Origin of the sequence: Gilliamella sp. W8128 (assembly GCF_016100545.1) — a bacterium.
Taxonomy (GTDB): Bacteria; Pseudomonadota; Gammaproteobacteria; order Enterobacterales; family Orbaceae; genus Gilliamella; species Gilliamella apis.
In genome coordinates, this window is sequence record NZ_JACFSE010000003.1 from 1 (window position 1) to 57,671 (window position 57,671).

At 32.5% G+C, this 57,671-nt stretch carries 54 protein-coding genes, 1 tRNA gene, 2 pseudogenes and 1 CRISPR repeat array (1 of these 58 running past the window's edge); of the genes and pseudogenes, 40 read left to right on the forward strand and 17 right to left on the reverse strand.

Going from position 1 to position 57,671, the window contains the following annotated elements; genetic code table 11:
• Together H3U97_RS03220 and H3U97_RS03225 are read left to right on the forward strand one after the other, a co-directional pair.
• Positions 1-1,439, forward strand: a pseudogene (locus H3U97_RS03220) (hypothetical protein); the annotation flags it as partial.
• A gap of 200 nt (positions 1,440-1,639) precedes the next feature.
• Complete coding sequence (locus H3U97_RS03225) at positions 1,640-2,161, forward strand: hypothetical protein (RefSeq protein WP_198198081.1); 522 nt, start codon at positions 1,640-1,642, stop codon at positions 2,159-2,161.
• Positions 2,162-2,234: 73 nt separating this feature from the next.
• Here H3U97_RS03225 and H3U97_RS03230 read toward each other — a convergent pair whose 3' ends face one another.
• Entirely contained in the window at positions 2,235-3,140 is a 906-nt protein-coding gene (locus tag H3U97_RS03230) for a LysR family transcriptional regulator (RefSeq protein ID WP_198198083.1), read from the reverse strand.
• Positions 3,141-3,367: 227 nt separating this feature from the next.
• Here H3U97_RS03230 and H3U97_RS03235 point away from each other — a divergent pair, with 227 nt between their 5' ends.
• The 3 genes from H3U97_RS03235 to H3U97_RS03245 all read left to right on the forward strand — a co-directional run bounded on the left by H3U97_RS03235 (position 3,368) and on the right by H3U97_RS03245 (position 6,236).
• The gene (locus H3U97_RS03235; RefSeq protein WP_198198085.1) at positions 3,368-4,570 is read left to right on the forward strand and encodes an MFS transporter; all 1,203 of its coding nucleotides are present in this window, start codon (positions 3,368-3,370) and stop codon (positions 4,568-4,570) included.
• Between the two features lie 33 nt (positions 4,571-4,603).
• Positions 4,604-5,395 carry a hypothetical protein gene (locus H3U97_RS03240; protein ID WP_198198087.1) on the forward strand — a complete coding sequence of 264 codons (792 nt, stop codon included), beginning with the start codon at positions 4,604-4,606 and terminating at the stop codon, positions 5,393-5,395.
• Between the two features lie 193 nt (positions 5,396-5,588).
• Entirely contained in the window at positions 5,589-6,236 is a 648-nt protein-coding gene (locus H3U97_RS03245) for a hypothetical protein (RefSeq protein WP_198198089.1), read from the forward strand.
• Between the two features lie 98 nt (positions 6,237-6,334).
• Here the strand turns inward: H3U97_RS03245 and H3U97_RS03250 are convergent, their stop codons facing one another.
• Both H3U97_RS03250 and H3U97_RS03255 read right to left on the reverse strand, forming a co-directional pair.
• Positions 6,335-6,778: a hypothetical protein gene (locus H3U97_RS03250; protein WP_198198091.1), complete on the reverse strand. Its 444-nt coding sequence runs from the start codon at positions 6,776-6,778 to the stop codon at positions 6,335-6,337.
• Positions 6,779-6,891: 113 nt separating this feature from the next.
• Positions 6,892-7,286: direct repeats of the CRISPR family, unit length 29 nt; unit sequence CGGTTTATCCCTATGTGTATAGGGAACAC.
• A 95-nt stretch (positions 7,287-7,381) separates the two neighbouring features.
• Entirely contained in the window at positions 7,382-7,963 is a 582-nt protein-coding gene (locus tag H3U97_RS03255) for a YigZ family protein (RefSeq protein ID WP_198198093.1), read from the reverse strand.
• 54 nt (positions 7,964-8,017) lie between these two features.
• Between H3U97_RS03255 and nfi the strand changes: the two genes are divergently transcribed.
• Together nfi and H3U97_RS03265 are read left to right on the forward strand one after the other, a co-directional pair.
• Positions 8,018-8,689 carry a deoxyribonuclease V gene (nfi, locus tag H3U97_RS03260; protein ID WP_232343725.1) on the forward strand — a complete coding sequence of 224 codons (672 nt, stop codon included), beginning with the start codon at positions 8,018-8,020 and terminating at the stop codon, positions 8,687-8,689.
• Positions 8,679-9,425, forward strand: coding sequence for a tRNA1(Val) (adenine(37)-N6)-methyltransferase (locus H3U97_RS03265; RefSeq protein WP_198198095.1), 747 nt, complete (start codon positions 8,679-8,681; stop codon positions 9,423-9,425). The genes nfi and H3U97_RS03265 overlap by 11 nt, the downstream gene beginning before the upstream one ends.
• 15 nt (positions 9,426-9,440) lie before the next feature.
• Here the strand turns inward: H3U97_RS03265 and H3U97_RS03270 are convergent, their stop codons facing one another.
• From H3U97_RS03270 to apt, 3 genes are all read right to left on the reverse strand, one after another.
• On the reverse strand, positions 9,441-10,850 hold the full coding sequence (locus H3U97_RS03270) for a basic amino acid/polyamine antiporter (RefSeq protein ID WP_198198097.1): 1,410 nt from the start codon (positions 10,848-10,850) through the stop codon (positions 9,441-9,443).
• Positions 10,851-10,894: 44 nt separating this feature from the next.
• Positions 10,895-11,665 carry a dimethylargininase gene (ddaH, locus tag H3U97_RS03275; RefSeq protein ID WP_065613001.1) on the reverse strand — a complete coding sequence of 257 codons (771 nt, stop codon included), beginning with the start codon at positions 11,663-11,665 and terminating at the stop codon, positions 10,895-10,897.
• 242 nt (positions 11,666-11,907) lie between these two features.
• On the reverse strand, positions 11,908-12,453 hold the full coding sequence (apt, locus tag H3U97_RS03280; protein ID WP_198198099.1) for an adenine phosphoribosyltransferase: 546 nt from the start codon (positions 12,451-12,453) through the stop codon (positions 11,908-11,910).
• Between the two features lie 269 nt (positions 12,454-12,722).
• Here apt and H3U97_RS03285 point away from each other — a divergent pair, with 269 nt between their 5' ends.
• The 3 genes from H3U97_RS03285 to H3U97_RS03295 are packed head-to-tail and all read left to right on the forward strand — an operon-like array spanning position 12,723 to position 16,193.
• On the forward strand, positions 12,723-14,060 hold the full coding sequence (locus H3U97_RS03285; RefSeq protein ID WP_086361881.1) for a VWA domain-containing protein: 1,338 nt from the start codon (positions 12,723-12,725) through the stop codon (positions 14,058-14,060).
• Positions 14,061-14,062: 2 nt separating this feature from the next.
• Positions 14,063-15,505 carry a cell wall metabolism sensor histidine kinase WalK gene (locus H3U97_RS03290; RefSeq protein ID WP_198198101.1) on the forward strand — a complete coding sequence of 481 codons (1,443 nt, stop codon included), beginning with the start codon at positions 14,063-14,065 and terminating at the stop codon, positions 15,503-15,505.
• A 4-nt stretch (positions 15,506-15,509) separates the two neighbouring features.
• Entirely contained in the window at positions 15,510-16,193 is a 684-nt protein-coding gene (locus tag H3U97_RS03295) for a response regulator transcription factor (RefSeq protein ID WP_065651088.1), read from the forward strand.
• A 154-nt stretch (positions 16,194-16,347) separates the two neighbouring features.
• On the opposite strand, the gene H3U97_RS03300 is transcribed toward H3U97_RS03295, so the two are convergent.
• From H3U97_RS03300 to lolB, 3 genes are all read right to left on the reverse strand, one after another.
• Complete coding sequence (locus H3U97_RS03300; protein ID WP_198198104.1) at positions 16,348-17,406, reverse strand: bifunctional transcriptional activator/DNA repair enzyme AdaA; 1,059 nt, start codon at positions 17,404-17,406, stop codon at positions 16,348-16,350.
• 435 nt (positions 17,407-17,841) lie between these two features.
• Positions 17,842-18,684 (reverse strand): 4-(cytidine 5'-diphospho)-2-C-methyl-D-erythritol kinase, encoded by an 843-nt coding sequence (ispE, locus tag H3U97_RS03305; RefSeq protein WP_198198106.1) that lies wholly within the window; start codon positions 18,682-18,684, stop codon positions 17,842-17,844.
• Positions 18,685-18,693: 9 nt separating this feature from the next.
• Positions 18,694-19,314 carry a lipoprotein insertase outer membrane protein LolB gene (gene lolB / locus H3U97_RS03310; RefSeq protein ID WP_034902600.1) on the reverse strand — a complete coding sequence of 207 codons (621 nt, stop codon included), beginning with the start codon at positions 19,312-19,314 and terminating at the stop codon, positions 18,694-18,696.
• A gap of 159 nt (positions 19,315-19,473) precedes the next feature.
• On the opposite strand from lolB, the gene hemA reads away from it, so the two are divergent.
• The 12 genes from hemA to H3U97_RS03370 all read left to right on the forward strand — a co-directional run bounded on the left by hemA (position 19,474) and on the right by H3U97_RS03370 (position 27,748).
• The gene (gene hemA / locus H3U97_RS03315; protein ID WP_198198108.1) at positions 19,474-20,745 is read left to right on the forward strand and encodes a glutamyl-tRNA reductase; all 1,272 of its coding nucleotides are present in this window, start codon (positions 19,474-19,476) and stop codon (positions 20,743-20,745) included.
• Positions 20,746-20,833: 88 nt separating this feature from the next.
• Positions 20,834-21,034 (forward strand): DUF1289 domain-containing protein, encoded by a 201-nt coding sequence (locus H3U97_RS11565; protein WP_086360929.1) that lies wholly within the window; start codon positions 20,834-20,836, stop codon positions 21,032-21,034.
• Positions 21,035-21,152: 118 nt separating this feature from the next.
• Positions 21,153-21,395, forward strand: coding sequence for a zinc ribbon domain-containing protein (locus H3U97_RS03325; protein WP_198198112.1), 243 nt, complete (start codon positions 21,153-21,155; stop codon positions 21,393-21,395).
• A 99-nt stretch (positions 21,396-21,494) separates the two neighbouring features.
• Positions 21,495-21,581: transfer RNA gene (locus H3U97_RS03330), tRNA-Leu, on the forward strand.
• A gap of 833 nt (positions 21,582-22,414) precedes the next feature.
• Complete coding sequence (locus H3U97_RS03335) at positions 22,415-22,972, forward strand: hypothetical protein (protein WP_065651095.1); 558 nt, start codon at positions 22,415-22,417, stop codon at positions 22,970-22,972.
• Between the two features lie 671 nt (positions 22,973-23,643).
• Entirely contained in the window at positions 23,644-24,189 is a 546-nt protein-coding gene (locus tag H3U97_RS03340) for a hypothetical protein (protein WP_232343726.1), read from the forward strand.
• A 424-nt stretch (positions 24,190-24,613) separates the two neighbouring features.
• Positions 24,614-25,075 carry a hypothetical protein gene (locus tag H3U97_RS03345; protein WP_198198114.1) on the forward strand — a complete coding sequence of 154 codons (462 nt, stop codon included), beginning with the start codon at positions 24,614-24,616 and terminating at the stop codon, positions 25,073-25,075.
• 423 nt (positions 25,076-25,498) lie between these two features.
• On the forward strand, positions 25,499-25,828 hold the full coding sequence (locus H3U97_RS03350) for a DUF6572 domain-containing protein (RefSeq protein WP_198198116.1): 330 nt from the start codon (positions 25,499-25,501) through the stop codon (positions 25,826-25,828).
• A 227-nt stretch (positions 25,829-26,055) separates the two neighbouring features.
• A complete protein-coding gene (locus H3U97_RS03355; RefSeq protein WP_198198118.1) occupies positions 26,056-26,373 on the forward strand; it encodes a VENN motif pre-toxin domain-containing protein in 318 nt (105 codons plus the stop codon).
• Positions 26,374-26,416: 43 nt separating this feature from the next.
• Positions 26,417-26,617 carry a hypothetical protein gene (locus H3U97_RS03360; RefSeq protein WP_198198120.1) on the forward strand — a complete coding sequence of 67 codons (201 nt, stop codon included), beginning with the start codon at positions 26,417-26,419 and terminating at the stop codon, positions 26,615-26,617.
• A 15-nt stretch (positions 26,618-26,632) separates the two neighbouring features.
• Positions 26,633-26,971 (forward strand): DUF6572 domain-containing protein, encoded by a 339-nt coding sequence (locus H3U97_RS03365; RefSeq protein WP_198198122.1) that lies wholly within the window; start codon positions 26,633-26,635, stop codon positions 26,969-26,971.
• Positions 26,972-27,331: 360 nt separating this feature from the next.
• A complete protein-coding gene (locus tag H3U97_RS03370; protein WP_034903281.1) occupies positions 27,332-27,748 on the forward strand; it encodes a hypothetical protein in 417 nt (138 codons plus the stop codon).
• A 43-nt stretch (positions 27,749-27,791) separates the two neighbouring features.
• On the opposite strand, the gene H3U97_RS11570 is transcribed toward H3U97_RS03370, so the two are convergent.
• Positions 27,792-27,902, reverse strand: coding sequence for a SymE family type I addiction module toxin (locus H3U97_RS11570; RefSeq protein WP_198198382.1), 111 nt, complete (start codon positions 27,900-27,902; stop codon positions 27,792-27,794).
• 617 nt (positions 27,903-28,519) lie between these two features.
• Here H3U97_RS11570 and H3U97_RS03380 point away from each other — a divergent pair.
• Both H3U97_RS03380 and H3U97_RS03385 read left to right on the forward strand, forming a co-directional pair.
• Complete coding sequence (locus H3U97_RS03380; RefSeq protein WP_034903278.1) at positions 28,520-29,308, forward strand: phosphatase PAP2 family protein; 789 nt, start codon at positions 28,520-28,522, stop codon at positions 29,306-29,308.
• A 204-nt stretch (positions 29,309-29,512) separates the two neighbouring features.
• Entirely contained in the window at positions 29,513-30,910 is a 1,398-nt protein-coding gene (locus H3U97_RS03385) for an FAD-binding oxidoreductase (RefSeq protein WP_198198124.1), read from the forward strand.
• A gap of 228 nt (positions 30,911-31,138) precedes the next feature.
• On the opposite strand, the gene H3U97_RS03390 is transcribed toward H3U97_RS03385, so the two are convergent.
• A complete protein-coding gene (locus H3U97_RS03390; protein ID WP_198198126.1) occupies positions 31,139-32,020 on the reverse strand; it encodes a LysR family transcriptional regulator in 882 nt (293 codons plus the stop codon).
• Positions 32,021-32,181: 161 nt separating this feature from the next.
• Here H3U97_RS03390 and H3U97_RS03395 point away from each other — a divergent pair, with 161 nt between their 5' ends.
• On the forward strand, positions 32,182-33,144 hold the full coding sequence (locus tag H3U97_RS03395; protein ID WP_065578720.1) for an aldo/keto reductase: 963 nt from the start codon (positions 32,182-32,184) through the stop codon (positions 33,142-33,144).
• A 62-nt stretch (positions 33,145-33,206) separates the two neighbouring features.
• On the opposite strand, the gene dsdA is transcribed toward H3U97_RS03395, so the two are convergent.
• Both dsdA and dsdX read right to left on the reverse strand, forming a co-directional pair.
• Positions 33,207-34,538: a D-serine ammonia-lyase gene (gene dsdA / locus H3U97_RS03400; protein WP_198198127.1), complete on the reverse strand. Its 1,332-nt coding sequence runs from the start codon at positions 34,536-34,538 to the stop codon at positions 33,207-33,209.
• A gap of 20 nt (positions 34,539-34,558) precedes the next feature.
• The gene (dsdX, locus tag H3U97_RS03405) at positions 34,559-35,896 is read right to left on the reverse strand and encodes a D-serine transporter DsdX (protein WP_065578722.1); all 1,338 of its coding nucleotides are present in this window, start codon (positions 35,894-35,896) and stop codon (positions 34,559-34,561) included.
• Between the two features lie 213 nt (positions 35,897-36,109).
• Here dsdX and dsdC point away from each other — a divergent pair, with 213 nt between their 5' ends.
• The 5 genes from dsdC (at position 36,110) to H3U97_RS03430 (ending at position 41,545) form a co-directional block, all read left to right on the forward strand.
• Positions 36,110-37,072 (forward strand): DNA-binding transcriptional regulator DsdC, encoded by a 963-nt coding sequence (dsdC, locus tag H3U97_RS03410; protein WP_198198129.1) that lies wholly within the window; start codon positions 36,110-36,112, stop codon positions 37,070-37,072.
• 162 nt (positions 37,073-37,234) lie between these two features.
• Positions 37,235-38,059 carry a MetQ/NlpA family ABC transporter substrate-binding protein gene (locus H3U97_RS03415; protein WP_065578724.1) on the forward strand — a complete coding sequence of 275 codons (825 nt, stop codon included), beginning with the start codon at positions 37,235-37,237 and terminating at the stop codon, positions 38,057-38,059.
• A gap of 245 nt (positions 38,060-38,304) precedes the next feature.
• The gene (locus H3U97_RS03420) at positions 38,305-39,243 is read left to right on the forward strand and encodes a hypothetical protein (RefSeq protein WP_232343728.1); all 939 of its coding nucleotides are present in this window, start codon (positions 38,305-38,307) and stop codon (positions 39,241-39,243) included.
• Between the two features lie 158 nt (positions 39,244-39,401).
• Positions 39,402-40,361 carry a hypothetical protein gene (locus H3U97_RS03425; protein WP_198198133.1) on the forward strand — a complete coding sequence of 320 codons (960 nt, stop codon included), beginning with the start codon at positions 39,402-39,404 and terminating at the stop codon, positions 40,359-40,361.
• Positions 40,362-40,645: 284 nt separating this feature from the next.
• A complete protein-coding gene (locus H3U97_RS03430; RefSeq protein ID WP_081299931.1) occupies positions 40,646-41,545 on the forward strand; it encodes an endonuclease/exonuclease/phosphatase family protein in 900 nt (299 codons plus the stop codon).
• 132 nt (positions 41,546-41,677) lie between these two features.
• Here the strand turns inward: H3U97_RS03430 and cmoB are convergent, their stop codons facing one another.
• Both cmoB and cmoA read right to left on the reverse strand, forming a co-directional pair.
• On the reverse strand, positions 41,678-42,646 hold the full coding sequence (gene cmoB / locus H3U97_RS03435; protein ID WP_198198135.1) for a tRNA 5-methoxyuridine(34)/uridine 5-oxyacetic acid(34) synthase CmoB: 969 nt from the start codon (positions 42,644-42,646) through the stop codon (positions 41,678-41,680).
• A gap of 35 nt (positions 42,647-42,681) precedes the next feature.
• A pseudogene (gene cmoA, locus H3U97_RS03440) lies at positions 42,682-43,398 on the reverse strand (carboxy-S-adenosyl-L-methionine synthase CmoA); the annotation flags it as partial.
• 86 nt (positions 43,399-43,484) lie between these two features.
• On the opposite strand from cmoA, the gene H3U97_RS03445 reads away from it, so the two are divergent.
• Positions 43,485-44,639, forward strand: coding sequence for a metallophosphoesterase (locus tag H3U97_RS03445; protein WP_198198137.1), 1,155 nt, complete (start codon positions 43,485-43,487; stop codon positions 44,637-44,639).
• Between the two features lie 24 nt (positions 44,640-44,663).
• On the forward strand, positions 44,664-45,752 hold the full coding sequence (rnd, locus tag H3U97_RS03450; RefSeq protein WP_198198139.1) for a ribonuclease D: 1,089 nt from the start codon (positions 44,664-44,666) through the stop codon (positions 45,750-45,752).
• A 71-nt stretch (positions 45,753-45,823) separates the two neighbouring features.
• Here the strand turns inward: rnd and H3U97_RS03455 are convergent, their stop codons facing one another.
• Positions 45,824-46,516, reverse strand: coding sequence for a 5'-methylthioadenosine/adenosylhomocysteine nucleosidase (locus H3U97_RS03455; RefSeq protein ID WP_198198142.1), 693 nt, complete (start codon positions 46,514-46,516; stop codon positions 45,824-45,826).
• 99 nt (positions 46,517-46,615) lie between these two features.
• Between H3U97_RS03455 and H3U97_RS03460 the strand changes: the two genes are divergently transcribed.
• A complete protein-coding gene (locus tag H3U97_RS03460; protein ID WP_065612979.1) occupies positions 46,616-47,386 on the forward strand; it encodes an SDR family oxidoreductase in 771 nt (256 codons plus the stop codon).
• Between the two features lie 28 nt (positions 47,387-47,414).
• Positions 47,415-48,284, forward strand: coding sequence for a co-chaperone YbbN (locus H3U97_RS03465; protein WP_065612978.1), 870 nt, complete (start codon positions 47,415-47,417; stop codon positions 48,282-48,284).
• A 203-nt stretch (positions 48,285-48,487) separates the two neighbouring features.
• Here H3U97_RS03465 and map read toward each other — a convergent pair whose 3' ends face one another.
• Positions 48,488-49,276, reverse strand: coding sequence for a type I methionyl aminopeptidase (map, locus tag H3U97_RS03470; protein WP_065578734.1), 789 nt, complete (start codon positions 49,274-49,276; stop codon positions 48,488-48,490).
• Between the two features lie 214 nt (positions 49,277-49,490).
• Between map and rlmC the strand changes: the two genes are divergently transcribed.
• The 6 genes from rlmC to H3U97_RS03500 all read left to right on the forward strand — a co-directional run.
• Entirely contained in the window at positions 49,491-50,636 is a 1,146-nt protein-coding gene (rlmC, locus tag H3U97_RS03475) for a 23S rRNA (uracil(747)-C(5))-methyltransferase RlmC (RefSeq protein WP_198198144.1), read from the forward strand.
• A gap of 300 nt (positions 50,637-50,936) precedes the next feature.
• On the forward strand, positions 50,937-53,132 hold the full coding sequence (locus H3U97_RS03480; protein ID WP_198198146.1) for a TonB-dependent hemoglobin/transferrin/lactoferrin family receptor: 2,196 nt from the start codon (positions 50,937-50,939) through the stop codon (positions 53,130-53,132).
• A 119-nt stretch (positions 53,133-53,251) separates the two neighbouring features.
• Positions 53,252-54,898 (forward strand): ABC transporter ATP-binding protein/permease, encoded by a 1,647-nt coding sequence (locus H3U97_RS03485; RefSeq protein WP_086366050.1) that lies wholly within the window; start codon positions 53,252-53,254, stop codon positions 54,896-54,898.
• A 53-nt stretch (positions 54,899-54,951) separates the two neighbouring features.
• A complete protein-coding gene (locus H3U97_RS03490) occupies positions 54,952-55,476 on the forward strand; it encodes a HugZ family protein (protein ID WP_198198150.1) in 525 nt (174 codons plus the stop codon).
• Between the two features lie 230 nt (positions 55,477-55,706).
• Positions 55,707-57,269, forward strand: coding sequence for a glutamate--cysteine ligase (gene gshA, locus H3U97_RS03495; RefSeq protein WP_086357197.1), 1,563 nt, complete (start codon positions 55,707-55,709; stop codon positions 57,267-57,269).
• 1 nt (position 57,270) lies between these two features.
• Positions 57,271-57,671 carry the 5' portion of an endonuclease/exonuclease/phosphatase family protein gene (locus tag H3U97_RS03500; protein WP_065612973.1) on the forward strand. The gene runs 373 nt beyond the window's last position, so the window shows 401 of its 774 coding nt (coding positions 1-401); it begins with the start codon at positions 57,271-57,273; its stop codon lies beyond the right edge, outside the window.

The following is a 57,671-nucleotide window of genomic DNA, read 5'->3' on the forward strand; positions in this document are numbered from 1 at the left end:
CGGGCATCGGGCATCGGGCATCGGGCATCGGGCATCGGGCATCGGGCATCGGGCATCGGGCATCGGGCATCGGGCATCGGGCATCTAACTTATTATCCTATTCTTTCCAGCATTTTTTAAAATTCAAGTTACTTATTATTTTCTTATATCCAACTATAGTACCTTGTACTTATGGCTTAAGCAGTTTCACTATCAATGTTATACAGGGAAATAGTCCCAAGGTGGTTAATAAACAAATAGTGGCAGATAAGTACGGTTTTACTGTAAATAACGTATTTTATAGTGAAACAACAGGTAATATAAAAGAAGAAGAAATTAAAGAGTTTGATGGTGATTTAACTTTCTCCCAATTTGTCGTAAAAAAATTTGATTATCAAGAATTAGACAATCAAATTAATTATCAAGATATAGATGGTGATGGTATCGATCCTTTCCAACCATTTTTAATAACTACAACTATTTGGCAATGGTTTGATGCTAATGGTAATAAAATAATGCCTAGAGATAATCAGATAATTGGCTGTGGTAGTGGTTATTCAATGCCATTAATGTTAGAGATCAGCAATCAAATACAGACTTTTTCACAATATGGTATTCCAAGACATAGTGATTTGGTAACAATAAAAAAAGTATACAAAATCACTGCAATATCAAAGTTATGCTATGCAAAACCTTATGCTATAGAAAAAAATCCAGAGCATCAATGGTTAAGCTTTGACCTATCTTCTAATTTTCTTAGATGGAATGACCCTAATTATACGGTTAGAACTCTAGCTGGTGGTGGATATAATTCAGATTATGTGCCTAATTGGGGATTTAAAACTGAGCCTACTTTATCTGGCGGTAAAAAATTTCCTACAACGGGGTTTGATAGTGCCAAATTTCAGTTAGTACTAACAGGTGCAGCGAGTGATTATACTTTTACAATTCCAAATAACCCAGGAGGAAAAGTTGAAGTCGATGAGAAAGGTTATGTCACTTTAAATGGTAAACCCAGTGGAAATGTAACTGTCCGTGCAACATTAAAAAGAGATTCAACTATAAAACATGATTATACCTTTAATCCTACTAGTGTATGGGCAAAACCAATTAAAGGATTTTGGAGTCATTGGATGGATGCTATCAATATATGTACAGAAGATAGAATGCTTTCTTATAAAGAATTAACAAATGCACCTGAATACAAACTTAGTGGAAGTTTTAAAATCGTCAATGGTTATACACGAGCAATTGGTGAGGGGCTTTTGCCTGAATGGGGGTATACCGTTCAGCAATCTTATCCGAACTCTAATTGGGAGGATGATAGAGATAGATATTGGACTAAAGATCGTTATTATGGCAGTGATTATGGACAGCATGTCGATGTGAGTATCTCGACAGGATTAGTTGGAGTAGATGCTGAAGATGTCAATGCTCCTAATTTTCTAGTTTGCAAGTAGAAGCCAAAAATAAGATGGAATCAATGCTTTTTATTATGGTGATTTTGCTTAATTAGTCACTTCTTTTGATGGCTATAACTTTATAATTATAAAAAGTATTGAATAAATCATTAAGACTAAAGTATGAAAAAGAAAGTCACCAAGTCACCGGCGTGATAGCGCGTTAAGCGTTATCACGCCGAGGAATTTGCGAACAAAAAATGAACATTAACATTAAAGAGAAATTAAAAGTTAGTCAAAGACAAGGTTTTTTAAGCCTAATTGATGAAGGTTCTTTTTTACGAATCTATAATCAATCGGCTTTTATTGTTACCCAAATATTGCAACATAATTTTAAAATATCAGCATATACAATTGGAAAATTACAACAATATCAATTTGTTTATTGTGCTTTTCCAAAACGGAATTTGCATTTTTATTTTAAAAATATCCACAAAACAGCATGGGGTTATCAATTAACCGGTGAATATGACTTAGCTGATTATGATAACTGGTTTAAGCAGTTTTTTGCTCAAACTAATAATAATCTAAATAAAAATATTACTACTCAACAATCTGATTCTGCATATTTATTTTCAAATGAGCGAAGCGTAGAAATTAAAGGCAAGCATATCTATTTAAATCCGAAACAAGTCATGTTTTTAAGAAATTGGCAACGTGGTTATGATAACAATATTGTTATCGAAAACTTTATTGAAAGTTTACAACGCAAATTACGGTAAACCCCAATATATTGAAAAATGAAAATTTTGAGGAGAGGGGGTTTTTGCGATCCTAATAAAGCCATTCTATAGTTTAACCGCGCTTAAAATAATTTATTATCGCCTGATTAACTGCGGTGATTTTTAAATCTTTACGCCAAATCAGATAAATATTTATTTTTAATTTTTTATCTTGATTTGAGATCAATTTTTTATAGGTAACTCCTTCAACTTTAGCTTGTGCCATTGATTGTGGTAGAAGCATCATTGCTTTACCTAATGCAACCTCTAGCAGCATAGATAAATTATCTGCAAGTTCGGCTCGACGAGATAGTGGATGGGCTAGTTTATTGAATACTTGTTCACATTGATCGTAAAAAAAAGGATTTACTTGTTGTTTAAACCAAAATAATGGTAAATCAGTGACATCATCAAGATTTACTTTGTTTTGTTGACAACATGGATGACTTGCCGGTAATACTAATGTTACAGGTTCTTGATAAATGAGTAATGAGTTTTCACTAAAATCTCTAGTTGGGTAATCGGAGACAATTGCAAAATCAATATTGCCTTTTTGTAGTTCAAGAAGTAGCTCTTTCGAAGTATAGTTATGTTTATATATTTTAGTCTCATCTCTAAATTCTGATAAAAATAATTTAAAGAAAGGAATATAATCAAAAGATAAGGTTTTTGTTGTCCCTACCGTGACCTTTTCAAGAATATTTGTTTTAGTTGATTTAGTGATAGTACAAAGATCATTTAATAATTGGGTTACTTTTGATTTTAATATTTCACCTTCTTTGGTTAATACAACATTGTGTGAATTTCTTAAAAAAAGTGTGTTTTGTAAAGTATCTTCCAAATTTTTAATTTGTGTTGAAAGAGGTGGTTGACTAATACCTAGTTTTTCCGCTGCACCAGTAAAACTGAGTTCTTCACAAACAGCAATAAAATATTGTAATTGCTTAATTGTTGGTAATCTTTTGCTATAGATATCCATAAATTTTATTATCCTTAATAAACTATTTTACTGGCTTGCAAATGGTTGTGTAATTTATCTATTTCAATTCAGACTATTATTATGAATGAGAACTTTATTTTTTGCATTTGTTTATGTGATTTTTCTGCAATACGAATTTCGTATAACAAAATATGTATTTCTATATTGCTGTATTGTTAGATAACCTCTCTCAAGTTTAATCAATTAGCAAAATTGGTATTTTGTTCATGGAATCCGTCTCTACAGAAGAGCCAATACAGACAAAACCGCGTTTAGTGCTGTCAGCATTATTAATCGTGCTGTTAGTTGGCTCGGTTTATATCAGCCAACTTATCTTTCAAGAGATCTCTCAAACTTATCATATTGATATTTTAGCTGCCAGAAATGTGTTTAGTTTATCTTGCTTTTTTTATGCTATTTCGTTTTTTATTTATGGTCCGCTATCAGATAAAGTCTCAACAAAATTACTTGTTCTAATCGGAAGTATTGGGGCGGTTTGTTGCCTACTTTTATCGGTGATTATTGATAATTTTAATTTGTATTTAGTTATCATGTCATTAATCGGCTTTTTTGCCGCAGCTGTTCCTGCTGCATTATTCGCTTATACGGCTAAAAACACACCGAATCATAAATTATCCCAAGCAATGGGAATTATGATCTCAGCTTCGATTGTTGGCATTATTTTTAGCCGAAGTGTGATTGCAATGTTGACAGATTTTTGGTCTTGGCAAGTTGCCTTCGCCATATATGCTGGTTTGATAACGATAGCATGTATTTTTGTTCCTTTTGCTATAAAGCAATCGAGCCATCAATCTTCAACCACTAGTGTGCTTGGTACTTATTTAGCGGCAATTAAATTACTATTTGATAAAACTGTGATTATATTTTTATCCGTCGGTTTTGTACTCTTTTTTGTTTACCTAGGATTATCTTCATTACTCACATTTTATCTAAAAAGTGCACCTTTCTCTTTATCTGCAACAGTTTTGGGCTGGCTTAATTTTGCCGGTCTCAGCGCGGTTATTGGTACCATAATTACCAGTAAATTATTGCAGGTTTTAAATGAACGCAATCTTTTAATTATTTATTTGCTAGCTGTATGTGCATCGGTTGTGACTATTGGCTATAGCTCAAGTTTATTTATTATTGGCTTAGGTATTTTTAGTTTGTTTTTATTTGTATTTGGTCTTCAGCCATTAGTTATTGCTATGCTTAACAAAATTGTGCCAATTAACTCGCGCGGTGCAATTTCATCTTTATATTTACTTTCTTGTTTGGCCGGAGGCAGTATTGGTACTTATTTATTAGGCATCGTTTATCAAAATATGGCTTGGAATGGAGTGATAGTTATTTGTGTTGTGTTGGCAATAGTTAATCTAATTTTAGCGTTAGTTGGCATTCAACTTATCAAAAGTAATCATAGGAAATAAAATTGTAGGTATTTATTAATAAGGAGACTCATCATGATGAAAAGATTATTGCATTTTTCACTATTTATTTTTTGTTGTTTTTATGGAGCATTCTGTATGGCTGATTTAACCAAGATTTCTTCGACTTTTAGTGCACCAACAGGTATTGCGTTTGATTCTAAGGGATTAATGTATGTAACTAATTGGTCAGGGAATTCAGTTTCGAGAGTCAAATCAAATGGAGAGACAGAGACTTTTTATTCAGGTATATCTTCACCAGCAGGTATCGTTATTGATGGAGAAGATAATGTTTATGTTTCATCATATGGAGATGATTACATTGTAAAAATTGATAGTAATGGTAAATCAGAAAAAATATCTGATGGTTATCATACTCCTACCGGTATCGCTTTTTCTAATCAAGGTCAATTACTTATTACTAATCGTTCAACAGGTGAAATAGTTTCTCTTGATCTTAAAACCAAGCAAAAAAGTATTATTGCTCGTGGATTAACAACACCAGTTGGTGTAACTCAATTAGCTGATAACAGTTTAGTTGTTTCACAATACAGTGGTCGTTTAACCATGATCAGCCCAAATGGCACTAAAACTGAGCTAGGTTCGGATTTTAATCGCCCAGGTGTTGGTATTGTTACAGTTGCACCAAATGTTGCCGCCGTTATTGATAATGGTGCTGGAATGGTTCGACAAATTGATGTAAAAACTAAAAAAGTATCGACCTTAGTTGGCAATTTATCTGGAGCAGTAGCGTTAGCTTATCATAATTGTAGCTATTATATTGGTACTTGGGGTGACGGTACAGTATATGAGTTGAAAGATAAATAGAATTACATTAAGACTCTTAATAATTTTTACACATCATTAACTAACAATAAATATTTTGAGGGTATAGGATAGCATAAAATAATCGGGGAATATCTATATGCGATAAGTCAAAATATAAGAGGTAATTTACATCCAATCATTATGTTTTATAATAACTATACTTATCATTAAAGGAATAGTGTTAGGAATATCAATGAAACAACGAGTTAAAAAACCTTATTATGCTTTCGATCCTAAACAATCGCATTTTTTGTTTGAGCGTACAATTAGGTTTGAATCACGAGAAGAGCTTTTTGCAAAAATTCCCCGAATAATTCGTCGTATGTATTTCCCTAAAAAGACAATAATTGTTTTCGTTGCTATGATTATAGCCTTTATCCTAGCTATTATAGTAACGTACATCATAAGTTTATCATCTCCTTCTTTGGCCCGCAAAATTGGTGAGTATTCGGTTCTAATTCCATTGATTGATATAGGGATTTTAATCTATCTTGTAAATTATTATTTCAATGTATATTTAGAAATACGTTTGACTAAGATACTTTATAAAAATGTTGAATGGCCTGTTGAATGTTATTGTGCTTATTTCGAAGAAGGTATTTATATAAAATCGATCGATATGGAAGGAATTTTTTATTGGGATGATTTTATGGCAATATGCTGTAGCGAGGATGTACTTGTCTTTCATTTTTGTCCAGCAGGTACCAAAAGTGGAAAATTTTTCAAGCAATATTATCCTCGATTAGATAATGTTTACATTTTTATTGATGGTGATACGCAAGTGAGGTCGTTAATCAGTGCTGTTAATGAATCTTATAAAGATTTAGTTGTATTTAAATAATTGAACCGAAGATTTAACTCTATTTTAGCAATTTTTTGACCAGTAATATTTAGCTTTGCTGGTCAAAAATAGTTAAATTTCACTAGAAAACAAACGTCTTATTCTTTAATACGATCACAAACATATTCTTCTTTAAATTTGCTAGTTGGTTTGTTGTTTTTATCGATGATTGTATATGTACCGTTTAGACTAAAACTATCTTTTGATAGGTATTTAATCTTTTGAGTTCTTTGTCTATCATATTCCGTATACTCAGGTCTTTTGTAAATATCCTCTAGATTAAAAGGCATTAAATCTTCTTTATATAAAGATAAACTTACAAAAAGCTGTCCATCTTTTTTGGTAAAAATGTATTTATTTTCCTCGAACTCTGGATCACCAAAATCTTGTAACTTACCATTCCTTGATTCTGCTTCTTGCGAGCTAACTTTGCAGTCCCACTCACCAAGTAACATCTCCTCAGTGACCTTTTGCCCATCACTATCGTTACCGCAACCATACAAAGCAAAACAAGCTATCCCAAATAAAGTAATTCTTTTCATGCCATCTCCTTTTTGGGCAATAGTAAGTTATTTAGGAATTCTGGGCAATAAAAAACCGCCAGAAGGTGGTTTGTTTGAATTTGAAGTTAATTCCTGTACACACAGGGAACGCAATCGTGTTCCCTATGTGTATAGGGAACACGATTGCTTTACCTATCCCGCCGCCACTCATTACGGTTTATCCCTATGTGTATAGGGAACACGTTTATCTTTATTGTAATTAGAGCCATAGAATCGGTTTATCCCTATGTGTATAGGGAACACATGAGTTAACAAAGGGCGAACAAGTTTACGCCCGGTTTATCCCTATGTGTATAGGGAACACATAATATCAGTATAGAACCAAAAGCTAATCAGCGGTTTATCCCTATGTGTATAGGGAACACATCCATAGCTGTTTGCATCGATTCGGCTGTCACGGTTTATCCCTATGTGTATAGGGAACACTTAATTATGATGCCGACACTGACATGGAAGAACGGTTTATCCCTATGTGTATAGGGAACACTCTAATTATAACCGTTTGTTTTATAATTAAAATACGCAGTCTACAATTTCTACCAATTTTTTTGCTGTATTTGGATGGATATTTACACAGGTGTTTTAAGTCTTGATAATCACTCTACCGCGAGTAATATCGCTAATATTTTTTTTAAGTATGACTACATTATCTTGTGTTATAGCAATAATGACAGTTACACCTTCAGCATCAAAATTTTGTTGTTCAATGACTGCATCTAGTTCTTTTAAGCGGTTTTCAATAATTGGCCATTCATTGTAATAGCAATGAAATTGTAATGATGTTCTAGCAATAAGTTCGATTAATTCTGCTTGTTGTAAGCAATGACTAGCCGAACCACCGTAAGCCCGAATGAGTCCGCCTGTGCCTAATTTGATGCCACCAAAGTAGCGGGTGACCACCACCACCACCTGATCACAATCTTGACCTTCAATGGCAGATAGAATAGGGCGGCCGGCTGTGCTGGTTGGTTCACCATCATCGTTGAAACGATATTGTTGGCCTATTTTCCATGCCCAACAGTTATGTGTTGCATTTGGATCACTGATGTTGTCGATAAACTCGGTTGCTTGCTGAGCATTAGTAATTGGAGCTGCATTGACAATAAAGCGGCTTTTTTTTATCTCTTCGGTTAATTGGGTAGGATTTGTTAATGTATAAGGCATACTAATTCTGGTAAAATCGTTTTATTGTAACTAATAATACTGAGCAAAATTGAAATGTCTATCAATTTAGCACAATTAAAACTTTCACAACAACAATTAGCCGAGCAGGTAAGCTTGGTGGATAATTTTAATCCAACAATAAAACTAATTGGTGGTACTGATGTTGGGTTTGAGCAAGATGGCTCGGTAACGCGTGCAGCGATAGTGACATTGACTTTTCCCGATTTTGATGTAGTTGAGTATCATATCGCTCGATTAGAAACTAGTTTTCCTTATATTCCAGGTTATTTGTCTTTTCGTGAATATCCCGCTTTGCTCAAAGCATGGCAACAGTTAGAGCAAAAACCCGATTTGTTATTAGTTGATGGGCAGGGAGTTGCTCATCCAAGACGATTAGGTATCGCTAGCCATCTTGGCCTATTGTTAGATATGCCAACTATTGGCGTTGCAAAAAGCAAGTTATGTGGACAGTATGAAGTGCAACCTAAACTTGCTGGAAAGGTAACGCCTTTACTCGATAAACAAGAGCAGATAGGTTGGGTATTGCAGAGTAAAAATAATTGTAATCCTTTATTTATTTCAGCTGGACACAAAATTAGTCAAACTAGTGCATTACATTGGGTAAAACAGTGTTTACGAGGTTATCGATTACCTGAACCAACTCGCTGGGCTGACGCAATTGCATCGAATAAACCATTATTTAGAAAATTTAAGCATGGCAAATAATCAATTACCATTAAAACAAGGTGGTTTTACCTTTAAACGTTTTTTTGTTGCTCACGACAAAAGTCCAATGAAGGTGACAACGGATAGTTGTTTATTAGGTGCATGGGTACCAATTAAAGATGATGTACAACATGTTTTAGATATCGGTACCGGATGCGGTGTAATTGCCTTAATGTTAGCTCAACGTTTAGAACATCAGGCATGTCAAATTGATGCAATTGATATCGATATGAAAGCGGTATTGCAATGTCGAGAGAATAGCTTTAATGCAGATTTTAAAAATATTAAGCCATTAAATATCGATGTAAATCAATTTAAAACCACTGAACGAGGGTATTATGATTTAATTGTCACTAATCCTCCTTATTTTCAGTCAGCTGTAGAGTGTAGAAGTTCAGAGAGGCAGTTAGCCCGTTATACTGAAAGTCTCAACTATCAACAACTTATTGATGTAGTAAAACGATTATTAAATCCGCAAGGGTTGTTTTGTTTGGTTTTACCTTATCATCTTGCCGAGCAATTTAAGCAATTGACTACGTCAAATCAATTATATTTGTGTCATGAACTGCAAGTTAAATATACAGCCAATAAAGACTATTCATTAGTATTGATGGCATTTTCATTTAATCAGCATGCTAATATTGAATGCCAATCACTGTGTATGCGAGATGAAGAAGGGCGTTATTCCCAACAATTTAGACAATTGTTGGCCGATTTTTATCTATTTCGAAAATAACGCCTAGTTCGTTGATTAATTAGGAATGATATAAAAGTAAATAATGGCAATAATGGCTAGTACCACTATAGCTATGGCATAGATTTTATCATGTAAATAGCTAAATGCTGACAATTGTCTTTGCTTTCTAGCATAAAGATAAAACAGCAGCCCAAAACTATATAAGATCATTGATAGCAGCAAATATGATATGCCGCCAGCATAGATTAACCAAAGTCCATATAGCGAACCAAATGCGCCGATGAAAATTAGGTATTTCCTAGGTTGATGTATTGCTAATTTAAACATAAACAGTGCTGAAAGTAGATATGGGATAAGCACCATAGATGTTGATAATTGAATCAGCGTGTTATAACCTGATTCATAAAAATGAGCAAGTATAATCAACAAGCTAATTAAGCTGGTCGTTAACCACAAAGCATTGGCTGGTGTACTGTTTTTATTAAGTTTACCAAAACAGCTAGGGACAGTATGTTGTTTACCTTGACCGGCTAAAAATAGCATTTCTGCAGCTAACATTAACCAAGACAATAATCCTCCACTTACAGAAACTATCAAACCAATATTAATAAATGTGGCCCCCCAACTACCAACGACGTGTTCAATTACTAGCGCCATTGACGGATTTTTCATTTGTGCGAGTTCATGTTGTGGCACAATGCCCAATGAAAGAACGGAAACACAGACTAATAAAAGACTCGTAATGGCAAAACCAAAAAAGGTGGCTCGACTTATACTGATCATATTCTTCGCTCGTGCAGCATAGACAGTAGCACTTTCAATCCCCAAATAAACCCATACTGTATAAAGCATAGTATATTTTACTTGATCAATGATTGAGCCTAATTGTGGTGTCCCCCAAAAATCAGTGTTAAAAGTTGAAATTTTAAAGGCTAAAACAACACAAACGATAAATAAACCGATAGGTACAATTTTAGCTAGCGTTACTAAGCAATTAAGTAAAAATGCTTGGTAAATTCCGTTAATGACAAAAAAGTGCATAATCCATAAAAGGATAAGTCCGGCAATAACGGCAGGAATTGTCGTACCATTACCAAAAAATGCAAAACAATCAAAAGAGCCTAACGCACTAAATAAGATAACTAAATAGCTGGTACAAGACATCCAAGCTGATATCCAATAACCCCACGCGGCATTAAAACCGATATAATCCCCAAATCCTTCACGAACATAACCATATAAACCTTCATTAATTTTGTAAAATCGAATAGAAAGATATTGGAATATTCGTGTCAGCATAAACATGCCGAATAATGTTACGGCCCATGCGATAAGTATCGCACCGGCACCGGCGCCTTCGGCCATATTTTGTGGTAGGCTAAAAATACCACTACCGACAATACTTCCCACCACCAGTAATGTGAGAGGAAGTATGCCAAGCTTTTTTCTTACTGGTGTATCCATATTGTTTTCTTATTTAGTTGGTTTAATTTTTGTGGTTTTTTAAATTAAAATCGCAATGACATACAGCTTACTCCACCATCGATTTTGCGATATTCTGAAGTATCAACTTCAATGACCTGATAACCGAGTGCTTCAATTTTGGCTTTAGTAATAGGATAACCAGCCGGCATTATGACTCGTTCATTGACCCATATACAGTTAGCGGCATAACTTTCTTGTTCAGGGATCTCAATGATATTGAGATGTTGAAATTCTGGCTTAGTAATAAACTCACCTGCTGCTAATAAGTTGTTGTGTTCTAGATAGGCAAGTCCTGTTTTAAGATGTAATACTTTTTCTAAAGTGACGACAGAACCAGTTAAACCATATTTTTCCAATATTGCAATCATTTGGTTTGCACCTTCTTGATTGGTACGAGCGGATAGACCAATGTAAAAGTGATTCTCAACCATCATGATATCACCTGCCTCTACGGTGCCTGGTGCCTGAATATATTCAATTTTATTTGGATAAAAACGCCCCACCGCTTCAGTGATTAACTCAGTTTCAGCTCGACGAGATTCCGCACCTGGTCTAGTAATAATTACGCAATGAGGAGTACAAAGGGCAACATCTTCAACAAAAACTGAATCTGGGAATTGTTCGTTAGCTGGTAGAATGGTGATATCGACATCACATTGTTGTAATGCACGTATGTAGCTGTTATGTTGATCTAGCGCTTTTTGGTAGTCAGGTTTGCCTAAATTAGCCGACGTCAGGCCATTGATTAGTGACTTTGCTGGTGTTCTTGCAATGATATGACTAAATTTTTTCATTCTATAAATTCCTTGTAATAATTATGCAATAATTATGAATAATAATTCATTAAAAAAGCTAAAGCAAGCTTTTTTGATTAGCTTTTATATTTGTGATATGCATTTTTATGCTATTTTCTTTATAAGCAAAATTGTGAGGAATTGATATAGGTGTAAAACAATGGTGAATTATTAATAATTAAAATAAGAATAGCAAATATGTGATAAGAAATAGGACGAATCATCGCCCTATAATATAAAGATTATTCACCGGCAAAATCGACTAATGTATAGCAGTTGATTCCCATAGCGGTTAATTTCGTTTTACCTTGTAAATCAGGTAAATTAATGACAAAAGCGGCATCTTCAGCGATCCCACCCGCTTTTTGAATTAATTTAGCGGTTGCAGCAACGGTGCCTCCTGTTGCTAGTAAATCGTCAATAATCAATACTCGCTCATTAGGTTTTATGGCATCACAATGCATTTCTAATGTATCGGTACCATATTCAAGTTGATACTCTTCTCTAAATACGTTACGCGGTAACTTATTCGGTTTTCTAACAGGTACAAAACCAACACCTAAGGCTAAAGCTAGAGGGGCGGCAAAAATAAAACCACGAGCTTCGGTGCCAACAACTTTATCGATTTTTTTATCTTTATAATGCTCAATTAAAAGATCGATTGATGTTCTAAAGGCGATTGGGTCTTCAAGTAAACTGGTAATATCCCGAAATAATATCCCTTGTTTAGGATAATTTGGGATAGTAATAATACTATTTCTGATAAGTTCAAGTTTTGATTGAGTCATATTAAATGTTCTCTAACTATTCTCTTTAAGAACGAATAATTTTTTATTATATACCGATGCGCTTTTGACTGGCAATAAACAAACGGTTAATGCACCGTAAAATCTAGAGATTGATTAGTTTAAGTACGAATAGGGATATTTTTTAGTAATTATTTATCTTATTTTAATTTTGTGTTTTTACAAATTTTTACAATTAAATACATTAATTAGACAGTTTAGTTTGCAATTAGTGAATAATTGAATAAACTTTATACAAGAAGGAAAACACTATGAAATTTATTAAAATATTTGCCATGCTAAGCTTTTCAGTGTGTAGCTTATTTAGCCATGCGCAACCAATTAAACAAATTCAAGTTCGTTCAGAATTGTCTTCACCAATTATTATGGAAGGTAATCCAGAAACAAATTATTTAAAAGTCTCATTATCTGGCCAAAAAATTGATAATAGCAAACGAGTGCCGATCAATTTAGCTATTGTTATTGATAAGTCAAGTTCAATGGGTGGGGATCGTATCGAAAAAGCGAGAGAAGCAGCTATTTTTGCGGTTAATTTGTTGAATGAAAATGATACGTTATCTATCGTTGCCTATGATAGCGAAGCGAAGGTTATCGTTCCGGCAAGCAAAGTAAAAAATAAACAAAAACTTATTCAAGTTATTAATGAAAATGTTGTTGCTAATGGCGGAACAGCTTTATTTGCCGGTTTGAGTAAAGGAATTAAGCAAGTTGAAACTCAACTAACAAAGGATAAAGTTAATCGTATTATTTTGTTATCTGACGGTCAAGCAAATGTCGGTCCAAGTTCTGTAAATGAGTTGTCTGAGTTGGCAATTATTGCAGCGAAAAAGAATATTTCGATTACCACGATCGGGATTGGTTCTGATTATAATGAATTATTAATGTCATCGATCGCAAGTTATAGTGATGGTAATCATGTCTTTGTAAATAAATCTACAGAACTCGAAAATGTGTTTGTTCATGAGTTTTCTGATGTCATGTCAACTATTGCTCAAGATGTTGTTATTACTATTCAATTGAAAGATGGTGTAAAACCAGTGCGTTTGCTTGGTCGAGATGGTGTGATTAAAGGGAATAAAGTCACGGTTAAAATGAATCAACTGTTTTCAAATCAGGAAAAATATGTATTGTTAGAGGTGATACCGGATGAAGGTAAAGTCGGTCAAAGTAAGACATTAGCTGAAATTGATTTGAAATATGATAATTTATTGGTCAATAAAGCGGAACATGAAACTCAATTGGTTAGCGTTGCTTATACCGACAATCAAAAATTAGTTCAGAATTCAATAATTCAAGATGTTTTAGCTGAGTCAGAAATTCAAAAAGTGACAATTGCCAATGAAAAAGCATTAGAGCTTTATAATCGAGGTATGCAAGCTGAAGCAGAAAAGATACTTATGGAAAATAGTAATAGACTTGCATCATTTTCAAACACAATAGTATCACCTTCATCAAAAGCAAGACTAAAAAGTCAAATTGAGAAAAATAATATTATGGTTAATGCAGTTCAAACTCAAAATAGCGATATTTCTAATAAAATAATGACTCAACAGCAATTTGAATCAAAAAGTAATGTAATTAAAAAATAGTTATGAAAAAATTAACAACGATTTTATCTTTATTGGTATTAATGGCATTCATCAGCTATTTAGGTTGGCGAAGTGTCGAGCATGAAGTTTTGTTGCGTGAAAATAATGAAACCTTACTCGTGAAAAGCCGTATACATAATATCAAATTATCGATTGAATCGTTGTTAAATCAGCGTATTTCTTATCTTAATAGTTTGGCATTACAAATTGATAACAACTATGCTAAAGCTGAATATTTATTAGGTACAGAAGCTGATATTAAAAATATTTTTATCATCAACAAAAATAGGATTTTATTTTTAAGTGATTTTGATGATTCTCAATGGCATAAATTAGTTGAATCAATTGCTTTAGATAATTCTGTTTTGCTCCATCAACAAGATCATACTGAACAGTTTCAACCAAGCTCTGGTTGGTATCAAATGTATAACCACTTAATTTATTGGACAATCCAATCGGATAATATTATTGGTTTTGAACTTTCCAATATAAAATTTTCATTTGACACTATCAATTTATTAGATAAACAAGTTTTTGCTGATAATTTTAGATTATCTGATGGCGATAAACAAATTTATAGCAATGGTGAAAAATTTGATAATGAAATTTCGATTGTCTTTGATTATCCCTTGCAAAATTGGCATTTAACTTATTATTATCCCTCGCCAAACTTAGTTAATTTATATCTGCTAGGTGCAGGTGTTATTGGTTTATTCCTTATCGTTCTGCTTGGACTTATTTGCTATGCCTATCGAGAATATAGTCGAACTTTGCGTTTAGCAAAACAGCAGGTGAGTTTTGTTGGACAAGTTTCACATGAATTTAAAACTCCTTTGACCAATATCACGCTATATTCTGAGATGTTATCCGAGTATTTAGAAGATGAACCAGCGCCAATTCCTGATTATCTACATATAATCAGTGCTGAAAGTAAACGACTAACTCGATTGGTGCAAAATGTTTTAACTTTTAATAAGCCAAGTCGTCTAAATATAAAACCAGTAAATTTAACCATACTAATTAGACAGATATATCTAACCTTTAAACCTATTTTAGATGCTAAATCATTACAACTGAACATCATTACTCTTGAAGATGATTGTATTGTCAATACTGATGAAGATTGTGTAATGCAAATTCTCAATAATTTTTTGAGTAATGCCGAGAAATATGCTTTTAATGGTAAGCAGATTGATTTATCTTTAACCAGAAAAGAAAAACAGGTGACAATTACGGTTCGTGATTATGGTGACGGTATTGCTAATCATCTGTTGAAACAGATTTTTGAGCCATTTTATCGAGTCAATTCATCGATAACCGAAGGAGTTTCGGGTACAGGAATAGGTTTGACGATTGCCAAGCAGTTGGCTAATCAGATCCAAGGTGAAATTAAAGTTATCAATCAAAATCCAGGGATGGTATTTTCACTTATATTAATGGAGTAGTAAAATGAAAATCTTAATTGCAGAAGATGACAAGCATATTCTTAATGGTATGGCAGATCTGTTAGAAAAAGAGGGCTATACGATTATCAAAGCGGCTAATGGTAAAGTTGCACTTCAACTATTTAAACAACATCAACCCGATTTTATTATTTTAGACATTATGATGCCCGAGCTTGATGGTTATTCTGTTTGTCGTGCTATCCGTAAATTAGATGAAGATGTGCCAATTTTATTTTTATCCGCTAAAGATGAAGAGATTGATCGGGTAGTTGGTTTAGAACTTGGTGCTGATGATTATATGAATAAGCCTTTTGGTATTCATGAACTTAGAGCGAGAATTAAGGCTATTGCTAAACGTTATTTAAAATTAAAAAACTCTAATACTTCCCAAGAGGATTATTTTCAATTTGGTGATTTAAATGTTTATCCTACTGAATTGTACGCCAAAAGAAATGATCAGATTATTGAATTAACTTTACGAGAAGTTAAAATTTTAGAATGTTTATACCAAAATAAAAATCAAGTTGTTACTCGAGATATGCTTTTTGATTACGTGTGGGGATATAATTATTTACCTAATAGTCGAACTCTTGATCAACATATTTCAAAATTAAGAAAACAAATAGAAATTAACCCAAGCATACCAACTTTAATAAAAACAGTACATGGAATTGGTTATAGACATTAAATTTGCCATACACTCTATTGAACGGAGTTTTTCAGGATTTTAAGTAATTTCTGAAAAAGAGATGACGTTGTATAAAGCAAATTTCTTCTATAGTTTTTACAATATCATCTAACTGAGCATATTGATTGACTCATAATTATTTTTTGAATAATTATCAGTTTTTACGATTTTTATTTTCATGTTCAATTAACCATTTTTTTCGTTCCAACCCACCGCCGTAACCAATTAGCTCTCCATTCGATCCTATTACTCGATGACAAGGAACAATAATTGCAACTCGATTACAACCATTAGCATTGGCTACAGCTCGAATTGCCTGTGGATTATTAATTCTTTGGGCTTGCTGTTTATAAGTGGTCAATTCTCCATAGGGAATGTGTTTCAAGCAATCCCAAACGGTTTGTTGAAATAGGGTACCTGGTGTATGTAAGGCAATGGTAAAGCTTGTTCTTGTTCCTGCAAAATATTCGGCAATTTCAACCTTAGCTTGTTTGATATGTTTATTTTCGCCAAAAATAATTTTCATTTTAAGTAGGCGTTGTAGTTGTTCAAATTCGGTTTCGAGCATTCTTCGATCTACAAACTCTAATAGACAAATTCCTTGGTTTGTAGCACAGATAAACATTGGACCTAAAGGGGTTGTTAATCTGTCGATTAAGATCACGTCTTGCTTATCGTCTGATGAAGGTGATTTTTTCATGATTTTTTTATAGGTATACCCAAATCCGCTTAAAGAATTGTAACCAGTATCAAACGCAGTATTAATAACATTTTTTCCTGATTTTAATTCTTGAAAAGCATTGTTAATTCGATACATTCGTTGATAAGCCTGGAAAGTAATTCCGTAATGTTTTTTAAACCAACGGCGAATAGTTTCAGGACTTAGTTTGTTTTGTCTTAGCTGATAATCAGTAATCTTTTGTTTGGGATTATTATTAATCAATGCTAGGGCTTTAATTATTTCATCCGGTGCTTGATTAGCGTTTTCGGTTGGTTTGCATATTTTGCAAGGTCGATAACCGGCATTAAGCGCTGATTTGAATGAATCAAAAAATTCGACATTGGCAAATTTTGGTTTTCTTGCTCGGCAAGTTGCAATACAAAATACCGAAGTGGTTTTGACTCCGACATAAAAGATCCCAATATAGCTATGATCTCTTTCAAGTAAAGCTTGGTAATAAGTCTCTTTTTGATTAGGGTTAGTTATTAGCATTTAATTCTGTCTTGTCTAGTAATTTCGAAAATTTATGACCTAAGCTTATTAAAAATGCTATACGTTGTGCAACCGAAAAATTGACAACTATTTTATTCACTTTCTTAGCAAATTTTTTAGCTGTTTAATAAAAATAAATTGCTAAAATGATTATTATCAATCTAATATTGATACATCACTTGTTATCACTAACGGTTTTTATTATTAAATAGTCATTCCTTCGTTCTGGTAAAGATGAAAAATGGTTAAAATCAAACTTAGCAGAACAAGGTTATAAGAGTTTTGAAGGTCTTTATTGTGTGGAATATTATGATCATCGACTTTTTGTAATACCTAATGATGCAGTAAAATGAGTTTATGTTTTTATAGCTAATCACAGACCATATAAATTTAAATCACTTATATGGTCAATGATTATTGCTTTAAGAAAATTATTTAATTAGTGTACAGTGGTGATGAGTTTAATGATTTAGCAATAAAGCTTTTTACGGAGCAGGATTTAAGTTCGTTCTGTATTGACAACGCATGTTGCTTTGACTCACAACGTGTAAAAACACAAGCACCGGTGCCAGTTAATCTGGTTGGAGCATATCGCGATAATTGCTGTATAAGGTTATCAATTTCTGGGAAACGCTGACGTACTACCGCTTCACAATCATTACTAAAATCATCAATAGAAATTGACATCAGTTGTTCAATGCTGCGCTTAGGTGTATTTCGTGGCAAATTTGGATCATTAAACACTGTAACCGTTGGAATTTCTATATTAGGGGAGCTGACTAAATACCAATATTGGGGAATATCAACTTGTTGCAACTGATCACCAATACCTTCTGCAAAAGCAGAATGCCCATAAATAAAAATAGGTACATCAGCACCAATTGTGCTACCTATTTCCATCAAAGTAGTTTGCGACAGATGTAAATCCCATAATTGATTTAATGCGACCAGCACTGTCGCTGCATTTGACGAAGCGCCACCAAGTCCTCCCCCCATGGGGATCATTTTATCTATGGCAATATCTGCGCCAAACTTATTATTGTTTACATAAGATTTTAAACGCTTAGCGGCTATAATAATTAGATTTTTATCTGCAGGAATATTATCAAATTGGGTTAAAAGATTAATTTGCCCATCATCACGATTCGTAATGGTCAATTTGTCGCAAATATCAATAAATTGAAACAAAGTTTGTAAATCATGATAATTGTCTGGGCGTCGCCCAGTTATATATAAAAATAGATTTAATTTAGCTGGTGATAACCATTGATTCATCATTATTATCCGTTATCGTAAGATCCAATTGCTAATTTTCAAACGAATTAATTCATCATCATGAGAAAGTTCAATGATAGCAGGTAAATCAATTTTTTTATTTTTATAGTTATAAGTAGAGTAGCTGCTAATCTTTAGTGACCATTTATTGTTATTTTGCATAAATGAGGTGGAAGATAATCTGCCTGAGCTGTCAATTTTATCAGCTTGACTATCATCAGAAAAACCTTTCAACCAATTATGTAAAGAATTAAGTGGGATATTAACATTGGATATTTTCTTCATTAATAGCTCCACATTAATATCCTGGTAGCGAGCGCCATTGTTATCAATTAATTCGGCGTAATTAGGTTCGGCTTTTAAGGTTAAAATATTTGTGCCAACTGGCGTAGTTAATTTTACGTCATAATAATTTTCAGATTGCTGTGTAATAAGAAAACGACCATAACTTTTAGTTTTCGTTCCTATATGAGCAATACTACCATTAACTTGAAATGAATTAATTTGTGCAAGAACTTGTTTATGGTTTTGCCATTGCTGTTCTACAGATACATTTGTTTGATATTTAGTTGTTTGGCACGCACTAAGTATAAACGGCAGAATGAATACGAACAAATATTTAATTTTAGACATAAATTAACTCTTTAGTTGTGTATGGTCAAAAGTAAGGCGTATTATAGCTGATAATTGGTTGAATAAGAAAAGGTAACTGAAATTAACCTTTATTATTTTTTTTAGGTATAATGAGTTCTTAATAAAAACTTTACAAACTATTATAAAAGAATCAATGCAATGTCTATTACTGTATTAGGTGTCAATCACAAAACAGCTCCGGTTTCTTTAAGAGAAAAACTGGCTTTTTCTACTGAGGTTATTGATAAAGCATTATATAGTTTATATCAGCACCCTTTAATTGCTGGTTGTGCCATCCTATCAACCTGTAATCGAACCGAAATTTACTTAAGTTATGATCATGAAAGTGATTTTCTGCGGGTAAGGCAATCGGTTGAAAATTGGTTAGCACAATATCATAGTGTTGATTTGACTTTATTTAAATCATCTCTTTACTGTTATGATGGGCGGCAAGCAGTTGAACATCTTATGTCGGTAGCTTGTGGCATTGATTCATTAATTATTGGTGAACCGCAAATTTTAGGTCAAGTTAAACAAGCATATAGTTTTTCACAACAAAACAATTGTTTATCAACGGAATTGGAAAAACTTTTTCAATCCATTTTTCATGTAGCTAAAATTGTTCGTACTGAAACGAATATTGGCGCCAATACTGCATCGGTTGCTTATGCTGCCTGCCTAGTGGCGCGTGATGTTTTTACTGATACGTCTGCATTAAGTGTGATGTTAGTTGGAGCTGGTGAAACAATTGAACTAATTTCACGTTATCTCAAACCTCATGGTTTTAAACATGTCATTGTTGCCAATCGAACTCGAGACAAAGCATTAAAATTAGCTTCATCTATTGAGGCTGAAATCATTTCATTACCGGATATAGCTAATCGGCTGAAAGATGTTGATATTGTTATTAGCTCAACTGCTAGCCCATTACCTATCATTGGTAAGGGGATGGTAGAGCGCACTATGCATGAGCGAAATAATAAAAAGATGTTATTTATTGATTTAGCTGTACCTCGAGATGTTGAGTCAGAAATTAGTCAATTGGAAGATGTGCATCTATTTACTGTCGATGATCTACAACAAACGGTACAAAATAATCTTGAGCAGCGTGTAATCGCCGCCAATGAAGCCAAGTACATAATTCAAGAGCAGGCAGAGCAATATATTGATTGGCTAAAAACACGCCATGCTGTAGAGTATGTTAAACAGTACCGCAATAACGCTCAAACCATCAAACGTCAATTAGAGTTAAAAGCATTAAATGCGATCAAACAAGGCGCCAATATTGATGATGTTATTTTTGAATTTTCGCATAAATTAACCAATAAACTAATCCACGCACCAACTCAAACACTGCTTGATGCCGCAACGCATGATTGTGATGATTGTTTTAAAGTCTTAAGTAAAGGATTAGGCTTAGAAGATAATTAATTTTTGATTGAATCTACAAAGGATGATGTTGTTATTGGACCAAATTGAATTTTTTGACATACCAAACCCTTGCCAAAGAGTATGTCAAATGGATAGGCAAGGGTATTGTATAAAATGCTATCGTTCTCGAGATGAAAGATTTAATTGGCTAAATTATTCTAATCATCAAAAACAAGAAGTTTTGCGGTTATGTAAACAACGGGCCATAAGACGTTATTATCAATTTTTACAACAGCAACGACAACAAAATAACCAAAGTACCTCTTCACAAATCGATTTTAAATTTTGATATTTAAACATCTATTTTTTTCATAACTTGTAATTCAGCTTAACTCGGAGTAGCATTTTTAAGTATATTATTCTGGTTTTGTATTAATTACCTTAGCTAATTAATGGGGATAGAAAATATGAAAATGTGTATTGCATGTGGTATGCCCATGACGGCTATTGCTGATTATCCTCTACATGATATCTCAAAAAACTACTGTAAACATTGTGCTCATAGCGATGGAACAATGAAATCATTTGACGAAAAATGGCACGAGGTAACACTTAAGTATGCCAATAATCATAATATTGATTATTCTGTTGCCAAAGAGACCGCTTATACAATTTTAAAAAAATTACCAGCCTGGAAACGCAGATGGTAGTAGAATTTTTAGGCAACCAACTGCATTTAGAATAATATCTGTTGCAGATATTGCAAAGCTTAGTATAATTGCCAACGTTTACTTTTTTACACTTCTAATGCCAGTGTGGCGAAATTGGTAGACGCAGCGGATTCAAAATCCGCCGCCCTTAAAAGCGTGTCGGTTCGAGTCCGACCACTGGCACCAACAAAATCAATTAGTTAATTGTCATTCTTTTGTAAGTCAAATATCAAAAAAATTTTGAATGACGGTAAAATGGTTAGTGATTTTTCTTTTGAAGATTTTTAACTAACCTTAAATTCATCAATCATATTTAATTTCTCATATCAATATTCATTTAATAAATCTATCAATAGTTAGCAGATAACGATCATTATAATTGAAGATGCTAATAGGTTAGCCAATGATCTCAGTAAAAAGGGGGGATTGATTGGAAAAGTGGCTATTAGGGTAAGGGTACTTTCGAAATAGTAAATCAAACAGGATTATGAAATGCAATGATATGGGATCAAGGTAATAAGGTTGGTCACTAGGAGAGTTGTTAAAGGAACAGATAAAGTTAGTAATGTTTTAATTCATTATCCTTGAAAAGGCACTAGTTATAAAATGACTTAATATGAATTTAAGAAGGTATATAATGAGATCGCAGTTTCTATTTTAATCCATGTTAATGATAGTTTTATTCCACCAGGGATAGATCTATATCAGTTTAAGAAATGGCACCCTGAATACTAGAAAAATAGAGCGAATGAATTTAAAAAATAGGTATATTATGAGTACATAACTCGCAAAAGATTTCGGTATTTTTTTTAAAGAAACAATTTTAGATGCGAAAGAAAATTGGTAATTGTTTTTGACTCTATTATGGGGGCTCTAACGCCGACTCTGCTGAAGCAATATGGGGTAACAATGATGGAGTATAAGAATGGACCTGATGTAAGCATTCTAACCAAACTAAATAATAAAACTCTATCAATTTGATGAATTAATAAATTCTATTGTCCCAAGAGATGGTAAAGATGGTAATAAATAGTGAATTTAGTAAACAGTTATTATTAGAAAGGGAAAGATTTGAAAATCCTCCAGATCATACTGTTAAAGCTACAGGGGTTGGTATAGCTAGGTTTATTATTCGTTGTAATAATAATGCTGATGAAGTGTTAAACTTAGCTAAACGAGTGTTAGTGATAGTAAACTATAATTCAGAGTTAGTTTGGCCTTCTTTTGAATTATGGAAAAAAATATTACCTGATATATTTATTAATCATTGTGCTAAAGAATTAACTGAAGAAGAAGTAAAAAATCAACAAATATATTGGGATAGCTTAAGTTATGAGCAAAAAATAGAAGAAGCTAAAAAAGATAAAGCATGGACTTTATCTAATTGGTTAGCATGGCTAGAGCCTGATTGTAGAGAGTGGTTTTGGTGGAATGCTCATAAATTTGATGGTGAAATTGAAAATACACATTTTTTAATCGAGGTTACAGCATTAGATGATCCTTTTTCATCAGGTGCATTGAAATGGTTATTTAGAGCTTGTGGTGCAATTGATGTCGTATGTACAGATGATCTTTAGTTTATGCATCTGTCATCTAGTTCTGCGAGACTAGTCGCAGAACTGAACTAACTATTTATCCACTCAGTGATCTAGTTCACAAATTGAACAATTAACTCGTCTTTTTAAGTGGTAATGGTGAATGGTCTGTGTTGGATCAGAATTTACCCAACTAGAGGGTTTTAAAGATAATCAGTGAAGAGTAACATCCTTTGTTATAGTTATCTTTTTTACACATAATTCCCAAAGACTATGACCACTTCATTCATATTCTAATATCAATAAGACGGTATAGACTCCTCAATTGTTTTTACAAATAAACCTCAATAAACTAAATCAAAATAACCATAATCTAAAAAATATAATCATCAATTAGAACTGTTACTAGTAATGACAGTTTTTTAACTGACCAGAGCGCAACCAATTTTTTATGACCATAACAATGAAGCAAGAATAATAAATAGAAATTTATAACAAAACAGGTAAAACTTTTTATACAAATCAATTATTATCTTGTAATGTATCGGCAACAACAAATACTTTGCTTATTGATACTAGGGAGGTATCGAAAAGAAAATAGTTATGTAAACTCGTACCTAACGAACAGAAAGATAAACTAAATTGGAATGGTTCAGCATAAGTACAATATATTTAATAGAATATTGAATTTTTTTAAATGATAAGGTAAGTAAATGATGTCAATAAAAATCGGTTTTACAGGTGGCTCCACTATAGTTGAATTAGGTACAGACAGTGATATGCGGCTATTTTTTGACTGTATTTTATATTATGTTCCACCTAAATATCCCGACCAAAATTGGTCACTAATTACTGACCGCTTATATCGACGTTATTTAAAATTAGAAGAGTTAGATACCGCCGTAGCATTAATGAAATTGGTAGAAAAAGAGTTTAAACAGTTGGATAGAGAAGCATTTGATTGGACTAAAATATTATCAGGTCAAGTTAAAAGTAATTTAGACAGAAGCAAATCAACTTTATTCGAAATTTTTGTTAGATATTTTGAAGCATTTTATGAGTGTATTGAATCTGCCATAGTAAATTATGAATGGTTCAAATCCAATTCTAATTATGAATATGAACCTGTAATGGTAACAATTTCTACCATCCCTTATTGTGTAAGCTATAGTATGATCCCTTTATCTGTTTTCGATAATTTACAACCGGACGAGAAACCAATTTGGTGGACTGGCAAAATTCCTAAAACCACAACTTAGTTACTTTTATCTTATCTCTAATTGCTGAAGCTGAAGATATTATTGATTATGCCATTGCATTAGTTGGATTAATACCTTGTGTAGGTGATGTAGCTGGTAAGCTCTTAAAAGAAGCAAAAGCGGCATAAAAAAAGCTGAAAAAGCCAAGCTTCGACGGCCTTTAACTCCAACTGAAATGAAAAAACTAGATGCAGCGTCAACAGCTGTTGAAGTTGCAAAAGATGTTCATCAAGCAAGACCAGCATATGGAGGTAAAACACTGCAGAACAAATCATGAAAGATGCAGAAAATCTTTATGAAGCGGTTAAAATAGATACTGACGCATTACGAAAAATATGATAGAAAAAGGGTATGATTTAAAATTAGTAGAAGATGCCAGAAATAAAATAAAAGCACGCAACAAAGAAAACGGGATCTAGTAATCATGATTAAATGGCAGCAATTAGTTGATGTATTAGGTAAATCTGAAAATTCTTCAGAGTTTTATACGCTAAAAAATGAAATTGGTGAAAATCCTGTAATATCAGAAGATCCTATTGAATATAATGAGCCTGATCGAACTAAATATTATGAGTTCTTTCAAACAGGTATGCTTATCGGTTTTCGAAAAAAATATTTGAATCATATTCAATTCTTTTGTAAGGAAAAGGATAATTATTCTATATATCATGGAAAATTATTGAATGGGATCGATTTTCAATATACTGAAAAAATGGTCATTGAGTTATTAGGGAAACCATTAAAAATAGGTGGAAATGAACAAAGTCCTTTTTTGGGATATGTGAATGGTTGGATATTATATCATATGACACATTATTCATTACATTTTGAGTTTAATAAAAATGGGACTCTTTGTTTGATAACATTGGCTGTATTAATAAGATAAAAACACGTAGCAAAGAAAAGGGAATTTATTAATTACCTTAGAATGGAAAGAGTTTATTGTACCTTTCAGTACATTCGAAACATCCGATAAATTTGTTGTTTTGATGAATTCTATAGGAGAAAAACTAGTGATATCAGAAGATTCTATAGAATATAACAGCCATGAAAAATTCAAATATAATAAATTTTTATGCATGGAATTGAACTTATATTAATCAACAATAATTTAAAACGAATACATTTATATTTAACTAATAATCAATCTAATTATTCTCCTTATATTAGTGAATTACCTTCAGGAATCGATTTATCGTATGATAAAAATAAAATAATTAGCTTACTAGGGAACCCAATTAAATAAAGAAACCATCAGTCAACAAAAGTTGAAATAATAAGACCAAATGAATAAAAGGCAATCAATAATATGTCAATAGAAGATATAAATAAACTTGATATGATTGGAATACCTAAAAACAACAGCCATTATGTTGAGTTAGGTTTAACTGACCACTTATCATGGGATTTTCCTTATGAATCTCACTTATATAAATTACAACAAAAATTAAATAGTTATATAAACATAATCGAGACAGGGAATATTTATAAGTATTTCCCCGCAGCTAAAGGTAGAGAAAAATTTTTGATAAAAATATACTTTAAGTACCAAATACCAGATGAATGTATCAATTTTTTACAATCAGTCAATGAGGTTATTTTACCAATTAATACAGTAGTTGAATATGAAATTGGTTGATATTTATATTAGCTCAGCTCTGCGATCTTTATCGAAGAACTAAACTAATTAATTACCAACAATGCGATCTAATTCGCAAGTTGGACAATTAATTTTCATTTTTTAGTGATAATGGTGACGGATTGACCTGTGGTGAAACCGAGTTGATTCAGGCAATTGTCTTTGATGAATACTTGGTGTTGTAGTCGCAAAGCTCCAAGGCAACTCAGCGCTATCGAGCGGAGCCGGTGCAGTGGTCGGTGAAGTTGCAGCAGATATCCTCCCGCAAACAACTGTATGGCAAAAAAGTCATAGATTTAACCGAAGAAGAAAAACAAACCATCAGCGAACGATTTCAACTGGCATCAGGCCTTGCCGTTGCTGCCTGCTGTGGTGATTTTGATGATGTCTGTGCAGCTATTAAAAGTAGTAAAAATGCTGTTGAGAATAATGCTTTGAGTAAGGCGCTTGGTAAAGAAAAAAAGCAATTAAAAGCTAGTTTGCCATCAAAAAAAGGAGATGAAAAACAAGCAGCACAGACCAAATCGCTGAAATCAACCAAATAGATAAAAATGATGATGTAGTGACACCTCATTCAGAGTCGATATCATGTTAAAAGATGAACAAAGAAATATAATATATATTGAATGCGAAAGTTCACAAACTGCTCCATTAACTAAGAATCAGAAAGTAGGTTTTCCTGAATTAGAAAAAAGTGGCGGGGTAATCGTTGGAGAAGGTAAGCCTGGGTTTGAAGGTGGAACAATAATTCTGCCGAAAAAAGTTGAAATAATAAGATCAAATGAATAAAAGGTAATCAATAATATGTCAATAGAAGATACAAATAAAATTGATATGATTGGGATACTCAAGAACAATGAATCAGTAATTAGTTTGGGTATAACAGATCATTTATCATGGAATGATGAAATAAATAATCATTTATTTTTATTACAAGAAAAGATAAATAGTTATTTAAGATTTATTGAAAGTGGTGAAATATATGAAAGTTTCCCAGCGGCTAAAGGAAAAATTGATTTTCTGATAGAAGTTTTTTTCCATTATAAAATACCACAAGAATGTATCAATTTTCTGGATAAAGTAAATGAACTTTTATCATCTACTAATATCAGATTAAAATATGAAGAAAGAAATAATTGCTAGTATTAATATTGTCCCAGCCAAAAAATAGGGATTTTTTATGTCTCCAATTTACTTCGTAAGTTTACTCGTGGCCTAGCCGGCGCCACTGCAACATGGCTAGCTGAGCAGATAAAACTGCACACCGGGCATATGGGTAAAGATGGTATGACTTCATCAGATGAATTATCAGAATTATTAATGTCATTAATGCCTTATGAACCTGCAATATATAAGAAGCTATATAATGTTGTATGGGATTATATAAAGTTAAGCTACTGTAAATAGTAAAGCTTCCTCCAGTCGGTGAGCTTTTATCTCTTTTTAGATCTATATAGCAAGCTCTATAATTAACTTATCCTGCTCAACCTAGGGAATATTAATATGGGAATGCAAGTCAGTATAGATATAAATTTCGCACAAGAATATTCTCCTAAAGAGATATTAAAGTGCCTAATAAATAATGGCGGGAATATTTATTATCAAAATACGGTTACTTATCTATCGTCAAATGATATCGATGATTATAACTGGTTAAATATCGATATGAATTTGTTCAATTTAGACGAGTTTATAAACTCTCATAATATTATGGATAAAGTCGGTATAGTGATGGTTTATGATAATGAATCAGGCGGTAATTTATTAATTTACCCTAATTATTTATCTATGTCATTGTCAATAAATCGTCAGTATTTATCTGGAGAAGATATTCCGGATTTTAATTGGTATCTAAGAAGAATGCGTGTTTTTTTAAGAAATATAAAACTATCTAGCATACAATGTGAAACCATCTACTAATGAATAATCCCTCCTTTTAGCTCAGCCCCTTCAATCCTGATAATCAACAGCTCTGTTGTACATCGTTGATGACTGGCTTACCGATGGTAAAGCCGAAGGCTTCCAGCCAGCGACCTTTAATGGTCAGTTGTGGTATGGGGTTAGGTCTGCCCAGATTAGGTGTTGTAACTCATGGTGTAAAACCGCTCAGTAATGGGTTGTGTGGGTTCTTTGTATATGGTTGATTTTAACTTAGTATGTGCCTTTACCATAGATAACTCTTATCCGCATTATTTCCGCACATTATGACCGATTTATTTATATCCTAATATCAATAAGATGGTATAGACTCCTCAATATTTTTTACAAATTAGAATGATTCAATATTCAATTATAAGGCTTTGTGAAAATTGTCAGATAACTAGCTCGAAGTATAAATAGATATGAGTATTTTAAATATAAATTGGAAACACGTATTTGGAACAATATTTACTTGATTACATATATTGAGTTAATTGCATAAATTAAAGTGCTTAAATTTTATATCATGAAAATAATATGTGATATTTATCACAATTAATTAATATTAAATTTGTTGGCACTAATTTTAATATGTATTATTTAAAAAAAAGGGAGTTTTTTTCTAAATGTGGTGAATCGATTCACCTAACTGATAAATGAAATTCAAGGAGGAAAATTGGGAATAATATTAAATAAGTAACGCACTGTTTTAAGACAGAAAAATAAAAAATAAATATTTAGGAATATTAAAATTACAATTAAGGAAATAATATGAATAATAAAAGAAATTCATTAAAAATAGCTGGAATCGCTATTGCAGTATGCTCATTATTTATGTCTTCAACAACAATGGCCTTTCAACCAGGTTCTACAGAAGATTTTTTAGGTCATGAAGTTGGACCTACTTATCATACAGCAGCTGAGGCAGTAAGTAGTAATGATTATCTTCCAGGACCTCCTAAAAATGATTCAGCAGTATTTGAAGCAGACAAAGCTGCATATCAAGAAGGTTATAAATTTAAAGATACAGCTCGCTGGAAGCAAGCAACCATGGATGCAGATTTACATACAACTAATATGGCAAAAATATTTTCTGAACCAATGGGAATTACTATTTCACAAGAAACAACACCGACTCTTTATAAAATGTTAGGTGATCTTCTTGTTGATTCAGCAGATAATGCTACCAAAACAGCAAAAGAAGCGTATATGAGAGAACGCCCATTTGTATTCTTTGGTAATCACACATGTCAACCAGTTAATGAAGAAGATCGATTGCGTAAGAATGGATCATATCCTTCTGGGCATACTTCTTATGGATGGACTGTGGCATTAGTACTTGCTCAAATGGCACCATCTCATGCAGAAGCCATTATAAAACGTGGTTATGAATTTGGTCAAAGCCGAATGATCTGTGGTGCTCACTGGCAAAGTGATGTTGATGCAGGACGAATTGTTGGTGCTGTTGAATATTCTCGCTTACAAACTCTTCCTAAATTCCAAGAAGATCTTCGTAAAGCTACAGAAGAAGTTAAACGTCAATATAAGTCATCTAAATAATTAATTGATTTTTACCCTCTTAAGATATTTTTAAAATACTTAAGGGGGTAAATTATATATTAATAATATTGGAATTTATTAAATTAATTATTCTTAGAGGATGACAATTTATTGAACAATATTAGCCAATCTAAGATACATACTTTTCAACTCAAATAGGCTATCATATTTTATCTCATCTCATAGTGCTTATTTTTCTATAAAATGAAAAAAATAAATTTATTATTATCTGTACTTGGTTTTTTATTGCCATTGACAGTCATGGCAGTAGAAGTCAATGATGTAACTGGAATGACACCAGTTCAAGTTGCTGCAGTTGTGCAACCAGAATCTACTCAACAAGTTGTTGATATAGTTAAAAAGGCTACCGGACCAATTAGTATCGCTGGTGGTAAATATAGTATGGGAGGACAAACAGCAATCCAGGGGGCGGTGCAAATTGATACTCGCAAATTAAATCATGTCATTGATTTTAAACCTGAACAAAAGTTGCTAACTATCGAGACCGGTGCCACATGGCATCAAGTTCAAGAGCTTATAGACCCTTATGATTTATCTGTAAAAATAATGCAAAGTTATGCTAATTTTAGTATTGGTGGATCATTAAGTGTTAATGTTCATGGCCGTTATATAGGTGAAGGACCTATAATTCTTTCGGTAAAACAATTCAAAATTGTGTTAGCTGATGGCAAAGTAGTAATAGCTAGTCCTGAGCAAAATCAAGATATATTCTATGGTGCTATTGGTGGTTATGGTGGCTTAGGTATAATCACCGAAGTGACTTTACAACTTGCAGATAATGTTAAAGTCAAACGTTTTAGTAAAGCTATGCCAATAGCAAACTATTATGAATATTTCAAACAGAATATACGTTCTGATAGCAAATCAATCTTCCATAACGCTGTAATTTATCCACCAGATTATAAAAGAGTGAGATCGGTCACTTATAAACAGACTGAAGAACCATTAACGATTTTAGAACGATTGAGATCTGATGATAAAAAGAACCAAAATTTGGAAAAACCAATCAAAATTGTATCCTCATCGTCTATTGGTAAAAATTTACGAAAATTATTTGATGATTTTTATTATATAAAAAAACCAGTAATGTGGCGTAATTATGAGGCTAGTTATGATGTCTCGTATTTACAACCGATAGCGACTAAAAATAAAAGCTTTGTTTTGCAAGAATATTTTATACCGGTTGATCAATTTGATCACTTTTATCCAAAATTAGTCACTATTTTGAAAAAAAATAAAGTTAATGTTATTAATATTTCTATTCGTCATGCCAATCAAGATAGTGGTTCATTACTGGCTTGGGCAAAATCGGAAGTATTTGCTTTCGTGATCTATTATCAGCAAGATACTGATGAACTGAGCAAACAACATGTTGGTAATTGGACAAGAGAATTAATAGATGCAGTTCTGGAAAATCAAGGTAGCTACTATCTACCTTATCAACTACATGCAACAACAGAACAATTTCAAAGAGCATATCCACAAGCTGAGCAATTTTTTAAACTTAAAGCTCGTTTAGATCCACACAATAAATTCAGTAATATGTTATTAAAGCGCTACCATATTCAAACTGTTCAATGACATAGTAGCAAGATAATTAGTTATTTTTTGTTAAATAACTAATTATTTAAGCTGATATTAGATAATATCAATAAAGTTCAATACATTGTTTAATATTAGAAAAGATTTTATTTTTAAACTTATGTGAGCTTCATTTTAATGTACTATATAACGAATATTAAACAAAAAATTGTTTGTATATTTTAATATTAATTTTCCTGTCATTTTTATCAACTATTTGAAAATAAACTAGTTTTTTAATGCTTCTAATACTAGTCTAAATACATTTGAATGCCCCTTGCGACTTGGATAATAAATATAAAAAGGTTCATATGTAATTGAATATTCAGGTAATAATTCTATAAGTTGTCCTGATGCTAATTCATTTTTTACATCTGGATAACCAATCCAACTAATACCTAAACCATCAAGAGTCGCTTGTTTTCTTAAATGATTATTGATTGTGAAGTGAGAAATAGGGTGATATTGTATAATATTTCCTTTATCGGAAAACTCCCATATCGATTCCATTCCATATTGGGTTGAAACTTTTTTGCCAATTAATAAATGTTGATCTAAATCATTAATCTGTTTTGGTTTTGTTCTCTGATGCAAATAATTCGGACTAGCCACTAAAGTCATACGCAAAGGGTCTGATATTTTTACTGCTATCATCTCTTTCGCCAAATCATTACCAATTCGACAACCCATATCGAAACCTTGTTTAACAATATCAACTAAGTTATTGTCACATTGAATTTCAATTTTAATTTGTGGATAGCGTAGTGAAAATTGGCTTAATTTAGGGTATATAAAATTTTCAATAGCAATATTCGATGCATTAATTCTAATGGTACCCGATGGAGTATCAAGGTAATCACCAAGAGCGGCAACTTCTTCATTGATTTGTCGATATAAAGGGGATATTTGTTTATAAAGTTGTTCTCCTGCCTCTGTTAATGAAAGGCTTCTAGTCGTGCGATTAAATAGCCGTAAACTCAAACGTGTTTCTAAGTTTCGCATGCTATGACTTAGTGCTGATGACGAAACACCTAAAGATTTGGCTGCACCAACAAAGCTTTTTGCTTTAGCTATAGTAATAAAATAACTTAGTTCATTATAGTTATACATCGGATATAAATAGACAATTAATGAATTTAATTCATGATACTATAAATGAACAACACGTTTATCTCAATAAAAGTTAACGATAAAATACTCATTACTAAGATTGAATTTTTAACAATTTATTAAGTTAATCAATCTATTATTAGCTAGTTAGGAGAGAGAGTATGGATTATATAAAATTAGGTAATTCTGATATTGAAGTCTCACGATTTTGTTTAGGGTGTATGAGTTTTGGCGATCCTGCCAGTAAAATGCATGATTGGACACTTAATCCAGAACAAAGTGAAACAATCATTAAACATGCCTTAGATCTAGGAATTAACTTTATTGATACAGCAAATACATACTCTAGTGGTACTAGTGAAGAATATGTAGGAAGAGCGATTAAAAGAAATATAGCTCGAGACAAAGTAATACTGGCTACTAAAGTCTATTTTAATGAAGGGCATTTATCTAAAACAGCAATTGAACGAGAAATTGAAGGATCCCTGAGACGATTAGGTACCGATTATGTTGATTTATATATTATCCATCGTTTCGATTACAGTACACCGATTGAGGAAACCATGGCTGCGTTACACCATTTAGTTCAGAGTGGTAAAGTACGAGCATTAGGTGCTTCTGCGATGTATGGTTATCAATTTTATAATATGCAATTAGTCGCTAAACAAAATGGTTGGACGACGTTTGTTTCGATGCAGAATCACTATAATTTATTATATCGTGAAGATGAAAGAGAATTGATCCCTGTCTGTAAGCAATTCAATGTTTCATTAACCCCTTATAGCCCTTTAGCGGCAGGTAGACTTTCCCGATTAGAATGGCAGACCAATACACTACGTAGTAAAACTGATAAAACTGCTGTTGCTAAATACGATAGTACCCAACAAATAGACATGAATATAGTGAAAAGGGTTAATGAAATTGCGCAAAAATATGCAGTAACCATGACGCAAGTTGCTCTGGCATGGCAATTTGCCAAAGGTGTAGCTTCGCCGATCATTGGGGCAACCAAAACTCTGTATTTGGATGATGCGGTAGGCGCATTAAAGCTTTCATTAACTAAGGATGATATTGCTTATCTTGAAGAACTTTACTTGCCTCATCGTATTGTCGGAGCACTTTAATTAGTCACAATGTATAAAAATTTACTGACAAATATCATTGAGATATTTGTCAGTAACAGTCACTAAATTTTTCCTGAATTTAAATATTTTTGCATCTCTTCTTTCGGTACCATTCCACCGCCAGTTGCCCATACTAAATGAGTTGCATTTTGTAATTGCTGAGGAGTGAATTGCATACGTTCTAAATATTCTGAGTTGTTAGTTACAACTACCGGACCTTGCATACCGGCAAGGGCAGACGGTTCAAGTTGAATGTTTTCAGTTTTATCCAGTAGTACTAACAAATCATACATTTCCTGATCCGACAAGGTATAATATCCATCTAACAGACGTTCCATGGCTCGTCCAACAAATCCAGATGCACGACCAACTGCCAATCCATCTGCGGCGGTAATATTATCAATTCCGATGTCTTGTACCGAAATTTTGTCGTGTAGACCAGTATAAACCCCTAGTAACATACACGGTGAATGTGTTGGTTCAGCAAAAATACAGTGTACATTATCACCGAATGCCATTTTTAAACCAAAAGCAACACCGCCAGGTCCACCGCCTACACCACATGGTAAATAGACAAAAAGTGGATGATCTTTATCAACTTTAATTCCTTGTTCATTGAATTGTTGCTTTAAGCGTTCACCGGCGACTGAATATCCTAAAAATAGGGTAGTAGAATTTTCATCATCGATAAAGAAACATTTTGGATCAGACTCTGCCGCTTTACGGCCTTGTTCAACCGCAACACCATAATCTTGCTCATACTCAACAACATTAACACCATGATCACGTAATTTCTGTTTTTTCCATTCTCGAGCATCAGCAGACATATGTACGCTAACTTTAAATCCGAGTTTAGCACTCATTATGCCAATTGATAAACCAAGGTTACCTGTTGAACCTACAGCAATACTATACTGACTAAAAAACTCTTTAAATTTATCAGAATATAATTTGCTGTAATCATCTTGTTCTGATAATAGTCCATTTTCAATGGCTAGTTTTTCAGCGTGAGTTAAGACTTCATAAATACCACCTCGAGCTTTAATTGAGCCAGAAATTGGTAAATGACTATCTTTTTTCAAATAAAGCTTACCTGCGATATCAACATTATATCTGGCTTCAAGGGCATTTTTCATATTAGTAATTTCAACTAACTGTGATTCAATAAAACCCTTGGTTATAGCTGTTTCAGGGAAAGCTAATGATAAATATGGTGCGAAACGTTTTAATCGTTCACTCGCTTTTTTTATATCCGTTTGATCTAGTCCAACGTAAGGAAGACCGATTGCTAAAGTAGTGGTATTAGGGTTAAACCAACAGCTTGGTTGAAGTTTAATTAAATTTTCTACTAACGGTTTATCGGCAATAAGTGTTTTTATCTCTATTTGATTCATATTCGCTCCTTGAAAGATATCTAAATAAAATTAGATAATAAAAAAGTACCCATTAATGCAACTACTGAAGCAATGAATGTTGCGGTGGTATAGTATTTTAAAATTTCACTCATTGTCGCTCCACAATATTGCTTAACAAGCCAAAATAATGAATCGGTAACTATTGTACAACCAATAGCACCCGAACCTATAGCCAATGTAATGATTTCAGGACTGATATTAGGATAAAGAGCTAGCATCGGTGATACGATTGCTGTGGCGCCCATCATTGCAACTGTCGCTGAACCTACTGCAGCATGCAAAATTATTGCTACTAACCACGCCAATAAAATTGGATGCATATCTAAATGGGATAAAATACTTGCTAAACTATCGCTCAAGCCACTCGCTTTTAAAATACCATTAAATGCACCGCCAGCACCGATAATTAATAAAATATTGGCAATTGATGAAAAGCAATCTTCAGTTTTATTGAGTAGGTCAGACATTTTCATATCACGTCTTAGACCTAGCATATAATAGGCAACAAATGCTGCTATAAACATAGCGGTAATAGGATTGCCGATAAATTCTAAAACAGTATAAATTGAAGTGTTTTTATCCATGTTCAACTCAGCAGTTGTTTTTATCAGCATGAGAAAAATGGGTAATAATACTGTAAACAATGTTGCACCTAATGAAGGCAGTTCTTCTTCAGTTCTTACTTTTAGATCTGAAAATTGTTCCGGTACAGCTTTAAATGGAATTCTATTTTTGATCATTCTTAAAAAAATAGGACCTCCAGATAATGATGCGATTATTCCAATAATTAATCCATATAAAATAACGCTACCAATATCAGCACCTAAAGCATTAGTGACATATAATGCAGCTGGATGAGGAGGGACAATACAATGAACGGCCATTAATGCAGTACATAATGGAATCGCTAACATTAATAACGAAGTTTTGGTTTTTTTAGCAATTGAAAATGCTAATGGTATTAAAAGTACAACGCCGACCTCAACAAATAACGTTATACCACAAATCATACCAATCAATACCATAATAACATCTGGTGATAAAAAGCGGCATTTTTGTAAGGTAATACCGATACGTTCAGCTGCACCTGATATTTCCATCATTTTTCCTAGAATGGTACCTAAACCAATTACCGCCGCTAAAAAGCCAAGTGTACCACCAATACCATCTTCGATTGAGGAAATCATTGCCAATGGCTTCATTCCCATTAATGCACCTACGTAAAAACTGGATAATAATAAGGCTAAAAATGGATGAAGTTTAAATTTGATAATACTTATTACAATTAATAAAATACTCGTTATTAAAACACCTAAAACCCAAATCTGTGAATCCATAATGTTTTCCTATTCTAATTAAAGTAAAAATTACCTTGTATTAGATTTTATGGAGAGATAACTGACAAATGATTATAAATCATGTTCACATGAATAAGATTCGGTTGAATAAGTGTCAGGCTGTAAGAAAGTAACAATCATTAATTTAATTAATTGTATTTGATTTAACATTTTTAGTTAAATGTTAAGAAAATAGGTAAGGAAGGATGTACAATGTTTGATGATGATCGTTTTATTACCACTAACCGATTGATATCAGGATATCAATTAGCTAAATTCCACACTTTTGAAGCAGTTGCACGATATAATTCCTTTATGCGCGCAGCGGAAGAATTATGTATTACTCCGAGTGCCGTTAGCCATCAAATTAATAAGCTTGAAGAAGAATTAAATTTTAAGCTATTTAACCGGTTTCATCGCCGTATTGAGTTGACCCCTGATGGTGAAAATTTATTTAATATTTTAAAAAAGTCCTTGTCGATACTAAATAAAGAAATCTTTGAAATAAAGAGTCAGGAATTAATCGGGCAGTTGACCATTTATTCGCGTCCTTCCTTTGCGCAAGGCTGGCTTGTTCCAAGAATATCAGAATTTAACAAGAAACATCCTTATATTATCTTGAATATATTAACAGGTAATGAAATAATCAATTTTGATCGTCATCGTATTGATTTAGCTATTTATTTTGATGATTTAGAGTATAACGACTTGGATGTTTATCATTTAATGAATGAAACGATTGTACCTGTGTGTAGCCCTCAATATGCGGAATATCATCAACTTACTGAAAATATTGAAAACCTAAAAAATTGCTTAATAATACATGATAATCAAGCTTGGGGATATGATACCAACTTCGACGAATGGCAATCTTGGGTGAAGCACTTTAATATTGATCTAGATTTTGAAGATTTACCTACAATGTTATTTGATCGATCTGATTTAGCGATCCTCGCGGCGATTAATCATTCAGGTATTGCCATGGGAAGAAAACATATTATCAATAAATATTTTGAATCAGAGGAGTTAGTTACTCCCTTTCCAAATATGACGTTAACATGCAAACAACGTTACTATGTTGTTTCTGCTTCCAAGGGAAGAAATCCAAAAGTTAAAGCTTTTGTAAGATGGTTAAAAGAAAATTTGGCTGAGCAGTCGGTTGAAAGTGTTATCTAAAATTTAGTTAAAACTAAAGATTAATTGTATATATCTAATATGAATATAGATATAATTTTTTCGTATTATCCCAATAGTTAATCACTATCTATAATGTTATTTCTAAAAAATAGAATCAATTGTTCAATTAGATTAATTTACTGATTGAAATAGGGAGCGATAATGAAAAAATATATTTGCATAATTATGCTGTTGGGTTTGACTTTAATTGGCTGTGACAATAAATCAGAATCAGCCCAAAAAAGTCAACAAGATAAAAAAGAGATCGTAGTTGGTTTGCCACCAAGTATGCACAATATAATGATGGAAAAAGTTGTTAAGCCCGCTTTAGAACAAAAAGGTTATAAAGTTAAATTGGTAAATTTCAGCTCTCTTAGAGATTCAAATACTGCTTTAGTTGAAGGAAGTATTGATCTTAATGCCGCACAGCATCAAGCTTATCTTGACGTTTATAATAAAGAAACTAAAAGTGATCTTGTATCTTTAGTCCATATTCCTTCTATTTCAGCTGCGCTTTTTTCTCAATTGCATCATTCTATTGATGAAATAGCTAATGACCAAACAATTGTCATTCCCAATGATCCATCAAATAAGGCAAGATCATTATTATTCTTACAAAGCTTAAATTGGATTACTTTAAAATCTGATAGTAAATCGGGAACATTAGATTTAAATGACATAGCAGAAAATAGATATAATTTAAAATTTAAATCGATATTATCGGAATTAATTCCTAGAACTCTTGGTGAAGTTGATTACGCGATAATGCCCGGTGGGGTTGCATGGTTAAGTAAAGTTCCGGCTGAAGATGTTTTAGTACAAGAAAAGTTAACACCTAATTTAGAATTAATGGTTGTAGTAAAAAAAGAAAATTTGCACAGTAAATGGGCTCAAGAGGTTAAACAACTTTACCAATCTGAGGCACTTAAAAAATTCATTAGTGAAGATCCTGATGCGAAAGGTCGTTTTATCTGGCCTCAACAATAAGCAAATAATTATTTATAAACTATTCTAGTAATAAATTAGAATAGTTTATAATGTTATATATCACATTGATTATTTATAAATAATTAAAATAAATTTATGATACCAGTTGTTATAAAATCAATGACTCTATTTGATTTTAGTATTTCTTAATAAAGAGTTTTTATATTTTGATGATTTACTCTAAAATTCGTTGTGTTAATATTTATACACTTTGATATAAATATTTTTAAAAAAAGTAGTTAAATGTGATGAAAAAAATAAAATACTCTCTTATATTAGCTTGCAGCATAACACTTTGTAGCTGTTTTAATGGTCCTACCTCACAAGTTCGTTTAATTGATAATCCTACTGCCAATGAAATTAAGTTAGTAATTGATGGTAAAGATGTTGTCATTCCTGCTAACTCAAAAATTAAGTATACTTTCGAATATGGTAAACATAATTTAGCTTATAATAATGAGTCGTTTGACATTGTGGTAAAACCTGTAAAATTTGATGGTACAGGCATTATTAATCCAACCCAAAGCAACTATATGTTACATACTTTTATCTATGCAACTGACAATACTAGTGATGAAACCTTTGACAAATTATATGAGAAAACGCTTAATAAAGTTGATGTTATCATAGATGGTGAGCAAGTACAGATTGAACTTCCTGTAAAAGTGGTTAATGATTTCTTTATTGAAGATGAAGATAATAGATGGGATTACTCTATTGATGAAAAAATCCCAGACGAAATTTCTGAAAAACTTAATAAAAATCAATCTTATCAGGCTCGTAAAATTAAAATGTATCGTGAAAGTGAATATTTGAAGTTTTTAAAAGAAGATTGGTTAGAAGAGGAAGATGAAGTTAGTTTTCCTAATAAACCTAAAAAATTGTCTGAAATTAATCAGTATGTATTCCCGAAACTTGATTTAGAAAGTATTACATGTAATGAAGGTAAAAAATATTTGCAGGATACATTAGATAAATGGCAACAACTTTTTACTTTAACAGGAAGTGATTTTGCAAGTAAGTATGAAGAATTAGGGGGATATGATGGTATGCATGCCTTACTTGATTCTAAAAAACTTTGTCCTACTGATAAAGATCCTGAACAAACTTATTCGAAAGCTATTAGCCCTTTAGATCAAGCTTTAACTAAAGGACGTGATATATACTTTTTTATTGTCAAATAAAATTTGAAAATTGTTCTTTGTTAAAAGATTTAATTATTACAATAAAAGGCATAAAATCCTATAATTAGGTTTATGCCTTTTACTTTTTATACTAACAATAACCATTTCTTTATGATAAAATTTATAATCTTTTAATATGAATTATATAAATGGATGTTATGAAAAGTTTAAAGTATTCCCTTATATTAACTTGCAACATAACGCTTTGTAGCTGTTTTAGTGGACCAGCTAAAGTTGAACGCGTGATTGATAATCCTACCTCAAATGAAATTGTAATCGCCATCGATGGTAAAGAACTGGCAATCCCGGCTAACTCTAAAACTACGTACACTTTTGAATATGGTAAGCATAATTTAACTTATAATAATGAGTCGTTAGATTTTATTGTTAAACCATCTAAATATTCTGGTGATGGATTTATTAATCCAACCCAAAGCAACTATATGCTTCATACATTTATCTATGCTACTAACAATACTAGTGACGAAGCTTTTGACAAAATATATAAAGAAACTATAAATAAGATCTCTATCATTTTAAATGGTGAGGAAGGAGAACTGGAGCTGCCTGTAATTGTTGTTAATGACGTTTTCATTGAAGGCGAACTTAATAGATGGGACTATTCTATTGACCAAGAAATACCTGAAGAAATTACTGAAAATATTAATGAAAATCAGGCTTTTCAAACTCGTAAAACTAAAATTTACCGTGAAAAAGAATATATCAATTTATTACAAAATGATTATTTCAACTCCTTAGAAGGTGAAGAGTCAAAAGTTGAAATAAGTTTCCCTAACAAAACAATAAAACTAGCTGAAATTACTAAATATGCTTTTCCTAAAATTAATTTGGAAGAAATTAAATGTGATGAAGGTAAAAAATATTTAACAAAAACATTAGAAAATTGGCAAAAATTTTTCACTTTAACAGACAATGATTTTGCTAGCACGTATGAAGATTTAAGTGGAGAAGAAGGAAAAGAAGCATTAATACGATCCCTTGAACTTTGTCCTAAAAAAATCGATCCAGAAAACACCTATTTTCCAGCATATAAACAATTAGTTGACTTTATCAATGATACGCGATATATACCTTTGATATTATTAAATAAAATATAGTTATTTTCTGATTCAAAATAGATAAAATTATAAAAGGCATAATATTTTAATTATGCCTTTTATTTTATAAACCAACCATATTAAAAGTTGAGGAGCGGGTTTTTTAAAACTTAAAAATGCAATTTTCCATTATTGCAAATCACAGTGCATTCTTAAATAAATTCGGATAGCACAAATTGTAAGTAATAATATTGATATAAATCACATAATTCATATAAAACAATTTGATTAAGTTAAGATCAATATAATATTTATGATGAGTTAATAAATGAAAGGAATATCTTATGAATAAAACTAAGTTGAAAATTGTCGCATTGATTAGTGGGATTATCCTTAGTACTTCTAGCGCTTTAGCCTCACTTGATGATGCCAAACAACTAAAAATCATTAGTTATAATGTTTATAATGGTATGAAGTTAGATGAGAGTGAAGGTAAACAGAAATATATTGATTGGGCAAAAGCACAAGATGCCGATATTATTGCTTGGCAAGAAATGAATTTTTTTACTCGTGAAAAACTTGAAAAATTTGCAGCCAGTTATGGACATAAATATGCGGTACTTTTAAAAGAATCACCAGAAGATGCTGCTTTTTTCCCTGTAGCTATTACCTCTAAATATCCAATAGTTAATGTTAATAAAGTAGTTGATAATTTGTGGCATGGGGCACTCTATGCAGATATCGGAAATTATCATTTTGTCGTTACACATATGAATCCATTTTGGACAGCTAAACGAATTGATGAGATTAATTTAATTATCGATTCAATCAAATATAGTCGTGATCCTAAAGGGAAATGGATAATTGCCGGGGATTTGAACTCATTTTCGCCAGCAGATAAATCTGACTATGATAAAAGTACCCTTTTAGAGGATATTAAAGAAAAGCAAAAGAAAAGACCAATTTTAGAAAATCTGGTTGATGGTAAACTAAGTTATACTGTACAACAAAATCTTCTGGATGCTGGTTTTATTGATGCATTAAAAATTAAACATAAAGAATTTGTGGCAACTGCACCAACTAAAGTATTTTATGATCAAGCATCAGTTCCATTACGCTATGATTATATCTATGTTTCACCACCGCTTAAAAATAATGTCATTGATGTTCAAGTAATAAAAGATGATTTTACGGATAAATATTCCGATCATTATCCTGTCCAGATGATCATAAAGAATGATTAATATTAATCGAACTTATTTATATAAAAGATATTGATAGATTAAACGGGCAAAAGCCCGTTTTTTTTATCGTGTTTTTTATTTTAAAAGGTGAGAAAAATAACCGTTACTTTTAATCCAAACGAGATTAAAAAATTATTTTCTTGCAACAAATACTGCTCGCATTGGCGCAGGATAACCTTCTACTGTTTTGGATAAATCGTTAGGATCTAAAAATTCCGCTAATGAATCGGATTCCATCCATTCTGTTTTGCGTTGTTCATCCAAACTGGTTTTGGATATATCAACCATTTTTATATCTTTAAAACCACATTTATGTAACCAATTTATCATGGTTGGTACTGATGGAATAAAATAGACATTTCGCATTTGAGCATAACGTTCACCAGGCATTAATGCTTGATGTTCGGTTCCCTCAATAACCAATGTTTCGAGTACTAATTCACCACCATCAACTAATTGATCTTTCAATTGATAAAGATGATCAAGCGGTGAGCGACGATGATATAACACTCCCATTGAAAAAACCGTATCAAATGCGTTTAATTTTGGTAATTCTTCAATGCCTAATGGAAGTAAGTGAGCTCGCTGGTCATTGCCCAATAGTTTTCTTATTGCTTCAAATTGGCATAGATAAAGCGCCATAGGGTCAATACCAACAGCAAGTTTAGCTCCTGCACCAATCATACGCCATAAATGATAACCGCTATTGCAACCAACATCGAGAACTGTTTTACCTTCTAAATAATCGATATGATTAATCAATCTTTGCCATTTCCAGTCGGAACGCCATTCAGTATCAATATCAACACCATAAAGATGAAAAGGGCCTTTACGCCATGGCATCATAGTTTTTAATAATTGTGTGATACGTTGCTGTTCGCCAGAAGATAATGGTTGCTCGGTTTTTGCGGTTACGCTATGTAATAGATCAACTTGAAAAGGGGTAATTACAGGCAAGTGTTTTATACTATTTATCCATTGACTAAAACGGTTATCTAAATTTTGTTTTTGCCAATTAGCCAATTGTGCTGGTAAAACTTCAAGCCAATTTTTAAGCTTATTTTTTGCGATAATTTGGTAAAAATCACCAAAATCAATCATTCTGTTTTCCTTTATAATTAAATTAAATCTAGAGGTTATTTGATAGCAATAATTGAGCCAAAATTAAAACATTGAAACCACGTATCAACATGCTCAAATCCTGCTGTTATCAAACGTTGTTTATGGGTCGCAACGGTGTCTGTAAGCATGACATTTTCTAGCATATTACGTTTTTGGCTTATTTCCAGTTCACTATAACCATTGGCTCTTTTGAAATCATGATGCATATTAAATAATAATTCGTCGACAGTCTCATCACTAAAACTAAACTTTTCCGATAAAACTAATATGCCATTTGGTCGTAAAGCTTGATAAATATTACTTAAAACCCGTTGTCGATTTTCTGGAGTTAAAAATTGCAAGGTAAAATTAAGAACTACCATTGATGCATTTTGCATATTTATATTACAAATATCTTCACAAATTACATCGACAGGTGTATTTGATTTATAGGCATCAATATGCTTTTTACATCGTTCTACCATAGGTAATGAATTATCAATAGCGATAATATGACAATTTTCATGTTTGATATTACGACGAATAGCGAGTGTGGCAGCACCTAACGAGCAGCCTAAATCATAAATCATGGAATTAGGTTGTACAAATCGGTCAGCTAGCATACCAATCATTGATATTATATTAGAATATCCGGGTACCGATCGTTGCACCATATCTGGGAAAACTTCGGCAACTTTTTCGTCAAAAGTCCAATCACCTAATTTATCGATCGGGGTTGCAAATAGCTGGTCTTTTTTGGTATCCATAAAAGTTATTGGTACTATAGAATCTAATTCTGTTATCATACCATTTTTTGCGTTCGATTGTTCGAGTAATTATGACTTTTGTTGATTTTACAGCCATTTTCGCAACGATTATTATCAGTATTTCGGTCACTTTTTTATTAGGAAAACGCTGGCAGTTTTGGTTTAACCTTCACTTAAGCGGTTATGGTCGAATTATTTATTGGCTAACTATTGGTTTGGCCGGTGCATCGTTAATCCTTGCTAGAGTATTAAATGATATTTTAACCTCGGGATTACATTTGTTCCTGTTAACGATTGCCGGTTTGATGATCTGTAGCGTTTTTATAACACTCATTTTTGAAATTGTTTATCGGATTAGCAAAAAGCAAATTAAGCCCAATCTTTGGCATAAAATCAGTTATATTATTGCAGTTGTAGCTTTGTTTTGTTTTGGCCATGAAATGGCGATAAATCCAAAAATAGTTGATTATCAGGTTGTGATTAATAAATCAGCCAATGTTGATCATCTAAGAATTGTGCAACTTTCTGACATTCATATTAATGAACATACCTCTGCAAGAATGATTCAAAACATGATTGACAATGTAAATAACTTAAAGCCTGATTTTATCGTAATAACTGGTGATACATTAGATAAACGATTAAAACCTTTCGTTGAAAATGGATTTATTGAACAGTTCCAGCAATTAAAGTCCAAATACGGTAATTATATTATTTTTGGCAATCATGAATATTTAGGTACCCATGATAATAATAATCGCGAAGAAGATATTATTAATGCATTTAAACGAGCGAATTTAAAAGTGTTGAAAGATGATATTGTTTATCTTGATGAGGTTGGCATCACGTTGATAGGGCGTGATGACTTTTCATCATATAAGTACGATGTTAAGCGCGCCTCATTATCCGATTTAATTATGTTTTCTGATACGGATAGACCAATAATTTTATTAGATCACCAACCACGAGATATTAAAGATGTTGCAGAACAACAAGTAGATTTAATGTTATCTGGACATACTCATGGTGGTCAAATCTTTCCTATCAATATATTGGTGGCGATGATGTACAAAAATGCCAATGGTATTTATCACGATGCTGATCATCATTTCACCAGTATAGTCAATAGCGGTTACGGATTTGGTGGGCCACCAATTCGATTAATGACTCGCTCTGAAATTGTTGTAATCGATGTATCTTTTGTCAACAAAACTACCATGCAATAGATTATCTTAAATAGGAAGCGTATTTTGAATTATCAATTTATTATTAGTAATGATGAATTATCCAATTATTGTCAAAAGATCAAGAATAGTAGTGCTATAGCATTGGATACTGAATTTGTACGAACTAGGACATTTTATCCTCATTTAGGACTTTTACAGGTTTTTGATGGCCAAGATGCTGCGCTAATTGATCCACTTAATATTAACGATTGGCAGGAATTCTTAGCAATTTTAACCAATCCTAATATTGAAAAATATTTTCACTCCTGTAGCGAAGATATTGAAGTTTTTCTTCATGCATTTAATTGTGTTCCTTCTCCAGTAATAGATAGCCAAATTTTAGCTTCTTTTTTGGATAATCCCATCAGTAGTGGTTATGCAAGTTTAGTCAATAAATATCTTGGCGTTGAGTTAGATAAAAGTGAAACACGGACTGATTGGTTAAAACGTCCTTTGACTGAAAAACAGTGTGATTATGCTATTAATGATGTTTTATATCTGTTTCCATTAATGGATAATTTAAAATCTCAGCTTACATCGATTGATTATTTAGCGGCTGCTTATCAAGAATGTCGAAATGCAATTGCGCGTAAATGCGAAACATTTGATCCTCAAAAGGCTTACTTAAATATTAAAAATAGCTGGCAATTGAAAGGGGATGGTTTAGGGCAATTAGCTAAACTTGCTTGCTGGCGCTATCAATTTGCCAAAACTCACGATATAGCGTTGAATTTTGTGGTGCACGAAGATATTTTATGGAAAATTGCGCGTTATCAACCAACTTCTTTAGCAGAACTGGATAAATTGGGTATGAGAGGTAAAGATATCCGTGCATATGGTCAAACAATTTTGGATATATTGCTTCAACCTATACCTATTATTCCGACAATTCAACGTATTAATAGTTATCCAAATTATAAAAATATTGTTGATTTATTGAAACAAATCGCTGAAAAAATAGCATCACAAACAGGACTTAACAGCGAATTAATACTTTCAAGACGATTAATCAATCAGTATGTAAAATGGCAAAATGATAGGAAAGGTGAAATTCCAGAAATTCTGTCAGGATGGCGTAAACCATTATTTGAACAATATGACCTGCCTAATTGATTAAATCATAATGGAAGAATGACAAAATTTTAGTTAAATGGTGTCAAATTACGCTGACACCAATCTCTATATTAAGCTAGTTCACTTAGCATCGATTCAACAATTTTTGATGATTGGGCTGCAGCAAGTTTTAAAAATGATTGAAAATCAACTGCCGATTCATTATCTCCATTATCAGAAATTGCTCTCACCACCACAAAAGGTACTTTAAATAACCAACAAACATGGCCAATAGCGGCAGCTTCCATTTCAACGGCGATTGCATCAGGAAAAGTTTGCTTGATCCGTTCTAAATTGCTTTTACCATTGATAAAGGCATCACCACTGCCAATTGAGCCATCAACAGCATTGACCCCATGTTTCTTTATACATTGTTTAGCTAATGATTGATAATTAACATCAGCAGCAAACGAAACAGGACAACCTGACATTTGACCTGATTTATATCCAAAGGCGGTTAAATCAACATCATGATAAAATACATCTTTTGATACAATAATATCACCGATATTCAGTTCCGTTGACAGCCCACCCGCTGAACCGGTATTAATGACTGCATCAACTTGATAATTATTTAATAATAATGTTGTTCCTGAGGCTGCAGCAACTTTACCTATGCCTGATTGTAATAATACAATTTCACAATTGGCTATTTTACCAATATGAAAATCGCATCCTAAATGACGCTCTAATTGATAATCGGTAATTTTACTCTTTAGTATGGCTACTTCTTCTTCCATAGCTGCGATAATAGCAATTTTCATATGGTCCTCTTGGCTTATTAGCCGTATATTTATTTTAAATGTGCTATCATAATTGCTGTAAGTTAACTTGACAATAAATGAATATAACGGAGATAAAATTTGCGTACGATTTTTATAACGGGGTGTTCAAGCGGTATAGGATTGATTTCAGCTATCGCTCTGAAAAAACGAGGTTATCGTGTCATTGCATCATGTCGGAAAATAGCAGACCAACAAAAATTAATTGAGCAAGGTTTTGAAACCGTTTTATTAGACTTAGACGATGCCGATTCAATTAATCAAGCTGCGCAACAAGTATTAACCTTGTGTGAAGGTAAATTATATGCGTTATTTAACAATGCTGGATTTGGCGTCTATGGCCGTTTAAACACCATCAGTCGATCACAATTAGAATCACAGTTTTCTACTAACTTTTTTGGTGTTCATCAATTAACCCAATTATTATTACCGGCAATGCTTGAACAAAATGAAGGTAGAATAATTCAAACTAGCTCAATTGTTGGCATAGTCGCAACACCGGGTAGAGGCGCATATTCTGCCAGCAAATATGCTTTAGAAGCATGGTCTGATGTACTGCGTTTAGAGTTAGCTAACACCAATATTAAAGTTTGTTTAATCGAACCTGGTCCATTGAAAACCTATTTTTCAAATAATGTAAATCAGACCGAAAAAGAAAAAATAGTAAAAAATCCACCCATTGCTAAACGCTTTACATTAGCCCCTGAAGCAGTATTACCCTATCTGTATCACGCATTAGAGCATAACAAACCGAAAATACGTTACAGGGTAACAAAAGTAACTAAATTGGCAGCAATAGCCAAACGTTTGCTTCCAGATAGATTAATGGATAAAATTTTACAAAATAAATAATCAGTTAAACTTATTTATAGGATAGATTATGTCAAATCAATTTATTTTTGATGTTAATGAACAGAATATTCAAGAAATTATTGAAAAATCAACTAGTAGTCCTGTGTTATTCTATTTTTGGTCACCAAGAAGTCCTAACTATCAAGAAATGACAGATACGTTAACCAAATTAGCAACACAACATCAAGGACAATTCATTCTTGCTAGCGTAAATTGTGATGAACAACAAATGTTAGCAGCACAATTTGGGCTTAGAGCAATTCCAACCGTTTATATGTTTCAAAATGGTCAACCTGTTGATGGTTTTCAAGGCCCACAAAATGAAGAAACCATCAAAACCTTTTTAGATAAAATTTTACCTAATGAAGATGAATTGAAACTTATTGAAGCGCAACAATTTTTTAATGAAGGCCAATATGCGCAAGCATTACCTTTATTAAAACAAGCTTGGACTGTACTTAAAGATCATTTAGGTAAACCAAGATCAGATATTGCGTTAATGTTAGCGAAAAGCCAAATTGAACAAAAACAACTAGCAGAAGCTAAGGATGTTTTGGCAACTATTCCATTGCAAGATCAGGATTCAGCTTACCACGGTTTACAAGCCGAAATTGAGTTACTCGAACAAGCTGCAAATTCACCTGAATTACAGCAATTACAAGCTGAATTAGCTAAACAGCCAGATAATGTTGAGTTAATGATTCAACTTTCATCGCAACTAATGCAAGTTGGTCGGCACGAAGAAGCATTAGAACTGTTGTTTAAACCTTTAACAAAAGATCTGAATGCTGGTGAAGGGCAGGTGAAGAAAACTTTACTAGATCTATTAGCAGCTTTAGGAACTAATAACGCACTTGCTAGTAGCTATCGCCGTAAGCTTTATACGCTATTATATTAAAATTGCTAAAACCAAAGCTTGAAGGATTTTGAACGCTTTTTTATGATTTACTGGATATTTGGGACGAATATCACAACCTAGAAATATATTTCGCAGTAAAGTTAATGAATAAAAAAATCGCGGAAAATTGAATTCTAGATAGTTAGGATAAGTTATATAAAATGAAGAGATTCAACAATAGAGCATTGTTGAATCTTTTTTATTTAGTGTTCGATAACGCGAGGAAAGTTTTCATTACTACGAAGGGTTAGAACTTCCACACCATTATCTGTAACTAAGATCGTGTGTTCATATTGGGCTGACAATCCATGATCTTTGGTTTTAACTGTCCAACCATCTTTCATGGTACGAGTACGCCAATCCCCAGTATTTACCATCGGTTCAATAGTAAAGGTCATACCTGGTTTCAGGATCACACCGCCATCATCAGCATCATAATGTAAAACTTGTGGCTCATCATGATATACTTCACCTATACCATGACCGCAATATTCACGAACAGAAGAAAAGCCAAATTTATCAACATATTTTTGAATTGCTTTACCGATTTCTTTTAATCTGATCCCCGGTTTAATGATTTTAATGGCTTCGTATAAACTCTCTTGTGTGACTTGACATAGTTTTTCTCCGGCAACAGTTGGTTTTCCTGCAATGTACATTTTTGAGGTATCACCATGAAAACCATCTTTAATTACGGTCACATCAATATTAAGAATATCACCATCTTTTAACTTTTTATCAAAACTTGGAATACCATGACATACTACATCGTTAATTGAAATGCAGCTGGTATGCTGAAAACCATGATAACCAATGTTGGCAGGAATAGCCTTTTGCACATTAACAATGTGTTCATAACAGATCTGATCCAGTTCACCAGTGCTAATACCAGGTTTTACATAAGGTTCAATCATTTCTAAAACTTCTGCTGCTAATTTACCAGCAATACGCATTTTTTCGATTTCAGCGGGGGTTTTTAACTTAATAGACATTAATGGGTTCCTATAATTTGTATGGCAATATCCTATCATATACCGCTATTTCGTCAAATCATAGCTATTGATAAATCAAGTATAATGATTAAATTTTAGATTTTTGTTAAAAAATTTTGAGGAAAGGGGTTTTTGGACATAAAAAAAGAAAACTAATACAGCTTAAAACTATTTAATTATATAATAATGCATTATAAAAAAAGGTTTTCATAAAATGCAATGTAGTTATTATCAAGAAAATAAATGTTTGTCTTGTCATAAAATAAATCAACCATATAAATCTCAACTAAATGAAAAGCAAAACCAATTAATTGAAACTTTAGCAAAGTTTAATCCTAAAGAAGTTAAAGATCCATTTGCTAGCCCTGAGCAAGGTTTTCGCAATAAAGCTAAAATGGCGGTGCTTGGCACGGTTGAAAAACCCATATTAGGTATTCAAAATGATAATCAAATCATTGATCTGTGTGATTGTCCGCTTTATAGCGTTAATATGCAAAGTATCCTAAAAATGGTTCGTACCTATATTCGTAAACAGGGACTGGTTCCTTATAATATTAATAAGCAGAAAGGGGAGTTAAAATTTGTCATTATTACCGAAAGTGTTATTGATGATAAAAGTCACTTTATGCTACGGTTTGTATTAAAATCACATAAATTTTTCGAGAAGATAAGCAATAGTTTGCACAATTTAATCGATAAGATAAATAATCTACAAGTCGTATCGATTAATATTCAACCTAATCATGCCGCTATATTAGAGGGTGATGAAGAGTTGATTTTAACGGATAATCCTTTTCTAGAATTTAGGTTAAATCACATACCACTTTATATAAAATCAAAAAGCTTCTTTCAAACAAATAGCTATATTGCTGAAAAACTATATAAAACGGCTAGTGATTGGCTGGCGAATTTAGATATAAATTCTATATGGGATCTCTTTTGTGGGGTGGGAGGATTTGGTTTGCATTGTGTTCGTCATGCCAATAACGATAATATTCAATTAACAGGAATTGAAATTAGTTCTGATGCTATTGAATGCGCATCAAAATCTGCTAAACAGCTAGGTTATGACAAACTTAATTTTGAATCATTAGATGCTACTAAATATGCAACACATCAAAACCAGACACCTGATTTAGTCTTACTTAATCCACCAAGGCGAGGGGCAGGTAGAGTACTGGTCGAATATCTGGAAAATATACAACCTAATTATATTTTATATTCAAGTTGTAATTTGTCATCATTAGCACAAGATCTACAATTGTTGACTAATTACCAAATGACCAAAGTGCAATTATTTGATATGTTCCCTCATACATCTCATATGGAAGTATTAGTTTTATTAGAAAAAATCAGATAAATCACTACACCAATATAGGCTAGTTTTTATTATGAATATTTATAAATCTAGCCTAACCAATTTTATGAGTTTTTTGTTCTCACCTTTTATTTTTATCTTATAAAAATTTCTTATCCAGATTTTATTTAATTTTATAATTATTACGACAATATTAAATGATAATCATTAGCAAATGTTAATAATTATCATTACTATTGATCATGTTTATTATTTTTGCTAGATTAATGATCAAAAAATGATAATTATCAAATATTGGCGCATTGGTTAAGGCAGTTCATTAATCTAATTTTGTGGTGAAAAATGAAAATAAATAAAATATTGCTAATGATGATAGTGGCTTCAATACCTTTCCCTGTATTTGCTGATGGTGATGATATAGAAACAATTACGGTTACGGCGAGTAGACAAAAGAAAGCTAAATTGGCTATCCCTGAAACGGTTGATGTGGTGACTAAGAAAAATATAGATGACCATCAAATGTCAACGATGGAAGATTTAGTTAGATATATGCCAGGGATATCAGTAAATAGACAAACTTCTGGTACCGATCCTTTTGGTAACCTTGGTGGAATTAGAATACGTGGTATGTCAGGTAACCGTGTTCAGTTGCAAGTAGATGGCTCAAGGGTTATTGAAAGTATACAAGACGGAAACAGAAATTTTATTGATTTATCAAATATCAAAGCCGTGGAAGTTATACGTGGACCTGGATCAGTTTTGTGGGGTGCAGATGCGGTTGGTGGTGTTGTGGCATTTAAAACATTAGATCCTAGTGATTTACTTAAAGGTAAGTCTTATGCAGTTAGAGTTAATGGTGGTTATGATAGTTTGAATAAACAAAACACCAAAACCGGTATGTTAGCTGTTGAACTAATGCCTAATTTAGAAGGTTTATTAAGTTTTAGTCGTCGAGATTATCAAGAGGCAAGGTTAAGCAAAGCTAAAGCGAATGGGGGTATTTGGGGATGTCCGCGAGGAGCAGATGCCATTCGATGTAATAAACTAAATCCTTTAGATGCGAAAGCAGAAAATATGCTAACTAAATTGGTTTATCATAATGATAATCGGGAAACAAAATTAACATTTGAAAATTTCCGTTCTAACTCGTTTGTAAAACAATTATATGATTACGGTTTACAATCTAATGGGACTTTCAATGGTGATTATCGAAGAACACAAATACAAACTCGTAAAAGGTTTGCCATCGATGATAGTTGGATGCCGTCAGTTGGGTTTGTCGATCAAATTAAAACCATGATCTCTTATTCTCCTCAAGAACGTTATTTAAAATCACATCGCCAACAAAAAGATAAAAGAAAAAAGCCGATTTATACCTATACAACTAATGATTATAAAGAAAAATTCTGGCAATTGGATTTACAATTAAACTCAAACTTTGACTTTTTAAACAGTAGTCATGATTTAGTTTATGGTTTTCAGGGCGATATTACCCGTAGTTACTATCGTAATGCAAGTACAAAAAATGGTAAAAAAACCATTGGTGGAGGGTTCAATTTTGCTAATTCTAAAACGCAACGAGCTGATATTTATTTGCAAGATGAATTTCATTTAATTAGTGAACGTTTTAAAATTAAACCTGGTGTACGCTATGCAACTTATAAAATCAAACCAAATGCAGATAGCCATTATGCGGTCATCGAAGGAAAAGAACCTCGTGAGGTTACATCACATCGTTTTATTCCCCAATTAGGTGCTTTATTTAATATTACCGATCAATACTCAGTTTATGCTCGTTATGCTGAAGGTTTTAAAATGCCAACAGCTCAACAGTTATATACTTCTTTGCCATCATTTAGTATGAATCTAATCCCTAATCCTAAATTGAAGCCAGAAAAAGTAAAATCATATGAAACAGGGTTAAGAGGCGATTTTTCTAAAGGCTGGTTTAGTGTAGGCTTTTTTAAAGCTGATTATAGTGATTATATAAAGAATTTTATTCGTGTTGGACCAAAAGATTATACCTATAAAAATTTATCCAAAGTTAATCTTTGGGGCATTGAATCATCGGCTGAATGGCAATTTTATCCAAATTGGACATTAAATGCATCGACTTCGTATCAATATGGTAAAAAACAAGAATCACCTGGAGAGAAAAAATCTTACTTTAATGATGCTATGCCATTACAAGGTAACCTCGGTCTAAAATGGCATCTTCCTGATTTCAATTTTGATACCGAAGTATTAGCTACTTTTTCTAAAGCGGTTTCACATGTATCGAAAGATAGCTCGTCTTCAGATGAAGTATTTAAACCAAGTGGTTATGCCATTTATGATGCTTATTTAAATTGGCATCCAAGCAAGAATATTACTATTAGGGGCTCAGTATTAAATATCTTCGATCGTCGTTATTTTAAATGGCCTATGTTTAGTAGTTATTATAAAAATCCGCAAACTAATGTCAAAGTGACGAATCCTATCGAGTTACAAACAGCGCCAGGAAGAACATTTGCCATAAGTGCGGTTATAAATTTCTAATAATTAAGGATGATTACTACTATCAAAATTTCAATAACGATATTGATAGTAGTAAATAGAAAAAATATTTAGTTTCGAGAATATAAGTTTTGCAAACATTGAAAAATATCATCTTGCTTATGAAACTCTGTTTCAAATCCAAGCAAGGAAAGTTAGGTTTTGGTTATGCTTTTATTATTATAAGTTTAAATATCATTCTAATCAGAATCAGTCTTGAAATGATTAATTGGAATAAAAACTTTTATAACGCATTAGAAAAGTACGATATGCAAGCGGTAATAACGCAATTATTAGTTTTTATCATGTTAACTTTTTTTGGTGCCATTACCTATTTGATCATCGAGTATTTAAGAAAAACATTAGTCATAACTTGGCGTAAAGTTTTAAATGACACGATAATAAGTCATTGGCTGAATCATAAAGCCTATTGGTTTATAAATAATAATCAAGCAAACATAGACAATCCAGATCAGCGTATTTCTGAAGATTGCCATTTATTTATCGAGAGATTAACTAACGAAGGATTTTCATTTATTACACAATGTATCGGTCTTTTTTCCTATTTTATGCTTTTATGGCAAATAACCAATAATTTTGTTTTAGAATTTAGTCTATTCAATATTGATATTAGCATTTCACATTATTTAATTTGGTTAGCCCCTATCTATGTCATTTTGACCTCATATATTGCCCATAAGTTGGGAAGCCCATTAAAAAATTTACTAATTCAGCAACAACATTTAGAAGCAAATTACCGTTTTGTTTTAACTCGATTTAGAGAAGCGAAAGAGTCTGTTGCATTATTAGAGGGAGAAAAGGTTGAACAACAACAATTTGATCAACATTTTAATAGTATTGTAAAAAATTGGTATAAGCTAATTAAACGGCAATTTATTTTAGGTTGTTTTACTCGGCCTTACTATTTAACCGTATTAAGTATTCCGACCTTTTTTTCTCTACCAATCTATTTAATCGGTAAAGTTAGTTTAGGATCATTGATGCAAATTAGTAAATCATTTAGTAATGTAGTAACTAATTTATCTTGGTTTATTTTCAATTATAACAAACTGGCCGAACTGATAGCATGTAGTTATCGTTTGGGCCAATTTATTCAACAGTCTGAACAAGTCTCTTATCAGTTTAAACAACTTAATCAAGCTGAAAATGGAAATGAACGTTTATCGTTGGAAAATTTAATTATAAAGAAACCTGATGGAAAGATTTTACTAAAATTACCCGATCTCCATATTAACAAAGGGGAATCAGTTGTTTTATCTGGCGCATCAGGTATAGGTAAATCAACACTTTTTAAAATAATCTCTGGTCTTTATCCATATTATGATGGAGTGGTCAAGGTTCCTAAATTAAAGAAACTCTTTTTATCACAAAATGCTTACTTTCCTATGGGAGGATTGGCTCATGCAGTAAGCTATCCAGAACCATTGTTTGAGAAAGATCTTACTGTTATTAAACAATTACTGTTTGATGTGGGTTTTTCTTCTGAAGATATCGATAAATATTTACTTAATGATAATTTAAATACACTTTCTGGTGGAGAAAAACAACGTTTAGTAGTTGCGAGAATTTTAATGCATAAACCGGATTGGATTTTTATGGATGAAACCACCAATGCATTAGATAAAGTAGCTGAAAAACAATTGCTAAAATTGTTACAGACTAACTTACCAACAAGTAGTTTCATTATTATTTCTCATAGTGATATATCAAACTACTTTAATAAGTGTTATCAATTAAATTTATCATGATTTTTGAAAACAGATTATTTAACTAAATATTAAAACAAATCAAGGAGTAATTTATGGCTGAGTCCAAAAATGATATTGTACAAAAAACAATAGATGATTTACACGAAACAATGCAAACTATCATACTTTCAACAATCACCGAAACAGGAGCGGTTGATACTAGCTATTCACCATATTTTTTTGACGGTAATGACTATTACATTTTAATTTCAAACTTAGCTCCACATAGTAAAAATATCAAAGCTAATTCAAATATATCTTTTTTAATTATTGATGATGAATCTAATACTAAGAATATTTATGCTCGTAGAAGATTGTCTTTCCATGCTTCGGCAACCATTGTCGAAAGAGGAACTGAGCAGTTTGATTCTGTTGTCGATCTGCTAGCTAAAAAAGTGAGCAAAATGGTTTATATGTTAGCAGAAATGAATGATTTTAATTTATTTAAATTAACCCCGAAAGAGGGAAGATTAGTAATTGGTTTTGGTAAAACCTATATTATCGATCCACAAAATAAAACGGTAATACCAGTAGATGAAGATTATGTCGCTAAGCAAAAACAACAATCTAGTAATTAATATCATTATCTAAGCATTATTTATAATATTGCCATTACTTATTAACTAAGTAATGGCTTTTTTCATCACTCCACTCTTTGCTTAAATGTTTTAAATAATAGTTTTTTTATTTTCGATTGAGGATTCATATCCTTAAAATAGCTTCACTCAATCAAGAAAACTGCCTATCTTAACCAGTAAACTATGTTAAAATTAAGCCAACATAAACTGAATTTAGGATAGTTAATATTATGGTTCCTGATGTTTCGAAAGCTCTCAGTTGGTTAGAAAAACATTATACTATTTTACAAGGCATTCAGAGAGGCCTTGAACGTGAGACATTACGGATTTTGCCTGATGGTTCGTTGTCAAAAACGCCGTTTCCTGAAAAAATTGGTGCTGCATTAACTCATCCATGGATCACGACTGACTTTGCTGAATCTTTATTAGAGTTTATTACCCCTGTAAATACCAATATCGATTATATGTTAACTTTTTTACGAGATTTACACCGCTATGCCAGTGTAAATATTGGCGATGAGTTAATGTGGCCACTGAGCATGCCTTGTTTCGTTGCGAAAGAAGATGACATTATCTTAGCTCAATACGGTAAATCTAATGAAGGTCGTCTTAAAACAGTCTACCGTGAAGGTTTAAAAAATCGTTATGGTGCTATGATGCAAACTATTTCAGGTGTTCACTATAACTTTTCATTACCTATGGCATTTTGGCAAGCGAGAGATGGTGTTAAAAACAGTGAAGAAGGTAAGGCAGTTATTTCGGAAGGGTATTTTACTCTAATTCGTAATTACTACCGTTTTGGTTGGGTTATCCCTTATCTATTCGGTGCATCGCCATCAATGTGCTCGTCATTTATTCAAGATCCAGAAAAAGCAAAAGCGTTCATCGAACAAACTAATGGTAACTGTTATTTACCTTATGCTACCTCACTAAGAATGAGTGATATTGGTTATACCAATAATGCCCAGAAACAATTAGGGATCACCTTTAATCATCTAGATACCTATGTTGAGAGTTTAAAACGGGCTACCAAGACAAAATCAGCCGAATTTGGCAAATTAGGCATTAAGGTTGATGGCCATTATCGACAGTTGAATGATAATGTATTACAAATTGAAAATGAATTTTACGCACCAATTCGGCCAAAACGAGTTCCAAGATCAGGGGAATCGCCATCCGATGCTTTACTACGTGGTGGCATAGAATATATAGAAGTTCGAGCACTTGATGTTAATCCATTTTCACCAATTGGTATTACCGAGGAACAAATTCGATTTATTGACCTATTTTTAATCTGGTGTGCTTTAGCTCCTGCTCCTGAAATGAGTAGTGCAGAGCTAGAATGTGCAAAATTAAATTGGAATAGAGTGATTATTGAAGGCCGTAAACCAGGATTAGAAATTGGATTAGGCTGTGATAGCTATCGACAACCGTTAGCTAAAGTAGGGCATGAACTTTTCAAAGATTTACTTCGAGTCGCCGATGTACTTGATCATCAAGACGACAAACAACAATATCGAAAAGTTTGTGAACGGCTTGATCTGATGTTTGATCAACCGGAATTGACACTATCAGCGAGAACGTTAGCCGCGATTAGTGATTTGGGCACAGCCAAATTTGGTTTAGCTTTAGCTACTCAATATAAAAAACAACTAAGTTCAGAACCTTTATCAGTTCTAACTGAAGATGATTTTAATCAACAAAGAATGTTATCAATTGAAAAACAAAAGAAAATAGAACAAAATGACACTATGTCATTTGATGAATATCTAAAAGAAAAAATGAACAGCTAAAATGTTTAAACATCGCGATTATACATTACGATATCAAGGAAAAAGTGATGTTGAATTAATATTACCAAACCATAAAATTATGCATGACAAACCGTTAATCGACCAACAGTCTTTTTCGGTTTTGGTTTGGAATATTTTTAAACAGAAAAGGGCAGATTGTATTAATATCCTTGAGCAATATGCAGATCAAACTAAGTTGATATTATTACAAGAAGCTCAAACCACGTCCCAATTATTAAATTTTATTGCTCGGCATAACAAAATTGCCGATCATGTTCCAGCCTATAGTTTAAATGATATTTATGCTGGAGTTATGACAATAACAGACATAAAACCAACGCAAATTTTCTCCTTTAGAGAAAGAGAACCATTCATCCGTGTTCCAAAATCAGCATTAATCAC

Excerpts from the sequence above, each read along its gene's own strand:
- H3U97_RS03225 (WP_198198081.1), top strand. The coding sequence starts at position 1,640 with ATGAACATTAACATTAAAGAGAAATTAAAAGTTAGTCAAAGACAAGGT.
- H3U97_RS03230 (WP_198198083.1), bottom strand. The coding sequence starts at position 3,140 with ATGGATATCTATAGCAAAAGATTACCAACAATTAAGCAATTACAATAT.
- H3U97_RS03235 (WP_198198085.1), top strand. The coding sequence starts at position 3,368 with ATGGAATCCGTCTCTACAGAAGAGCCAATACAGACAAAACCGCGTTTA.
- H3U97_RS03240 (WP_198198087.1), top strand. The coding sequence starts at position 4,604 with ATGATGAAAAGATTATTGCATTTTTCACTATTTATTTTTTGTTGTTTT.
- H3U97_RS03245 (WP_198198089.1), top strand. The coding sequence starts at position 5,589 with ATGAAACAACGAGTTAAAAAACCTTATTATGCTTTCGATCCTAAACAA.
- H3U97_RS03250 (WP_198198091.1), bottom strand. The coding sequence starts at position 6,778 with ATGAAAAGAATTACTTTATTTGGGATAGCTTGTTTTGCTTTGTATGGT.
- H3U97_RS03255 (WP_198198093.1), bottom strand. The coding sequence starts at position 7,963 with ATGCCTTATACATTAACAAATCCTACCCAATTAACCGAAGAGATAAAA.
- nfi (WP_232343725.1), top strand. The coding sequence starts at position 8,018 with ATGTCTATCAATTTAGCACAATTAAAACTTTCACAACAACAATTAGCC.
- H3U97_RS03265 (WP_198198095.1), top strand. The coding sequence starts at position 8,679 with ATGGCAAATAATCAATTACCATTAAAACAAGGTGGTTTTACCTTTAAA.
- H3U97_RS03270 (WP_198198097.1), bottom strand. The coding sequence starts at position 10,850 with ATGGATACACCAGTAAGAAAAAAGCTTGGCATACTTCCTCTCACATTA.
- ddaH (WP_065613001.1), bottom strand. The coding sequence starts at position 11,665 with ATGAAAAAATTTAGTCATATCATTGCAAGAACACCAGCAAAGTCACTA.
- apt (WP_198198099.1), bottom strand. The coding sequence starts at position 12,453 with ATGACTCAATCAAAACTTGAACTTATCAGAAATAGTATTATTACTATC.
- H3U97_RS03285 (WP_086361881.1), top strand. The coding sequence starts at position 12,723 with ATGAAATTTATTAAAATATTTGCCATGCTAAGCTTTTCAGTGTGTAGC.
- H3U97_RS03290 (WP_198198101.1), top strand. The coding sequence starts at position 14,063 with ATGAAAAAATTAACAACGATTTTATCTTTATTGGTATTAATGGCATTC.
- H3U97_RS03295 (WP_065651088.1), top strand. The coding sequence starts at position 15,510 with ATGAAAATCTTAATTGCAGAAGATGACAAGCATATTCTTAATGGTATG.
- H3U97_RS03300 (WP_198198104.1), bottom strand. The coding sequence starts at position 17,406 with ATGCTAATAACTAACCCTAATCAAAAAGAGACTTATTACCAAGCTTTA.
- ispE (WP_198198106.1), bottom strand. The coding sequence starts at position 18,684 with ATGATGAATCAATGGTTATCACCAGCTAAATTAAATCTATTTTTATAT.
- lolB (WP_034902600.1), bottom strand. The coding sequence starts at position 19,314 with ATGTCTAAAATTAAATATTTGTTCGTATTCATTCTGCCGTTTATACTT.
- hemA (WP_198198108.1), top strand. The coding sequence starts at position 19,474 with ATGTCTATTACTGTATTAGGTGTCAATCACAAAACAGCTCCGGTTTCT.
- H3U97_RS11565 (WP_086360929.1), top strand. The coding sequence starts at position 20,834 with ATGGATAGGCAAGGGTATTGTATAAAATGCTATCGTTCTCGAGATGAA.
- H3U97_RS03325 (WP_198198112.1), top strand. The coding sequence starts at position 21,153 with ATGAAAATGTGTATTGCATGTGGTATGCCCATGACGGCTATTGCTGAT.
- H3U97_RS03335 (WP_065651095.1), top strand. The coding sequence starts at position 22,415 with ATGGTAATAAATAGTGAATTTAGTAAACAGTTATTATTAGAAAGGGAA.
- H3U97_RS03340 (WP_232343726.1), top strand. The coding sequence starts at position 23,644 with ATGATGTCAATAAAAATCGGTTTTACAGGTGGCTCCACTATAGTTGAA.
- H3U97_RS03345 (WP_198198114.1), top strand. The coding sequence starts at position 24,614 with ATGATTAAATGGCAGCAATTAGTTGATGTATTAGGTAAATCTGAAAAT.
- H3U97_RS03350 (WP_198198116.1), top strand. The coding sequence starts at position 25,499 with ATGTCAATAGAAGATATAAATAAACTTGATATGATTGGAATACCTAAA.
- H3U97_RS03360 (WP_198198120.1), top strand. The coding sequence starts at position 26,417 with ATGTTAAAAGATGAACAAAGAAATATAATATATATTGAATGCGAAAGT.
- H3U97_RS03365 (WP_198198122.1), top strand. The coding sequence starts at position 26,633 with ATGTCAATAGAAGATACAAATAAAATTGATATGATTGGGATACTCAAG.
- H3U97_RS03370 (WP_034903281.1), top strand. The coding sequence starts at position 27,332 with ATGGGAATGCAAGTCAGTATAGATATAAATTTCGCACAAGAATATTCT.
- H3U97_RS03380 (WP_034903278.1), top strand. The coding sequence starts at position 28,520 with ATGAATAATAAAAGAAATTCATTAAAAATAGCTGGAATCGCTATTGCA.
- H3U97_RS03385 (WP_198198124.1), top strand. The coding sequence starts at position 29,513 with ATGAAAAAAATAAATTTATTATTATCTGTACTTGGTTTTTTATTGCCA.
- H3U97_RS03390 (WP_198198126.1), bottom strand. The coding sequence starts at position 32,020 with ATGTATAACTATAATGAACTAAGTTATTTTATTACTATAGCTAAAGCA.
- H3U97_RS03395 (WP_065578720.1), top strand. The coding sequence starts at position 32,182 with ATGGATTATATAAAATTAGGTAATTCTGATATTGAAGTCTCACGATTT.
- dsdA (WP_198198127.1), bottom strand. The coding sequence starts at position 34,538 with ATGAATCAAATAGAGATAAAAACACTTATTGCCGATAAACCGTTAGTA.
- dsdX (WP_065578722.1), bottom strand. The coding sequence starts at position 35,896 with ATGGATTCACAGATTTGGGTTTTAGGTGTTTTAATAACGAGTATTTTA.
- dsdC (WP_198198129.1), top strand. The coding sequence starts at position 36,110 with ATGTTTGATGATGATCGTTTTATTACCACTAACCGATTGATATCAGGA.
- H3U97_RS03415 (WP_065578724.1), top strand. The coding sequence starts at position 37,235 with ATGAAAAAATATATTTGCATAATTATGCTGTTGGGTTTGACTTTAATT.
- H3U97_RS03425 (WP_198198133.1), top strand. The coding sequence starts at position 39,402 with ATGAAAAGTTTAAAGTATTCCCTTATATTAACTTGCAACATAACGCTT.
- H3U97_RS03430 (WP_081299931.1), top strand. The coding sequence starts at position 40,646 with ATGAATAAAACTAAGTTGAAAATTGTCGCATTGATTAGTGGGATTATC.
- cmoB (WP_198198135.1), bottom strand. The coding sequence starts at position 42,646 with ATGATTGATTTTGGTGATTTTTACCAAATTATCGCAAAAAATAAGCTT.
- H3U97_RS03445 (WP_198198137.1), top strand. The coding sequence starts at position 43,485 with ATGACTTTTGTTGATTTTACAGCCATTTTCGCAACGATTATTATCAGT.
- H3U97_RS03455 (WP_198198142.1), bottom strand. The coding sequence starts at position 46,516 with ATGAAAATTGCTATTATCGCAGCTATGGAAGAAGAAGTAGCCATACTA.
- H3U97_RS03465 (WP_065612978.1), top strand. The coding sequence starts at position 47,415 with ATGTCAAATCAATTTATTTTTGATGTTAATGAACAGAATATTCAAGAA.
- map (WP_065578734.1), bottom strand. The coding sequence starts at position 49,276 with ATGTCTATTAAGTTAAAAACCCCCGCTGAAATCGAAAAAATGCGTATT.
- rlmC (WP_198198144.1), top strand. The coding sequence starts at position 49,491 with ATGCAATGTAGTTATTATCAAGAAAATAAATGTTTGTCTTGTCATAAA.
- H3U97_RS03480 (WP_198198146.1), top strand. The coding sequence starts at position 50,937 with ATGAAAATAAATAAAATATTGCTAATGATGATAGTGGCTTCAATACCT.
- H3U97_RS03485 (WP_086366050.1), top strand. The coding sequence starts at position 53,252 with ATGAAACTCTGTTTCAAATCCAAGCAAGGAAAGTTAGGTTTTGGTTAT.
- H3U97_RS03490 (WP_198198150.1), top strand. The coding sequence starts at position 54,952 with ATGGCTGAGTCCAAAAATGATATTGTACAAAAAACAATAGATGATTTA.
- gshA (WP_086357197.1), top strand. The coding sequence starts at position 55,707 with ATGGTTCCTGATGTTTCGAAAGCTCTCAGTTGGTTAGAAAAACATTAT.